Below are 57671 nucleotides of genomic sequence, written 5' to 3' on the forward strand. Positions count from 1 at the left end.
TAAATAAATATTTCATAAAAGAAATTTATCCCGTTTTAACACCATTAGCATTTGACCCGGGAAGACCATTCCCTTACATTTCAAATCTTAGCTTGAGCTTTGCTATTTTAATTAAAAATCCAAAAGGTGAAAAACATTTTGCAAGAGTTAAAGTACCTAATATATTACCCCGTCTTTTAAGAATTGATAAAATAATTAAAACAAAATCACTTAATTCTAACGGTGTTATCAAATTTGTATGGATTGGAGATTTAATCAAATCTAATCTTAATATGCTTTTTCCTGGTCTTGAGGTTCTTGAAGCATACAGATTCAGAATTACAAGAAATACCGATCTTGAAATTCAGGAAGACGAAGCCGATGATTTACTGCAATTAATTGAAGAAAATATTCGTCAAAGAAAATTTGGTTCTGTAGTTCGACTTGAAGTTGAAAAACAAATGCCTGATTATATGATTGATACATTAATTGAAAATCTCGAAATCACACGGGAAGATTTGCATATAATTGATGGCACTTTAGGTTTAAGTGATATAATGCAGCTTTACGATTTATCTATGCCTCATTTAAAAGATAAACCTTTTTATCCTGTAACACCTTTAATTTTTGATGAAGAAGAAAATATATTCTCTCTTATAAGCAAAAAAGATATTTTAATTAATCATCCGTACGAATCGTTCACTCCAGTTGTTGATTTTATTAAAGAAGCATCTCGTGACCCTGATGTTCTTGCTATAAAACAAACTTTATATCGTGTTGGCCAGAATTCCCCAATAGTAAAATATTTAATTGAAGCTGCTGAAAGGAAAAAACAGGTTGCAGTTTTAGTTGAATTAAAAGCAAGATTTGATGAAGAGAATAACATTTACTGGGCACGTGAACTTGAAAAAGCTGGTGTTCATGTTGTGTATGGTTTGGTAGGACTAAAAACACATGCCAAAATGACACTCGTTGTTCGCAAAGAAGCAGAAGGCGTTAAAAGATATGTTCACTTATCAACGGGAAATTATAACATCGAAACAGCAAAAATCTATACAGATATTGGTCTATTCACAACAGATGAAGAAATATGTGCGGATGTTTCAGAAATTTTTAATTATCTAACCGGATATTCAGAACAAAAAGAATATAGAAAATTATCTGTTGCTCCAATTAATAAAAGACAAACATTTCTTGAATTAATTGAAAGAGAAATTAAAAATGTAAAAAATGGTGGGAAAGGATATTTAATATTCAAACTCAATTCACTTGTAGACCCACTTTTAATAGCAGCATTATATGAAGCTTCTCGTAATGGTGTTAAAATTGACTTAATAGTTAGAGGTGTATGTTGTCTAATTCCTCAGATACCTAATTTAAGTGAAAATATAAAAGTAATAAGTATTGTTGGAAGATTCTTAGAACATAGCAGAATTTACTATTTTTACAATAATGGTAATGAAGAAATATACTTAAGCAGTGCTGATTTAATGCAAAGAAACTTAGACCGAAGAGTTGAAATTACTTTTCCAGTAAAAGACCTTGAGCATAAAGAATTTCTAAAAAAACATATTTTAGATACATGTCTGAAAGATAATGTCAAAGCAAGAGTTTTGCTTCCAACAGGAAAATATGTTTTTAATCACCCTGTTTATACAGAACCAATTTTAGACCATCAAGAATACATGATGCAACTTGCAATTTCTAATTCGAAAAAAACAATTACTCCTGAAATTAATAATGTAAAAAGTATTAGAAAAAGTTTATAGATTATCAATTCTGAGTAAATGATTTTAGAAAGTAATTAGGTATCCAAACGAATCATTAAAACTTATCCAAATAAGAACCAAATTCTTGTAACAATAAAACAAACTGAGATTCCTAAAATAATTGGAAGAAAGGTAGAAATTAATGCCCACTTAATGCTATTCGTTTCTTTATAGATTGTAAATATTGTCGTTGAACAAGGATTATGAAGTAAACTAAATAGCATCAAATTAATTCCTGTTAAAGTGGTCCAGCCACCCGCTTGTAATAAAGCAGCTACATCAGAAATATTTTCCAGTTCAAACATAACACCCGCTCCTGCACCTACACCTGAAATTTTTGTTGTTAATACTGTAAGCATCAATACTGTGGGTATTACAATCTCGTTTGCAGGTATTGCAATAATATATGCAAGAATAATTACACCATTTAATCCAATCAAAACAGCTGCCGGATTAATCCAGTTAATAAAATGTTCTGCCAGACTGATATTATTTATATTAATATTTGCTACAAGCCAAATTACTGCCCCGGCAGGCAATGCAAAAACTACTGCTCTCCACAAAACAAATATAGTTCTATCAATCAATGATGTATAAAGAATTTGTAAAATTTTGGGAGGACGATATGGAGGTAATTCCAGACTGAAGGCAGATGCTTCTCCTTTTAAGATTGTTCTCGATAAAAACCATGAGACAATCAAACTAAAAACAATTCCTAATATTGCAATACCTACAACAGAAGCAGCTGAAATTAATCCTGCTAAATAAGGGGGCGCTAGACTTCCTAAAAAAATAGAAGCAATTAAAATTTGTGTTGGCCATCTCCCATTACATAGAGAAAAATTATTTGTAATTATTGCTATTAATCTTTCACGAGGACTATCAATTATTCTGGTTGCTATTACACCTGCAGCATTGCAGCCAAAACCCATACTCATTGTCAACGCTTGTTTTCCATGAGCTCCTACTTTTTTGTAAAGACTATCCATATTAAATGCAACTCTTGGCAAAAAACCAAAATCTTCCAAAAAAGTAAACAAAGGGAAAAATATTGCCATTGGCGGAAGCATAACACTAACTACCCAAGCCATTGCAAGATAAGCTCCATCAATTAATACCCCGCTTAGCCACCATGGAAAATGTAAATCGAACGCTATTCCTTTAAGGAAAGGATGGACTGTGTCAACGAGTAACAAAGAAATCAATTTTGATGGATAATTTGCCCCTACAACCGTAAGCCAAAATACAAATGCAAGAAGCAAAAACATTATTGGGAAACCAGTCCATTTACTTGTAACAATTTTGTCTATGAATCTATCAAAGTCAAATTTTTGCTTATCTCCTTTTTTAGATATAACTTTTTGAGCAATTTCTTCTGCATTTTTGTAAATAGATTCTATAATTAAATCATGCAATCCATCTCCAAATTGCCATCTAAGCTTATTTGCAGTTTCAATTAAATTTTCTTTATCCATAATCAATTCACTCCATGTTTATACTGAAATATTTTCTGATAGCTTTATGGTTCCTATTTCACCTGAACGAACTGCATCAATAATTCTTTGGTCTCCTTCAAGTAAACGTAATGCAATCCATCTTGTATTATTAATGTTGGGAAATAATTCTTGAAGTTTTTTATCAAGTTCCTCTACTGCATGTGTAAGTTTATGAAAATCATTTGTTACCCTGAATGGTCTGCAAACATAATTTCCTGCAGCAACTTCATAAATCATTTTTAATAATTCAGAAATGCCAATTTTTTCCCTTGCAGCTGCTGGTATTACAGGTATTCCCAATTTTTTTGATAATAATCTATCGTCAATTTGAATGCCGTGACGTTCTGCTTCATCTATTAAATTCAAACACAATACAGCTCTATCAGTAATTTCTAAAACCTGGAGAACAAGATTAAGATTTCGTTCCAATCTTGTTGCATCCACAACAATCACAGTTACATCAGGTTGACCAAACAAAATAAAATCACGAGCAATTTCTTCATCTGTACTTGTTGAAAGCAGAGAATAAGTTCCTGGCAAATCAACAATTTTAAAGCGTTTATTCGCATAAATAAAGCCACCTTCTGCTCTGCTTACAGTTTTACCAGGCCAATTTCCAGTATGCTGTTTTAATCCAGTAAGGTTATTAAATACTGTGCTTTTACCAGTATTTGGATTTCCTGCCAGAGCAACAACATAATCATAATCAGTCATATCAATTCCAAGCTTAATAAGATGATTCAAATTATGAGCGGGACAATTAGCACAATTTTTATCTAATTCTTTTTCCATTTCAATTTACCTCTTTAATAAAAATATAATCAGATTGATTTTTACGTAGTGCTATTAATGTATCTCTTACTTCATATGCAACGGGGTCTTTACCAATGCTTTCAAGCACAGCTTTGATTTTTGTGCCCGGAACAATTCCTAAATCTAATAATCTCCTTCTTTGTTGACCTCTCAATACTCCTGATAAACTCGAAATAACCGCTGTCTCTCCAACTTTTAATTCTGATAATGGCTTAATTGATTCTTTAACAAAAATTTCTTCTTCAATTTCTTTTACACTGATATTTTTTGCTTCTGTAAAGTTTAATAAAATTTTCCTGCCTTCTGTTTCTATTAAGATATCATTACCAGAATTCTTAAGTACATGCAATTGCATTCCCGGATAAATTCGATATGCAGTTAATGCAGAAAAAATTTCTTTGGGTTCATCCTCAATATGAATAATCTGAGCAAATGTGTTTTCTTTTAGTTCATTAAGTAATTTGCTTTTTTCTTTATGAATTATTCCATTTTCAGTTGGAATTGGGTCTCCGTGTGGGTCAATTAAAGGATTACCAAGTTCAACTGCAATTTTATTTACTTCTTCAATTTTTATTTCATGTTCTTTCTCTTCTGCTAATTTATGCCATTGTGTTCCATCAATACTTGTTTTTTCTGCGAAGTATCTTTCAAGCAATCTGTGAATTCGAATAACCTTAAGTGCATTATCCCTTCCAGAATCTGTTAATGAAATAATACCTTCTTTACTTTTTATTAAGTTTAGTTCTTCAAGTCGATTAATTAGTTTTTTTGCATCTTCTCTCTTTAGCGATAAAATCTTGCTTATGCTGTCAATTGTACAGAAATAAGAATTATATTCACCATCATAAAGATGTTTGAGTGTATCCTCTATTAAAATTTTTTCTTTCTGCTTTTTAATTTTTATAAATCTGTCTACTATCTTTTTTCTAAAAAGAAAAATTATTACTAAACCGATTATTAAGAAAATCATAATATTCATAAAATCTACCTCGCCTTTTTTATAAATCTTACCATAACATTCTTTGCAATCTTTTCACTAACAGTTACTGTTTTCCCGCTAAATTTAATTATCATTGATTTATCGAAAGAAACAATATCAAAAACTTCAAAAGGAGTATTAAGCACTAAACCAATTTTAGTTAAATATTTGATAAGTCTGTTGTCTGTATCATCAACTTGAGCAATTTCATAAATTTTTCCAATTTCACATGAATTCATAGGAATTAATTTAGAAATTTTAGGAAGCGTTCCATCCTTTCGAGGGATTGGATGCCCATGAGGGTCTAATTCTGGATATCCAAGAAATTCATCAATCTTATCAATCAAATAATCGGAGGTATTATGCTCAAGTTTTTCTGCTTCTTCATGAACTTCACTCCATGGAATTTTAAGAACCTCTAATAAAAACATTTCCCAGATTCTGTGCTTTCTTATAACTTTAAGTGCAGCTTTTTTCCCTTCCTTTGTAAGTCGCATACCTTTATACTTTGTATAAGAAATTAAACCTTCGTTAGCAAGCTTCTTGGCCATATCACTTATTGCAGAATTTGATATCGAAAGTCTTTCTGCAATTTTAGAAGTAGCAGCACTTTCCCCTTCAATGCTGTGAGTATAAATCAACTTTAAATAATTTTCTTTTGATATTGTTGACATAATTAAGCTTATTTTTGTAATAAAGTTAAGTAAACTTAAATATATATTCAAGTTTATTAAACTATATTTTTACATATGCTGATGATTTTGGTATTGTTAATTCCAATTAATAATTATGAACCATATTGAAATTTTTATCGTTCAATAGGTAGTGACTAAATAAATTATTATTTTTGTGTTTAAATAATGGAGCATTTATGAATTTAAGCATAGATAATATTAAAACCGCTTTAAGGAATGTAATTGACCCGGATTTGCATCGAGATATCGTAAGTCTAAATATGGTAAAAGAAATCAAAATTAATGATTCCGAGATTTACATAGACATTCAGCTTACAACACCTGCCTGCCCTTTAAAAGACAAGATTAAACAGGATTGTATTGATGAAATTAAAAAAACTTTCCCTTCAGTTGAAAAAGTAACAGTGAATATGAGTTCAAATGTTCAATCAAAAATGATAAATAAAGACTCTATTTTGCCTGGAGTAAAAAATACAATTGCAGTTGCAAGCGGAAAAGGGGGCGTCGGCAAAAGCACTGTCGCAGTTAATGTTGCTGTTGCTTTATCAAAACTTGGAGCTAAGGTTGGTTTAATTGATGCAGATATTTATGGTCCAAGTATACCTTTAATGCTGGGAATTAATAGTAAACCTCAAATTTATCAGGATACATTAACCGGGAAAATGCTTCCTCTTGAAATCTATGGTATAAAAGTAATTTCAATCGGATTTTTTATTGATGAAGATGCACCTGTAATCTGGCGAGGACCGATGGCAAGCGGTGCAATTAAACAATTCATGTCAGATGTAAACTGGGATGAGCTTGACTATTTAATTTTTGACTTACCCCCAGGAACAGGCGACATTCAACTAACACTTGTTCAAACAATCCCTTTAACTGGAGCTATTGTTGTTACTACTCCTCAAGATGTATCACTCATTGATGTAAAAAAGGCAATGCGTATGTTTCAACGTGTAAATGTTCCTATATTTGGAATAATTGAAAATATGAGTTATTTCATAGCTCCCGATTCAGGTAAAAAATATGATATTTTCGGAAATGGTGGAGGTGAAAAATTATCTAAAGAACTTTCTGTGCCTTTACTTGGACAAATACCAATCAATCCAAATATTCGTGTTAGTGGTGATTTCGGTAAACCAATAGTTTACTCCGACCCAGAATCTGAAGAAGCAAAAAAGATATTTGAAATTAGCAAGAACCTTGCAGCACAAATTAGTATAAATAATTATTCAGCAAATAATCCTAAAATCGAAATAGTTTTAGGAAATTAATTTAATTGAGGTAATTATGAGTGATACACTCAAAAACGATACTTTAAAAGAGAAGGTTGAAAAAGCACTGGAAACAATTCGGCCTTATCTTAAAGCTGATGGCGGCGATGTTGAATTAGTAAATGTTACACCAGAAGGAATTGTTGAAGTTAAATTAACTGGAGCATGTATTGATTGCCCAATGTCTCAAATGACATTAAGAGCAGGGGTCGAACGAGCATTGATTCGTGAAGTTCCTGGGATTCGCAGAGTTGAAGCTGTAAGCTGAATATTCTTATCCAATAATAAATTAGAGAGTAAAAATGCGTACAAAAGTAGTTGCTGGTAACTGGAAAATGAACAACGATATCAACTCTTCAGTTACTTTAATTAATGAAATCAAAAAAGGATTAAATCAAAAGAATCTCAATGTAGAAGTTATAATTTGTCCTCCCTTTACTTCACTTGAAACTGCAAATGTTCTTATTAAAGACACTCCTATTAAATTAGGTGCACAAAATATGTATTTTGAAACAAGTGGAGCTTTTACAGGTGAAATTTCTCCCCTGATGCTTAAAAGCGTTGGCTGCGAATATGTTATACTTGGACACTCAGAAAGAAGAACAATATTTCTCGAATCAAATCAATTAATTAATAAGAAAATTAAATCGGCAGTTGCAAGTGGCTTAAAACCAATTTTTTGTATTGGAGAAACTTTAGAGGAAAGAGAAAAAGGTGAAACTTTTAAAGTAGTTGAAACTCAAATTCGTGAAGGGCTGGCTGACTTAACAGAAGATGAACTAAAAAATTTAATTATTGCATATGAACCCGTTTGGGCTATTGGAACAGGCAGAAATGCTACTCCTGAACAAGCTGAAGAAGTGCATAAATTTATTCGTGAATTAATAACACAAATTTATTCAAAAGAATTTGCTGAAAAACTAATAATTCAGTATGGTGGAAGTGTTAAACCAGAAAATTCAAAAGATTTAATGTTGCAACCAGATATTGACGGTGCTTTGGTTGGTGGTGCCTGTCTGAAAGCAGATTCATTTATTAAAATTATTGAGTCCGCTCAATAGCGGACTTTTTTATACTTTCCTATCAAATTGATATGCCCTCTCATTTTTTATATATTTAGAGGTTTATTTTACAACATTTGTAAAAAATGAATATAAAATCAAAAATTTTATTCCTTCTTTTAACTTTAATAATAATTTATAAAAATTCCTTTTCTGAAATTAAGATTAAATCTCTTCTTTCAGAAACTGTTAAAGATTCAATTTATTATGATGTTTCCAGTACCAGAAGATTTATATTATTTAATGAAAACTGGAATGTATTTACAGAAGATAATTCAGCAAAAAAAATTACGATTTCGCTACCCTGCTCTTTTGAAGGTTCACAATCTTTAATTTTTGAAAAGAAATTTTTTATTTCTAAAGATGAATACCAAAAAAACACAATAAAAATTTGTTTTTTTGGCATATTTAATTCCATTGAGATTTCAATCAATAAATTCAACATAATAAAAAAATTTGGGGCTGAAATTCCATTCGAGATAGAACTTCCTAAAGATGTTATAAAAGCTGATGCTGAAAATTTAGTTTCGTTAAAGGTTATTTCTTACTATGATAATGAAATTACAATTCCTTTAAAATCTGGATTTTTATTCCCCAAAATTTCTGCTGGCATTTTAAGAGATGTATTTTTAGAGTTCATACCCAATACATATTTATCAGAAACCAATTATTTTTTCTCATTCCCCGAAAAACAAAATGCCGTTTATGTCAATGCCGATGTAATCATTAAAAATATCCGATTAATAAATCCATCAACAGATAAAAACGATGAGCTTCGAGTTGAAATTAATGTAAGACCAAAAAATTTTTCCGCAGTTGCCCAAAAATTCAGTTTTGTTATAAACGATAGAACTGAAATTAAAAGACAATTTCCATTCACAATTCAAAATCCTGTTTTATGGTCACCTGGGAATCCCAATTTGTATATCTTTAATATGAGTTTATATTCTGGTAATCAATTAATTGATGAGGTTAATCGAGAAATCGGAATTTTTAATTTGAAATGTAATGACAATTTATACTTGAACAATTTACCATTTTCTTTCAGAGGGACTACATACTACCTTAATGAAGCTGAATTAAATAAAATTACAGTTTATGAAAAAATTAGAAATGATTTAACGCTCATAAAAAATTCTGGATTTAATGCTGTAAGATTTGCTAAAGCTTTTCCGAATCCATATGCATTAAAATATTGTCAACGGTTAGGATTAATTGCTTTAGTAGAATTACCACTAAATTCAGTCCCTGATGAAATTTTATCAGAGAAAGAATTTCAAAACCGAGCGGAAAATACATTAAAAGAATTGGTTAATGAATACAGAAAATACTCAAATACAATAATTTTTGGTTTTGGCAGTTCATATTTGCCAAATTCATATGCCACAAAAAATTTTATTAATAATTTATCGGAAAGTATAGATAAAAAATTTTTTACTTATGCATCGTTTGTTGGAATTCCTTCAAATAATCAATTTAATATAAACTTACTTGGCATCGAACTTTATTCTTATCCACCTGAAAATATTTTACAGATTGAAGAGAAGCTGGGCAATCTTTCAAGTAAATATTTTATATGCGAAGTTAATTATCCAAACTACATTGGAAGCTCTTCAGGCTATCTTGTTAAAAACTCTTCTGAAGCACAGGGGAAATACTTTGAAAAATTTATTGAAGCCATTTCAAAAACAAATTTCAGAGGATATTTCATAAACAGTATTTTTAATTATTCCGGAAATTTTCATTCGCTCTATGGCGGCAGTAATAATTATTATAAACTTGGATTGACCGAAAACATAAGCAAAGTAAATAGTTTGCCATACAGAGTAGTTGAAGCACTGCAGAATAACAAGCAAAAAGTTACAATACCAATTGGCATCAGTAAAAGTGATAATAAATTATTTTTCATTTTTATTGCTCTTGGATTATCGTTGATTTTTGGAGTATTAATTAATTCGAGAAAAAAATTTAAAGAGGACTGCACAAGAGCATTATTCAGACCTTATAATTTCTTTGCTGATTTAAGAGACCACAGAATTTTATCAAGTGTTTTTACAATAATACTAATGTTTATTGAAATTGGTTCAATGTCTTTACTGTTTACTATTCTGCTTTATTATTTTAGAACTAATATTCTTTTAGAAAAAATCTTACTATCGTTTGGCGATAAATGGTTAATCAATTCTGTAAGTTATCTTGCTTGGAATCCGGAAGAATGTTTTCTTTATTTCTTCATTCTATTCTTTTTGAAAATTCTCGCTATAAGTTTCATAATAAAAATTGCTTCATTATTCATTAAAACAAAAGTGGACTTTTCAAGTATATATTACAGTGTTATCTGGTCATATTTCCCGTTTGTATTAATTCTTCCTGTGGAATTAATCCTTTACAAAATTTTGTTGATGAACGAATTTAATATTTATATACTTGCTTTTATTATATTTATAATGTTATGGATACTACAAAGAATTTTCAAAGGAATTAATGTATTGTTTGAAGTAAATCCTGGTAAAATATACTTCTATGGGATTTCAATTATTATAGTTACAGCAGGGATAACAATTCTTTATTTTCATCTTACAAATTCAACAATTTATTTTATTAAAAATTCTATTGAACAATATAGTTTAATATTGCAATAGCGGGGTAAAATTGTTTCTATCTAAATTAGAAATATTTGGTTTCAAGTCGTTTGCAAATAGAACTGTAATTAATTTCAATCGTGGTATTACTGGAATAGTAGGACCTAATGGATGTGGTAAAACCAATATAGTTGATGCCATTCGATGGGTTCTTGGCGAACAAAGAACTACTACACTCCGCAGCGATAAAATGGAAAATGTTATCTTCAACGGAACTCGTGAAAAAAAACCGATGGGAATGGCAGAAGTTTCTTTAACACTTGTTAATGATAAAGGAATTTTGCCTACAGAATATTCTGAAATAACAATCACCAGAAGAATATTCCGTTCTGGAGAAAGTGAGTATTTGCTTAACAAAAATATATGCCGATTAAAAGATATAACTAATTTGTTCATGGATACCGGGATTGGAACCAATGCTTATTCCGTAATAGAATTAAAGATGATTGAGACAATTTTAAGCAGCAAAGCTGATGAGAGAAGAAGATTATTTGAAGAAGCTGCGGGAGTAAATAAATATAAGCTTAGAAGGAGATTATCATTAAAAAAATTAGATGATATAAAAGCAGATCTAACCCGTGTAAATGACATTGTTTCTGAGGTTGAAAAAACAGTTCGTTCTTTAGAACGACAGGCAAAACGCGCCGACCAATACACTCAAATTCAATCAATCTTGCGCGATAAGGAACTTAATTTAGCAGAGAGAGAATTTGCTCTTTATCATGAAAAAAAACAAAATCTATCGAATGAAATCTCTTTGTTAATATCTCAAAAAGACGAAACTGATAAAGAAATTAGAAAAATAGAAAATGAATTAATTGTTTATCGCAATCAAATAAATTCAATTGAATCTGATTTAAATAAGAAAAGATTAGAAATTGCTGAATACTCAAATCAGCTTTATCAATTACAAAAATCTTTTTCTGTTTCGGAGGAAAAGTTAAATTCTCTTTCAAACAATCAAATTAGAATTGAAAAAGAAATCGAAGAGCTAAAAAGTAATATTGAAAAATATTCAGAGGCAAAAAAACAATCCGAGCAGGAGTTAGAAGAACTCAATAATGTTCTTAATGAAAAAAATATTCAGGCAAATGAATATGAAAGTATAATTTCCGAGAAAAGAGCATTACTTGAAGAAAAAAGACATGCATTAAAAAATCTAAATGAAGATAGATATTCTCTACTGAAAGAAATATCTGATAAGGAAAATATTTCTAATACTCTTAAAAAAGAAATTAAAAATCATAATGAACAAATCGAAAAACTAAATCATAAAATTTCGAACATTACAAATAGAATTGCTAAAACTGTAGGATTTATTGAAGAACTTTCTAATGAAAAAGCAGAAGCAGAAAAAAAATTAAACGATACCGGATTACAATTAGCTCTTCATCAAAAGGAAAAAGAAGAACTTGAGAAAAAATTAAATTCTCTAAAAGAAAAAGAGATTGAACAAAAAACTTTATTAGTTGGATTAAAAGAAAAAATTAATTTTTTGCAAACTCTCATTACAAATCTCGAAGGACTTTCAAGTGGTTCAAAAGTTCTCCTTGAATATAAAAGCTGGACAAACAAAGAAAAAAATATTTTTGCTGATATTGGAAATACAAAAGAACAGTATCGTTTTGCACTCGAAGCAGCATTAAAATCTGCACTCAACAATTTAATAATCGACAATATTACTGAACTTCAAACAGCAATTGAATATTTGAAAAAAAATGACCTCGGAAAAGCTTCTTTTATTTTATTGAAAAGTAACTTCAATAAAAATTTTTCTTTACTCGATAAAATCAATCAATATAGTTTTAAGAAAAAATCTAAAAAGATTGAAAAAGAAAAATCTTTTATTGGCTGGGCTAAAGATTTTGTTGAAACAACCACAGAATGGAAATCATATTTCGAACAACTGCTTTCTTCAATAGCAATAATTAATGATTTTGAAACTGCATTGATCCTATTCAAAAAATATCCTGATTTTAGTTTTGTTACACTTGAAGGCGATATTATTCAAAGCAATGGAATTATTGAAGCAGGTTCGTTACCAAAACAAGATGAAACAATTTTCGGTAGAAAACAACTTCTTGAAAATCTTAAGAATGAATATCCTTTACATGAATCACAGCTCGAAGAACTCAAATCAGATATTTCTAAGCTGGAAGAAAATATTGCATCAATAGATTTAAAAAACTTAAGTGACAAAGAAAAATTAATTGCCAATGATATTGCTAATATAGAAAAACAAATTTCGCAACTTGAATACGAAAAGAAAAAATCTGATGAAGAGATTGAAGCATCGAGAAAAGAAATTCAGGAGCTGGCAGAAAAATCAAATCTTTTAGATAATCAGCTTGAAGAAATAAATAAAAACCTCTCACTTCTCTACGAAAAACGAGAAAATCTTGATAATAGAATTAACGAATTTGAAATATCTCTTCAAACTTTTGAAGAAGAATATTCATCTTTGATTAATTCTTACAATGAACAAAAATTAGAATTGGAAAGAATTAAAGGAAGAATCAGAAATATATCTAATACAATCAATCATTATGAAAATGAAATAATAAATACACATAAAGGCATCGAAAAAAGAGAGAACGATTTATTAGCAAATAAAAAAGAAAGAGAATCACTAAAAACTTACATTGATAGTCTAAAAAATGAACTCGAAAAAATTTCTTCTCAAAAAAACATTTTGACTGAAGAAGAAAATAAAATTGAAAATGAGCTCCACAGCATTAAAGCAGAAGCTTCTAAATATGAAAATCAATTAAGAGAATTAAGAAATCAACGTCAGGAAATTTCAGATAAAATTCATTCACTTGAAATCAAAGAAAATGAAATTAATTATAGACTTGAAAGCATAGCTCAACATATAAGAGAAAATTATTCGATAGATCTTGAGTTAAAACAATTTGATGATTTACAAACATTCAACTATGAAGAAACTGCACAGGAAGTTCAAAAATTAAAAGAAAAACTTAAAAATCTTGGTCCTGTAAACCTTCTTGCTTATTCCGAATATGAAGAAGAAAAGAAAAGATTGGATTTCCTGCATCAACAGAGAGATGATTTAATTGAATCAGAAAAAGATTTAATCAAAACAATTCATGAGATTAATGAAACTGCTCAAAAACTTTTCCTTGATACATTTGAGCAGATAAGAAAAAACTTTATTAAAATTTTTCAGACACTTTTTAATCCCGAAGATGAAGCAGATTTAATACTTGAAGAAAATGTGGACCCCCTCGAAGCTAAAATTGAAATAATTGCAAAACCAAAAGGTAAACGACCAACTTCTATTGAACTACTTTCTGGTGGAGAAAAAACATTAACAGCTACTGCTTTGCTTTTTGCGATTTACCTTGTCAAACCAAGTCCATTTTGCATTCTTGATGAAGTAGATGCACCTCTTGATGATGCTAACATTGACAGGTTCACAAAGTTGTTAAAAGAATTTAGCAATGATACACAATTCATAATTGTAACTCACAACAAAAGAACTATGGAAGCTGCAGAAACTATGTATGGCGTTACAATGCAGGAAGAAGGAATTTCAAAACTTGTTGGTGTAAGATTCGAAGAAATACCTGAATATCAGGATTAAGAAAGATGAAAGAAAAAAATTTTAAAATATTTGTTGATTTTGATGGAACAATAACCAAAGAAGATATTGGCGAAGTTATGTTTTTGAAATTTGGAGATGCTCAAAAAGCTAAAGAAATTGTAAATGACTGGATTAACCAAAAAATCAATGCACGTCAATCATGGGAATTGCTTTGCAAAACAATTAATAATCTTGATATAAATAAATTTGATGACTTCTTGTTGTCTTCTGAAATTGATAACAGTTTTAAAAAATTTATTGAATACTGCGCTGAAAATAATTACGAAGTAAGAATTTTAAGTGACGGACTTGATTATTATATCAACAAAATTTTATCGAAAGAAAATCTATCACATTTAGAAGTTTATTCTAATAAGTTGAGTTTTGATAACAATGGCAATTTAATTCCAATTTTCCCTTACACTGATGAAGAATGCAAAAGATGTGCTAATTGCAAAAGAAATCATGTTCTTAATTTCAGCGGAGATGATGAATTCAGCATTTATATTGGCGATGGATATTCTGATGTGTGCCCTGCTCAATATTGTGATTATATTTTTGCAAAAAAATCATTATTGAAATACTGTGAAATTAATCGAATTACATATTTCCTTTATTCAGATTTTAATGATGTAATAAAAAAGATTGAAGAACTAAAACAGAAAAAAAGATTAAAGAAAAGATATCAAGCTGAATTAAAAAGAAAAGAAATATATATACAAGGATAAATCATCGTGAAAAATTTTGCTAAAAAAATATTTAAATACAGAAGTTACACACCAATTCCATTTTTGATTTTAATGATAATTTTTCAAGAAGCAACAATTGTCAGTATGATTACTGGCTTTATAATAGTATTGATTGGTGAATTCTTCAGGCTCTGGGGAGTATCTTATGCCGGCAGTGAAACAAGAACCACTGGAGATGTCGGTGGAACTTATCTTGTTATATCAGGTCCTTTTGCTCTTGTAAGAAATCCTCTTTATTTCGGAAATATTTTAATTTATACAGGAATTGGTGTTATGTCTATGGCACTTTATCCGTATTTATTAATCATTGCAATTCTATTTTTCCTATGGCAATATCAAACAATAATTAAAGAAGAAGAAGCTTACTTAAAAAATAAATTTGGTAAATATTACGAAGATTATTTTAATTCGGTCCCAAGATGGATTCCAACTTTTACAAAATATAAAAACCCAAATATTGAACAACCGCCTTTTAATTTAAAAGCTGGACTAAAATCAGAAAGAAGAACTTTGCAGGCAATTTCTGCTACAATTTTATTATTAATAATTCTTTATGTGGTAACAAATTGAACAAGAAATTAATGATAATAGCTGGCGAAGCATCCGGAGATTTACACGGTGCTGCTCTAATAAAAAAATTAAAAAATATTGATTCATCTTTAGAAATTCTTGGAATAGGTGGCGATAGAATGATTGACGCCGGGATGATTGCTCTATTTCATATTAAAAAAATGGCTTTCCTTGGATTGGTTGAAGTAATAAAACATATACCTTTTATTAAACAGGTTCAAAAAAAATTAATCAACACCGTAGTTGAAGAAAAAATAAAAATTATAATTTTGATTGATTATCCAGGATTCAATCTTGATATAGCAAAAAAATTCAAAAAACTTGGAAGAAAAATTATTTATTATATTTCCCCACAAATATGGGCTTGGGGAAAAAGAAGAATTAAAAAAATAAAAAAATATGTCGATAGAATGATTGTTGTTTTCCCTTTTGAAGAAAAATTATACAATGAAAATGGAATTAATGCAGTTTATGTTGGACATCCATTAATTGAGCACATTGAAAATTACAATTTTATTACTAAAAATGAGTTATACGAAAAATTTAACCTGACAAAAGGAAAAGAAATTTTATTATTGTTGCCGGGTAGCAGAAAACACGAGATAAAAAAAATTTTCCCGGAAACAATTAAAGCTGCAAGTCTTCTTGCAGATAATTTCAATCTTCAAATTGTGGTTGCGTGTGCAGATAATATCAACGAAAACATATTTTATAATTTAAGCAATAATAAAAATTACAAAATTATAAAGGGGCATACTTATGATCTTTTAAAATATTCTTATTTTGGTATAATAAAATCCGGAACTTCTACACTTGAAGCAGGTTTTTTTCAGTTGCCTTTTATTGTGGTTTATGCTACAAATTTTTTAACATACTTAATTGGTCGACTTGTTGTGCAAATTGACAGCATAGCAATGGTAAATATTTTACTTGAAGAAAAAGTCATAGAAGAATTAATTCAATCTGAAATGAATTCAGAGAATATTTACGAAAAATCTTTTGAGATTTTATCTGATAAGAAAAAATATAACGAGCTTAAAGATAAACTTATGATGCTTAAATCGAAATTAGGAAACTCAGGAGCATCAGAAAAAGCAGCTAAAATAATTTACTCTATTTTGAATGAAGCTCAATGATTTTCAAAAAAGAATTTTAAGAAAGATTGGATTTTATTTAGCCGATGTTGCAATTAATGTTCTTCTAAAAACATGTAAAATAAAAATCTATAAAAGTGATAACTCTGAAAAATTAATTTCGCATAAACAAAATTTTATAGCTGTATTCTGGCACGGATTCATGATTACAGGATGGTTTTTACATAAAAATTCAAATTGTGCTGCACTCGTCAGTAAAAGTAAAGATGGAGATTTATTAGCACATGTTCTTGAGAAGTGGGGTTATAAAGTCGTTCGTGGTTCGAGTCATATTGGCGGTAATCAAGCACTGGAAGATATGATTGAATTATTAAAGCAAAATTATTCACTTGCTATAACGCCCGATGGACCAACAGGGCCAATTTATAAAATGAAAGCTGGTGCAGTTGTAGCAGCAAAAAAAACCAGTGTCCCTTTGTTCTTAATTGGGATTGCATGTAATAAAAAAGTTAACTTAAAAAGCTGGGATAGATTTGAAATACCTTTACCTTTCAGCCGTATATGTGTTAAATATTCTGAACCGATTTATGTTGATAGTAATCTAACTTATGAAGAAACATCAAAGTTAATTTTAGATTGTGAAAATAAATTAAATAATTTGCAAAAGGATGTGTTAAAACTTTGCTTAAGCTAATAAGAATATTATTGTCACCGTTAACATTTATTTATGCATTTATTATTAAACTTAGGAATTATTTGTTCGATAAAGGCATTTTCAAAATAAAAAAGGTTAATGCAATTGTGATTTCAGTTGGAAACATTACTGTTGGAGGTTCAGGAAAAACACCAACTGTCATTTTTCTTGCTGATTTAATGAAAAAATACAAAATACAAGCTGGAATTTTAAGCAGAGGCTACAGAAGAAGTTCACATGGATATTTATTTGTTTCCGATGGAAAAAAAATCAGAACAACTGTAGATGAATGCGGTGACGAAATGTATTTAATTTCATCTGAAACTAATTTGCCAACTGCTGTTTCCGAAAGAAGAGTTGAAGGAGCCAATAGATTGATAAAAGATTCATCTATAAATGTGATAATTTTAGATGATGCATTTCAGCATAGATGGTTACACAGGGATCTTGATATATTAATTTTCGACCAGAGATTTTTATCTAAAGTTAATCAAATCGAACAAAAACTTTTACCTCTTGGAATGATGAGAGAATCTTTTGATTCTATTTCAAGAGCTGATGTTGTTATTATTAATAGAAAATTTGCAGAGAAAACAGAGATACCATCAAGACTTTTAAAATATTTCAACAATAAAAAAATCTTTTACGGATACTATGTAGTTAGTGGAATTTATGATGTAAAAACTCACAATGAATTTTCACTTGATGAATTCAAGGGACAAAAAAGCCTGGTCGTGTGTGGAATTGCAAAACCATATTCATTTTTAAGTGTACTTGAAAATAATGAAATTGATATAACGAATAAAATGATTTTTCCTGATCATAAAAATTATACACTAAAAGAAATTCAGAGCATACGAAAAAAATTTTATGAAACTAATGCGTATTCTGTTTTAACAACACAAAAAGATGCAGTTAAGCTTACAAAATTTTCTAAGGATTTGGATGACATAGATATTTATTATCTAAAGATAGAATTAAAACTTGAAAATCAGGAAGACTTTGAAGAATTAATTCTCAACACAATAAATAAAAAAGACACTATAACTACAGAATCGTTAACTTAATTAATTGGAGGTAACGCAATGGCAAAATCAAAAACGCCAAAGTATGTTTATTATTTCGGCGGCAAAAAAGCCGAAGGTAGAGCAGATATGAAAGAACTTTTAGGTGGTAAAGGTGCAAACCTTGCAGAAATGGTAAACATTGGTTTACCGGTTCCTGCTGGTTTCACAATTACAACCGAAGTTTGTACTGCTTATTACAAAAACAATAAAAAATATCCAAAAGAATTAGAAAAGCAAGTCAAAGAAGCACTCGCAAAAGTAGAAAAAGAAATGGGTGCTAAATTTGGCGACAAAAATAATCCACTGCTTGTTTCTGTTCGTTCAGGTGCAAGAGCATCAATGCCAGGAATGATGGAAACTATATTAAATGTCGGATTAAATAATGAAACTAGAGAAGGATTAATCAAGAAAACAAATAATCCTCGATTTGTTTATGATTCACACCGCCGCCTTATCCAAATGTACTCTGATGTTGTTATGGAAAAAGCAGCCGGTATTGAACCTGAAGAAGGAAAAGGTGTTCGTCAACAACTTGAAGCTGAACTTCATAAAATGAAAGAAGCTAAAGGATACAAGAATGATACTGAATTAACTGCTGATGACTTAAAAGAATTAGTAGAAATTTATAAAGCAAAAGTTCTTGAAGTTCTTGGCAAACCATTCCCCGAAGATCCAATGGAACAGTTATGGGGTGCAATTGGAGCAGTATTCCAGAGCTGGATGGGGAAAAGAGCTGTTGCATACAGAAGATTTGAAGGAATTCCAGATGACTGGGGAACCGCAGTAAATGTTCAATCAATGGTATTTGGAAATATGGGCGATACATCAGCAACAGGAGTTGCATTTACCCGTAATCCTGCAACAGGTGAAAAATATTTTTATGGCGAATGGTTACCAAATGCACAAGGCGAAGATGTTGTTGCTGGTATAAGAACCCCAAATCCAATTAATGAAGTTGGTAAATCTGAGCATAATGCACATCTACCTTCACTCGAAAAAGCAATGCCTGAAACATATAAAGAACTCAATAGAATTCAGAAAATTCTTGAAAAACATTATCGTGATATGCTTGATATTGAGTTCACAATTCAAGAAGGTAAGCTGTATATGCTTCAATGCCGTGTTGGTAAGAGAAATGGTCCTGCTGCAGTTAAAATAGCACTTGACATGTACAAAGAGAAATTAATAACTAAGGAAGAAGCTATTTTAAGGGTTAATCCATCACAATTAGATGAACTTCTTCATCCAATAATTGATCCAAAAGCAGAACTAAATGCTACTGCAATCGCTAAAGGATTGCCAGCTGGACCTGGTGGTGCAAGTGGTCAGGTTGTATTCTCTGCTACTGATGCAGTTGAATGGACTAAACAAGGTAAAAAGGTAATTCTTGTAAGAGAAGAAACAAATCCAGAAGATATTGAAGGAATGCGAGCTGCACAGGCAATTTTAACTGCCCGCGGTGGAATGACTTCACACGCTGCGCTTGTCGCACGCGGTTGGGGTAAATGTTGTATAGTTGGTGCAGGCTCAATTAAAATTAACTATCAAGAAAAATATTTTACAGTTGGAGAACATACTGTTAAAGAAGGTGATTGGCTTACTCTTAACGGTTCAAAAGGTGTTGTTTACCTCGGCGAACTTCCGATGGTAAAAGCTGCAGAAGAAAATCCAGATTTTCAAGCATTTATGAAATTATGTGACCAGATAAGAAAATTAAAAGTAAGAACAAATGCGGATACACCAGAAGATGCAGCTAAAGCAAGAGCTTTCGGTGCCGAAGGAATTGGATTGTTCAGAACCGAACATATGTTCTACGGCAAAAATTCTGAGCAACCATTATTCATTCTTCGTAAAATGATTGTATCCAAAACAGAAGAAGAAAGAAGAAAAGCACTCGACGAATTATTCCCATTTGTAAAAAGTGATATCAAAGGAACACTCGAAGCAATGGACGGATTTGGTGTTACAATAAGAACTCTCGACCCACCATTACATGAATTCGTTCCAAATCGTCAGGATGAAAGAGCTAAATTAGCTGAAAGTCTTGGAATCACACTTGACGAATTAAACGCACGCGCAGATTCATTACACGAAAATAATCCAATGATGGGACATCGTGGTGTTCGTCTTGGAATTACATATCCTGAAATTACAGAAATGCAGGTTAGAGCAATCTTTGAAGCAGCTGCTGAATTAATTAAAGAAGGTAAGAAGCCTTTCCCAGAAATTATGATTCCAGTTGTTTGTGATGTTAAAGAACTTAAACATCAATATGATATTATTAACAAAGTTCATACTGAAGTATCTGAAAAATTTGGATTAAAGAAAATTCCACATTTAACTGGAACAATGATTGAAATTCCGAGAGCAGCTTTAACTGCAAATAAAATTGCTGAATATGCTCAATTCTTCTCTTTTGGAACTAACGATTTAACACAAATGGGATTTGGATTTTCCCGAGATGATATTGGTGGGTTCTTACCAGATTATCTTGAAAAGAAAATTCTTCCTGAAGATCCATTCCAATCAATTGATCAGGAAGGAATTGGTACATTAATGAAAATTGCAGTTGAAGGTGGAAGAGCAACACGCCCTGATTTGAAAATTGGTATTTGCGGTGAACACGGTGGCGAAGCAAAATCTGTTGAGTTCTGTCATAGAATTGGCCTGGATTATGTAAGTTGCTCGCCATTTAGAGTACCAATTGCTCGTTTAGCAGCAGCTCAAGCAGTTGCAAAAGAAATGATTGCTGCAAAGTCTTCTAAAAAGGCTGTTAAGAAATCAACAAAATCAAAAAAGAAATAATTAATTACAGTGCGCGCAGAATTAAATTCTGCGCCGCATATATTTAATAAACAAAATGACTAAGGAGTAAAGAGGAGAGTAAATGAAGCTATCGGATTTTAAATACAACTTGCCCAAAACTGCAATAGCTAAGTTTCCTGTTTCTCCGCGCGATAAAGCTAAATTAATGGTATTAAACAGAGCTACAGGAGAGATAGAGAATAAGATATTCTCTGACATAATCGACTACATGGAAAAAGGAGATGTGGTTGTTGTCAACAAAACAAAAGTAATGCAAGCAAGATTAATTGGTAAAAAAGAAAGAACTAATGCTAAAATTGAAGTGTTTGTTCTCAGAGAATTAAATAAAGAAGAAAATATATGGGATGTAATTGTAGACCCAGCAAGAAAAGTAAGAATTGGGAATCGAATCTATTTTAATGATAATCTCTGGTGTGAAGTAATAGATAATACAACATCGCGCGGTAGAACAGTTCGTTTTAATGAAGATGCAGGTGATATTTACAAAGCAATTGAAAAAATTGGAACCACTCCCCTTCCTCCATACATTAAACGTGAGCCTACTGAAGAAGACAGGGAAAATTATCAAACAATTTTTGCTGAGGTTGATGGCTCTGTTGCTGCACCAACTGCTGGGTTACATTTTACTCCTCAACTCGTTAAAAAAATTGAAAAGAAAGGAATTAAATTTGTCCCTGTAATTCTTCATATTGGTCTTGGTACATTCAGACCAGTTGAAGTAGAAGATTTAACCAAACATCGAATGGATTCTGAATACTACGAAATACCAGAAGAAACCGCTAATGTAATTAACACAGCATTACGGGAAAAGAAAAATGTTTTTGTGGTTGGAACAAGCACATGTCGTGCATTAGAAAGCAGCGTAACAGCAGATGGATTCTCAAAACCCAATGCTGGTTGGACAGACAAATTTATCTTTCCACCTTATGATTTTAAGATAACAAAAAAACTTATTACAAATTTTCATGCACCAGAATCAACTTTACTAATGCTTGTTGCAGCATTTGCTGGTTACGATTTTGTTATGAAAGCATATAAAAAAGCTATTAAAGAAGGATATCGATTCTTAAGCTACGGAGATGCTATGTTAATTCTTTAATTTTTCTTAACCCCAAATTTTAAACATAGTAGTTTAGAATTTGGGGTTTTTTCTTTTAAAGTAAACAAAAAAATAACATGAAAACTTTCGCAATTATACCTGCTGGTGGAAAAGGATTAAGAATTAATTCTGAAATTCCAAAACAATTTTTATCTATTAATGATAAAGAAATAATCGCTTATACTATTGATGTATTTCAAAAATGTAATCTGGTAGATGAAATAATTATAGCTTCACAGAAAGATTACTTTGAACTATTAAATCATATTAAATTAAGATATTCTTTTACAAAAATTACTAAAATAGTTGAAGGAGGAAGGGAAAGACAATTTTCTGTATTTAATGCTGTAAAATCTATAATTGCAAATGATGATGATTTAATTATAGTTCATGATGCAGTAAGACCATTACTGCCACTTTCTGTTTTAGAAAATGCAATTAAAACAGCAACCCAATATGGGAGTTCAATTGTAGCTATCAAAGCAAAAGATACACTGGTTAAAGGTAATGAATTCGTAGAAGATTACATCGATAGAAAAGAAATTTATTATGTTCAAACTCCACAAGTTTTCCAGTATAAAATTTTTTATGAATCTATGAAAAAAGCAGAAAAAGATAAATTCATTGGAACAGATGAATCTATGATACTAAAAAATGCAGGTTACAAAGTTAAAATTGTTGAAGGTTCTGCATTTAATTTTAAAATTACAACAAAAGATGACTTAAAACTTTTTTCTTTAATATCACAAAGCAATGAACGTTATTAACATTTGAATTGTTTATCAATTAGTTTTTATCTAATTTTTCAACACAAAATTTTTTGGTGATATGTTAAACTTAGTATTTGTTATAATTCTTTCATATTTAGTTGGTTCTATTCCAACAAGCATAATTATAAGCAGACTTGTAAAAGGAATTGATATAAGAAATTACGGCAGCAAAAATGCCGGTGGTACAAATGTATTTAGGGTGCTTGGATGGAAATGGGGTCTACTTACAATCATTCTTGATGCATTCAAAGGTGCTGTTGCAGTTATAATTATTGCAAGGATGTATCTTGATAACATCCCATTTAACAATGTTACCCCATTTGATGATTTTACACTCATTCAGATATTTTGTGGTGTAGCCGCTGTAATTGGTCACATATGGACAGTATTTGCTGGCTTCAAAGGTGGAAAAGGAATTGCAACTGCTCTCGGATTTCTAATTACAATAATTACAGTTGATATGCTTTTAGCATTGGGAATCTTTTTAGTTGTAGTTTACTTATCTCGTTATGTTTCGCTTGGTTCTCTTACTGCCGCTGTATCAGTACCAATTATATTAATTGTCAGAGAAAATATATTTGGTGTCCATATACCAGGCTACAATACAATTTTACCATTCATAATTGCATTATCATTATTGGTAATTTACACACATCGAAAAAATATTGACCGCCTGCTTAAAGGAAGCGAGCACCAAATTTCATTTTCAAAATCGGACAAATCAAAAACTAATAATTAAGTAATGAGAATTTCGGTTTTAGGTGCAGGTGGCTGGGGTACAACCCTGGCAATATTGCTATTTTACAATGGCCACGATGTTACCTTATGGGAATATAAACGCCATTATGCAAAAGTGCTCGACAAAACAAGAGAAAATAAAATTTATTTGCCGGGGATAAAAATTCCAGAAGATATTAAAATTACACATTCACTCGAAGAAAGCTGCGACAATAAGCATTTTATTGTTCTTGCTATTCCAACTCAATTTATCCGTAGCGTTTTAGCTCAAATGAAGGATTTTAATTTTAGAAATACAACATTTGTTAATGTTGCAAAAGGAATTGAAAAAGATTCACTTAAAACTGTATCTCAAATTATACTTGATGAATTAAAAAAAATATCACCATCACAAATTGGTGTTCTTTCGGGTCCAAGTCACGCTGAAGAAGTTAGCAGAAAAATTCCTACAGCAGTTGTAGCAGCATCTTCAAATGGAGACACAGCAAAACAAATTCAATCTACTTTTATAACTTCATACTTCAGAGTTTATTCATCTATAGATATTCTTGGAGTTGAATATGGTGGTGCATTAAAAAATGTAATTGCTATCGGGGCAGGAATAGTTGATGGAGCAAAATTTGGAGATAACACAAAAGCTGCAATAATGACTCGAGGAATAGCTGAAATTTCCAGACTTGGAATTGCTCTGGGTGCACGTCCAGAAACATTTTCAGGTCTTTCAGGAATGGGAGACCTGATTGTAACATGTATGAGTAAACACAGCAGAAACAGATATGTTGGCGAACAAATTGGAATGGGAAAAAAATTAAAAGATGTTTTAAAATCAATGCAGATGGTAGCAGAGGGAGTTGAAACAAGCCGTTCTGTTTATCAACTGTCAATAAAACATAATATTGAAACACCTATATGCACTGCTGTCTACAAAATCCTTTTTGAAGATCTTGACCCTATTAAAGCAACTTACGAATTAATGACACGTGATATGAAAGCAGAAGACGAGTAATTAATTCCTATTTTACTTACTCCCCCATTATTATATAATTCTATTTTAATTTATTATATTTTCTTAAAAAATTTCATCACATGTCAGAAAATCTTTCAATATCTGTTCAGTATTTAAAATCTGTTGGCCCGAAAAGAGCTGAAGCATTTTCTAAAATTGGAATTAATACTATCCGCGATTTATTATTTTACTTTCCTTCAAAGTATCTTGACCGTTCAACAATTTTAAATTCCATAAAAGTAATTCAATATATCCGAGATGGTTATCAAGGTGAAGTAACAATTTTAGGTGAGGTAATTGACAAAGAAACAATTCATTACGGGAAAAAAAGTATTTTCAAAGTAAGAATGAAAGATTCTACAGGAATATTTGAATGTGTATGGTTTCAAGGGATAAAATATTTTATTGATGTTTTTAACGAAGGTGATTTTTTTGCTATTTCAGCAAAACCAGTTCTTACTAAGTATGGTCATCTTCAATTCGTTCACCCTGATTTCGATAGAATATCAAAAAATGAATCAACTGATTTTTTACATACTGGAAAAATTATTCCATTTTATAGAGTACCAAAAGAATTACGAGATAGCAACCTTGGCGATTTTAGTTTAAGAAAGATTATTCATCAAGCAGTAGAAAAATATTCTGACTATATTGAAGAAACTCTCCCACAATATTTACTTGATGAGAAAAATATCCTTCCTATCAACAAAGCTGTAAAAAACATGCACTTCCCGATTGACAACAAATCACTCATAGAAGCTAAAAAGCGTTTAAAATTTGAGGAACTTTTTTATTTCGAATGTCTTGTTGCACTAAGAAAAAAATTAATTGGCAGTAAAAGAAAAAATTTTTTTATCAAAGTTAAACCCGAACCAATAAAAAAATTTTTAGATTCTCTTCCTTTCCAGTTAACAAAAGCTCAACTAAAAGTTTTACATGAAATAAGAAAAGACCTTGAAAGTGATAAACCTATGAACCGATTACTTCAGGGAGATGTAGGTAGCGGAAAAACAATTGTGGCTCTAATTGCAATGTTAATAGTTATAACTAATGGTTGTCAAGCTATCCTCATGGCGCCAACAGAAATATTAGCCGACCAGCATTATAAAAATATTTCAAAATTATTAGAATGTATGAATATCAAAGTAAACTTATTGATTGGTGGTCAGAAAAAATCAGAACGGGAAAAAATTCTTGATGAAATTAAAAATGGAACAGCACAAATAATAATTGGCACTCACGCTCTAATTGAAGAGAATGTTGATTTCCATAAAGTCGGTCTTATTGTTATTGATGAACAGCATCGATTCGGTGTTATGCAAAGGTCAGAATTAATTAAAAAAGGGTTCAATCCCGATGTATTAATTATGACTGCAACTCCAATACCACGCACATTATCATTAACATTATATGGAGACCTTGATATTTCAATAATTGATGAAATGCCTGCCAACAGAAAACCTATTAAAACTGTGCTTCGTGGTGAAAGTAAATTACCAGATGTTTATAAATTTATTAGAGATAAAGTCAAGGAAGGATATCAAACTTATCTTGTTTATCCGCTAATTGAAGAATCTGAAAAATCTGAGCTTAAAGCTGCTGAATCATATTACAACAGTTTGAAAGAAAATTATTTGAAAGATTTAAAAATTGGACTTATTCATGGCAGAATGAAATGGCAGGAAAAAGAAAAAGTGATGCTTGATTTTGCTGCTAAAAAATATGATGTGTTAGTATCAACAACAGTCATAGAAGTTGGAATTGATATACCTGATGCCAATATAATTGTAATTAATGATGCTTTTCGATTTGGATTATCACAGTTACATCAACTTCGTGGAAGAGTTGGAAGAAGTGATAAACAAGCTTATTGCATTTTAATTACAAAAGATGAATTTGCCGTTCACACAAATCAATTAGAATTTAACTTCGATTATTTATCACCTGCTCAAATAGAAAAGAATAAAACTATTATAAGATTAAATTCAATGGTGAAATTAAATAATGGATTTGAGTTATCGGAAATTGATTTAAAGCTTAGAGGGCCTGGAGATATTTTCGGGACAAAACAAAGTGGATTACCAGAATTAAAATATTCTGATATCATTGAAGATTCAGAAATACTTTATGATGCAAAAGAAACAGCATTCACTATAATTAATAACGACCCACATTTATCTACCGAAAAAAATTTTATAATCAAAAAAGTTTTAAAAGAAAATTATCAACACAATCTTTTTCTTTCTCAAATTGCATAACACTTCGTAAAAAATTTTTTATCACAAAAAAATTTTTTTGTAACAAACTTCTTGAAAAAAAATTTTAAATGAGTATATTGGTAACAAACAATTAGAAGGATTTTGTATTAGTTCTTTTTTACTAAATAGGAAACTCAGAGTAGCACTTACATACAATTTAAAACCGGAAGAAGAAAATTCTTTCGAAGGCAAATTTCTCTCTCTTCAAAAGAATACAAACGAAATTTTATTTGATAAATATGCTGAGTGGGATACACTTGAAACAATTAATGCAGTTAAAGATGCGCTTGAATTGTTTAATGATGTTATTATGATAGAAGCAAATGAAGATGCTTATGAAAAATTTAGGAAACATAAACCTGATATAGTTTTTAATATTGCTGAAGGTGCTAATGGAATAAGCAGAGAAGCACAAATACCAGCAATGTTAGATATGCTTCAAATCCCTTATACAGGTTCAGATCCATTAACACTTGCAACTTGTTTAGATAAAGCACGAACGAAAGAAATTCTTTCATATCATAAAATTCCTACAGCAAAATTTCTATATGTAGAAACATTAAGTGATTTAAGAAACTTTAACCTCAATTTCCCTGTTATTGTAAAACCAGTTGGAGAAGGTTCGAGCAAAGGCATATTCAATTCTTCTTTTGTTAATAGCATTCAAGAATTAAAAGAAAGATTGGAATATAATTTGGAAATTTATAAACAACCATTTTTAATTGAAGAATATTTGCCGGGAAGAGAATTTACAGTTGCTATAATTGGAAATAATTCGGACATAGAAGTTCTTCCAATTGTTGAAATTAATTTTGATGAATTACCTGAAGGTTTGATGCCAATTTATTCATACGAAGCAAAATGGATTGTAGATACTCGTGATAATCCTCTGAGAATTTTTTCTTGTCCTGCTGAAATCGATAAAAATCTTGAAAAGAAAATAAAAGATGTTGCACTAAAATCTTATAAAATATTAAGATGCAGGGACTGGAGCAGAATTGATATCAGACTTGACAGAGATGGAGTACCAAGCATACTTGAAATTAATCCGTTGCCGGGTATACTTCCAGACCCGGATGATAATTCATGTTTTCCAAAAGCTGCACGTGCAGCTGGACTTTCTTATGAAGAAATGATTAACAAAGTTTTATTCACAGCAGTTAAAAGATACAATTTAGTATGAACTTTGAAAGGAAAATATTGATTTGTTATAATGAACCAGTTCGTTACTATAAAAATTATTTAGGCAAAAAAACAAACAGCAAAGATGACAGTATTGATTTATCTGAAAGAGATTTCCTAAATCAGATTTCTGACATTAAGAAAATACTCAGCAAAAAATTTCTGGAAGTTAATACTCTTGCAGTAAACAGTGATATTAAGTCGTTCATCAAAAAAATTTTATACTACTCCCCTGATGTGATTATTAATTTTGTAGAATCCGTTGAGGGCAACTCGAATCTCGAAAGTTATGTTGCAGGTTTATATGATTTGCTTGGTATTCCATTTACAGGAAACAACTCGATAACTCTTGGAAATTGTTTGAATAAAGTTCGAACAAAACAAATACTAAAATCACATGGAATTAAAACACCTCGATATTTTATTGCTGAAGTTAATCAGTTCCCAAAATCATCAGAATTAAAATTAAGATTTCCAGTTATAACAAAACTTGTCCGTGAAGATGCAAGTATCGGAATATCTGAGTACTCAGTTATAAATAATTCCAAAGAACTAAAAGGTCAACTTGAATATCTTTTTGAAAATTATAATCAGGAAGTATTAATAGAAGAATACATCGAGGGTAGAGAATTAAATGTAGCAATACTTGGGAATCAAGTTCTCCCGATTTCAGAAATTTGTTTTGATGGACTTCCAGAAAATTTACCAAAGATAATTACATATGAAGCTAAATGGTCGCCTGAAAGCACTTATTATAAAAATACAGTTCCTAAATGCCCTGCAGAACTAGAGGAAAAATTAAAATTAAGAATCGAGAAAATTGCATTGAAGGCATTTGATGCTTTAGAATGCAGAGATTATGCCAGAGTCGATATCAGATTAAGCAAAGAAAATATTCCTTATGTAATTGAAGTCAATCCAAATCCTGATATTTCGCCTGATGCTGGATTTATTAGGTCGGCCGCTGCAGCTAAAATTAGTTATGAAGAAGTTTTATATAAAATTACAGAGTTAGCACTACAAAGACAAAATTATGATACGCAAGCTGCAATATAATGATCGAGATAAATTGATTGAAATAATTAATTGCACAGAAAATTTTAACGAAGAAGAAAAAAAAGTTGCAGTGGAATTAATTGATGAAGCTCTTTCAAAACCTGAACACGAATACTATAATATCTATGTATACGTAAATGAAAATGAAGTTGATGGATATTATTGTATTGGCAAAAGAACTCTTACAGACGGGGTATATGATTTATATTGGATTGTTGTAGATCCTAAAAAGCAAAATAAAGGAATAGGGAAACAATTATTGATTCATGCAGAAGAATTTGTAAAAGAAAGAAAAGGAAGATGGATTTTAGCAGAGACTTCATCAAAAGAGAGTTATAACGCAACAAGAAATTTTTATTTAAGAAATAATTATTCAGTACTGGCAGAAATAAAAGATTTTTATACAATAAATGATAACCTCATAATATTTGGAAAATACTTAAAATAAATTAAAGGGCAATTATTATGGAACTCTGGCAGCAAATGATAAGGGACAGCATTCACTCGGTCGACCAGCTTGTTAAAAAGTTCAACTTAGACAGAAAAGTAGCCGAAGAACTTGATGGATTCTTCCAGGCAAGGATTAATCCATATTATCTAAGCTTAATAAGATATCCAGGAGATCCAATCTGGCTGCAATGCGTTCCAGATGTAAAAGAACTGGAAGATATCTCCGGTTATGAAGACCCGCTGCAAGAAGATGCAATGAGCCCTGTACCTAATATTACTCATCGTTATCCTGATAGAGCATTATTTTTAACAACAAGTCAATGCGGAATGTATTGCCGATTCTGCACTAGGAAAAGAAAAGTAGGCAACTCTGAAAAAATATCCATGAAACAACTTGAATCAGCATTTAAGTACCTTGAAGAACATACAGAGATAAGAGATGTTATTATGTCCGGTGGTGACCCATTGATGCTCACAGATACAATGCTCGAAAAAATCTTAAAACGACTGAGACAAATCCCTCATATAGAAATTATTAGAATTGGGACACGCATGCCATGTGTTTTACCTCATAGAATAACTTCAAAACTTGTAGAAATGCTAAAAAAATATCATCCAATTTATGTTAACACACACTTTAATCATCCATGGGAAATCACACCAGAAAGCACAAAAGCATGTGAAATGCTTGTAGATGCAGGAATTCCAGTAAATAACCAGGCAGTATTAATGAAAGGTGTAAATGATGATGCTGAAGTTCTAAAAGAATTATTTTTAAAACTTCTAAAGATACGAGTCAGGCCATATTATTTATTTATGGCAGATGAAACAAGAGGAGCTAATCATTTTCGTACAACACTTGATAAAGGATTAGAAATAATGTACAAACTTCGTGGAAATATAAGTGGATTAGCAATTCCACACTTTGTGATTGATGCCCCTGGTGGTGGCGGAAAGATTCCTGTATTACCTCAGTATATTTTACATAGAGATGAAGATAAAATTGTGATGAGAAATTATAAAAATGAAATTTTCATTTACCGTGAAGCCAAGCACGAAAAAACAGAATTAAAAGAGGAATCACAAATCCCTATTGAAATTTCTAATAAGAAAAATGGCAACACAAAGAAACCTAAAAACTATAAAAACATAACTACTGTTGAAATTCCACAATTAGAGACAAGTGAGAATTAAAAGGCTGCTTATTAATACTTTAAGAGGAATATAGAAATATTCAAAAGTTACTTTAGAGACTTTTACTGTTGCTTCAATTTTGAGTTAAAATATTTAATAGATCTTTTTCAAGAGAAACAACAGGTGTTTCTACTATTCTTCCTATTTCTTTTCCTTTCTTTTTTATTATAATTGTAGGAATAAGTTTAATATTATAATTCGCTATGTCAATCTCACCCGCGCTTTTATTCCTGTCTACACAAATTAATCTTAAATTTTTTTCAGTAAATTTTAATAAGTCCAGTATTTTCATTAGTCTCGGTATCTCTCTTCTGCTATCGCTGCACCATGTCCCCATAATAACATCTATTGTAATATCTTGAACACTTATATTTCTTAATGAATCAACAATTATACTATCAATTTTATAATCATCATATTCATTATTAAACCATTTTGAAAATGGTTTATATTCAATTGTATCTGTAAATATTTTCTTATCAACCAGACCAATCAACATTGGATTACCGGTTTTTTCATCAATTAATAAATTACATTTTTCTTGAGCATAAATTATCTCTAAACTAAAAAGTAATATCATTATGACTAATCTGAAATAACTATTTATTATTGAATTTGCGAACATCTAACCCCCAGAATAATTTATTTCTTAATATTTCAAAATAATTTTTCCTTTTTGAATGAATAAGCTGAATGTTGGTTTTACTCTTTTCTATTATAACTTCAGCTGGAGATTCATAAATATCTGAACGCTGCCCATCACAGCTTATGTGAACTTTTCCATATAATGACTGTGCTCTAATAGTAATTTTTTGTTCACTTGAAATTACAAGAGGTCTCATTGTTAAAGTATGAGGTGCAATTGGACTTAATGTTATCACATTAGAACCTGGAGTTATTATAGGTCCTCCTGTAGAAAGAGAATATCCGGTAGAACCTGTTGGTGTTGCAATTATTATTCCATCTGCAGAAAAAGTGGATACATATTCGTCATCAATATCAATTGATAATTCAATCATTTTGGGCCACGACCCTTTATCAATAACAATATCATTTACTGCAAAAAGTTCTTCTTTTTTATCGATAGTACCTTTTAATGCTATTCTTTCTTCAACAGTGTAATTATTTGATATTAAATCTGGAATAAATTCTTTAAAACTATTTACATCAAATTCTGCAAGAAAACCCAGCTTACCGAGATTAACACCAATAATTGGTTTACCTGAATTTCTAATTTCATAAGCTGAATTTAACATTGTTCCATCGCCGCCAATTGAAATAACCATATCAGATACATTTATTAATTCATTTAGCGAAACATATTTACATTCTTTCAATCTCTGGGTGAATTCATTTTTCTTTTTTAATAATGAATCACATATTAAAAAATTTAGATTGTTTTCTTGAAGTTCCTCAACTATTGTATCTACAACCTTCAATATTTCTGATTTTGTAACATTCGGAATTATTCCCAGTATCATTTCTTTACCATTTGTTTATTTTTTAATTTCCCATGCTTTACAATATTTTGTAAACACATAAAAAGAAGAGAAAATTGATAATATCAAACCATGTAATCCATCTAAAAAACCAAGTTTTAAAATATACATTTTGAAAAAAAGAAAAACAGGTCTTATCAAGATATCAATTAATGTTACTTTCTTATTGTTCGAAATAATTTCTTCTGCTGCCAGCGATGTGTAGATATTCAATTTTTTCAAATAATGTTCAATTGAAGGGTCTGTGTAATGATTCAATGGATATTTGAAATAACCTGATTTACCTTTAACAATTAAATTTTCATGTACAGCTTTATTATTAAAATGTGCAAAATTTTTGTTGAATAATCTTAAAACATAATCAGGATACCAGCCGCAATGTTTAATCCATTTTCCTAAAAAGTAAGCACGCCGTGGAACAAAATATGAATTATATGCAGGATTGGAATTCTTAAATGCGATTAATTCATGAGCAAGTTCTTTTGTTAGCTCTTCATCAGCGTCAATCCACAAAACCCAGTCGTTTTTTGTTTTTGTAAGAGCATAATTTTTTGTTTGTCCGAATCCTTTCCATTCAACAATTTCACATTTTACAGATGGATATGATGATGCAATTTGTAATGTTTGATCTTTAGTGCGAGAATCAATTAAAATGATAATTTCATCAATAACATCTTGTTGACTTTCAATACATCTTTTAATGTTTTTTTCTTCGTCTCTTGCAATAATTATTGATGATAATTTCACTGTTAAATTCTGTATTATTTATAAAATTAATTAATATCTCTAAATTGAAGTTCGTATAATTTCTTATAAATACCATCCTCTTCATAAATTAAATCTTGATGTTTTCCATCCTGAACAATTTTCCCTCTTTCAATTACCAGAATTCTATCTGCATTTCTGATAGTACTCAGTCTATGAGCAATAACAAAAACAGTTCTATCCTGCATAAGCCTTTCAATTGCTTCCTGAACGAGAACTTCTGATTCGTTATCAAGAGCAGAAGTTGCTTCATCAAGAATCATTATTGGAGGATTTTTAAGTATAGCACGCGCAATTGCAATTCTTTGACGTTGACCACCAGAAAGTTTTGTTCCTTTTTCTCCAATTATTGTATCATATTTTTGTGGGAGCTCCATGATAAAACTATGAGCATTTGCTGCTTTTGCAGCTTCAATTATTTTTTCTTCTGAACAATCTGTTAATCCATAAGCTATATTATTTCTAACTGATTCATTAAACAAAACTGTTTCTTGAGTTACAATTCCCATTAATTTTCTTAAATCTTCTATTCGAATATTTTTGATATCAATTCCATCAAGTAAAATTTTTCCTTTTGTTGGGTCATAGAATCTGGGAATTAAATCTACAAGAGTAGTTTTACCTGAACCACTGCTTCCAACAAGTGCAATTACTTTTCCCTTTTCAGCTTTAAATGTTATATCCTCTAAAACATAATCTTCTGAATCATCATATTTGAAATAAACATTCTCAAACTCGATTGAGTTATTAAAATCATTAATTGATATTGGATTTGTCACATTTTTTATATTTGGTTCTGTATCAAGTATCTCAAAAATTCTATCTGCAGCAGCACTTGATTCCTGAATGCGATTATTCACACTGCTGAGTTCTTTTATTGGCGGCATTAATTGAAATATTGCGAATAAAAATCCAATGAATTGACTTGCTGTAATTGACTTTTCAACTAACACAAGCTGTGCCCCAAAGTAAATAATTACAACACCCACAATTACGCTTAAAAATTCTGTAGTTGGACTTGCAATATTTCTTATACGGGTAATTTTAAGAGAAAGCTTAAAGAAGTTTTGTGTTTCGTTAAAAAATTTTTTGTTTTCATATTCTTCCATTCCAAATGCTTTCACAATTTTTACACCAGTAATAGTTTCATGAAGTCGATTGGTTAAATCTGCCATCTTTGCCTGCAGTAAACCACTTTGCTTTCTCAAAATTAATCCAATATAACTAATAATTATTAGAGAAAATGGAAGAACAACAAGAGAAAACAAAGTCAATTTCCAGCTAATAGCTATAGCAATACCAAGAAACACTATTATTTTAAGTGGTTCCCTGATTAAATTCAGAAAGACTGCTGATACGCTCGAATTAACAGCATTTACATCGTTCATTATTCTTGAAATTAAATTTCCAGTTCTTTCGTTTTTAAAAAAACTCATTGGGAGTTTATGCAGATGTTGATATGCTTCATTTCTTAAATTGCGAATCATTCCCTGTTCAACATGTGCAAGAAAATATGCCTGTAGATATCCAAAAAGATTTTTGCCTAAAAATGCAATTACAATTAAAAGACAAATTTTGAATAATATTTCAGAAGTAGAGCCGCTGAAAATAAATGCTTTGAAACCTGATGTTATTTCATTAATAAATTGAGAGACCCAGTTGCTCGCTTTATCTTGAATTACATTAATATTCTGCACAGAATTACCAGAACTAACACCTTTTTGTTGAAACAAAGTATCAAGCAATGGTATTGATAAATAAATTGATGCACCATCGAGCAAAGCTGATAAGATTGTAAATACAATTGAAGCTATTAAATACTTCCAGAATGGTTTGATATAACTTATAATTCTTAAATATGTTTTCATAAATTCATCACAAGTTATTTATTCCGCATCCATCATAAAATTGGATTCGATGATAAACAGAATCCTTATTTAAATTATATACAGCTATTTGTCTTATTCCATAATTTTGTTCATCAAAAAATAGGAAGTTTCCATGAACTAATAAATTCATATTCTCAGGGCCATAATAATTTTTTCTAATGCGCATCTCATTTGCATCAATAATTAGTAATTCACTTCTATTTACTTCATTTAACTTTATAATTAAGAAACAAAATCGTTCATCATTAGTCCAGATTATATTTTTCAAAATTCCTTCGTACTCATAAATAAGGATTTCAGAATTTTTAGTTACATCTCGAAGATAAATATAACTTTTCCCATTTTCTTTAATATTTCTAATTTGAAATCTTCCTCTTGGAGAAATTACAGCGGGTTTTAATACTGGAGGTTTAGGAAAACCATCTTTTAATATTTGAAAATCTCTTTTCTGTATTTGGGTAAGTTGTCCATGGGCATCAAATGAAAAAATATTTTGAATAATAATTTCTGATTTTATAGAATCTGAAAATGTTAAATTAACTTTGAAAGTATCTTCAGTTTCCCAGTATGTATATAATTGAATGCAATCACCAAAAGAATAAATCTCATCAATTTTATTTTCTTGAGCATCATACAAATACAATCGTACATCTTTAATAACAGGAAAAACTCCTTCCTTTTTGTAGCTTAAGGCAGTTGTAATAAAAACTTTACTTCTATCTTGAGAATGATTTAAGGCAAGAACTTTTCGTCCCCATCGACTCCATACAGGTTTTGTTTGTTTAGTAATTAAATTAAAATTATAGAGTGATGGCCTTCCGGAATAATTTGCAACAAATAAAAAATTAGCGAATAAGTCGTTAACAAAATTATCTTTATAAAATATTTTATAATCTTTTATAGAATAATTATTAAAAAGTTCATATGCTTTTATGCCAGCATTATATGAATTATTATAATTACCATAAAGTATCAGATACTTCTTTGAAGATAAACTTTTTATTGTGATACTATCCAATAAATTTTTATTCAGTCTATCTTTATAATTATATGCTTCGCTTAAGGATGAAAATTCCGCCAGACATATAGAATAAGAAAAATTTTGTTCATCATTTATTTTTGTTTCGTTACAGCTTAATAAAATCAATAATGGGGAAAAAATCAGAATATCTCTAATGTGTATTTTCAATTTATTAACCACGCGGATGATGATCACGGTGAACCTGTTTAATATATTCCCTGTCAATGTGAGTATAAATTTGAGTAGTTGAAATATCTGCATGGCCAAGCATTTCCTGAACAGCTCTTAAATCTGCTCCTCTTTCAATTAAATGAGTTGCAAATGAATGACGAAATGTATGAGGATGAATTTCTTTTTTAATGCCAGCTTGATTTGCATAAAAGTTAAAAATTTTCCAAATCCACATTCGCGAAAGTTTTGTTCCTCTCTTATTCAAAAAAACATAATTTTGACTTTTCATTTTCTTCTCAAGCAGAGGTCTTGATGATTTTAAATATTCATTTATCCAATAAATTGCACTTTGTCCAATAGGAATAATTCTTTCTTTTGAACCCTTACCAAATACACGAATTACTTCATCTTCAAAAAATAAATCAGAAATTTTTAGATTAATTAATTCTGTTACTCTTAATCCAGATGAATAAAAGAGTTCCAATATTGCTCTGTCTCTAATTCCAAGATAAGTATCAGTATTTACAGATTGAAGAATTTTTTCTATTTCTTCAAATGATAATACTGCTGGCAGTTTCCTTGATTTTTTTACAGAATATAACTTTTCTGTAGGATTTTTCTCTATATAATTTGAATCATCAAGATATTTCCAGAATCCTTTTATGGATGACATGTATCTTGCTACTGTTGCAGTATCAATTCCCAATTTACGCTGTTCATCAAAATAACTGGAAATAATTTCTGATGTAACATCATTAAGGTCGTTTACATTATTACTTTCGAGAAAAGTAAAAAACTTTTTCAAATCTATTTCATAAGAATGAATTGTATTTTCAGAAAGATTTTTTGCAAAGCGAAGAATTGTAAGATATTCCTTCAGAAATTTTTCCATCATTTAATTTTCATCTTCTTTTTTCTCTTCAAGTTCGTCTTGATTGGGGTATCTGATTCTTTTATGTCTTTGACCAATCAAAATATTCTGGAAAGCTTCTTTAACTTTTGTAATATCTTTGAAAGTAATAGGTGCATCATCAAGCTGCCCATCATCAATCCTTGCATTAATTAAGTTATTAATCACATTTTCGATCTTTTGTGGTTCTGCATTTGTAAGCGAACGAACAGTAGATTCACAAGCATCAGCAAGCATAACAAGGGCAGTTTCCTTTGTATTTGGTTTTGGACCTGGATAGCGATATTCATCAATATCTACATTTTCTTCACCATACATTTCTTTTGCTTTCTCATAAAAAAATGTAATTACCATTGTTCCATGATGCATTGGTATAAAATCAATAACTTCTTTCGGAAGATTATATTGTTTTGCAATTTCAATTCCTTTTTCAACATGATTACGAATAAGCTCAACACTTTCTTCGGGTTTAATTATTTCGTGTATATTTTCTTCGCTAATCTGATTCTCAATAAAACTACTTGGATTTAATGTCTTTCCAATATCGTGATAATAAGCTCCAACACGAGCAAGAATAGGATTAGCACCAATAGCTTCTGCTGCAGATTCAACCATTGTCCCCATTAACATTGAATGATTAAAAGTTCCGGGTGCAGTTCTTGCAAGTTCTTTTAATAAAGGATGATTAAAATCAGTAAGCTCAAGTAGAGTTAAATCTGTAGTGATTTTAAAAATTCTTTCAATAAAAATTATTAATCCATAAGTAAAAACGGGACTGATTAGTGCATTTGAAGCTGCAAATGCGAATGTAAAAATCATTTTGTTGAAAGAATCAAATCTTTCCAGACCAAAGGCTATAATGCTAACAATATAACCAATAAGAATAAAAAAGAATGAACGGAAAATTTGTGTTCTGTTTTTTATATCACGAACTGTGTAAGCAGCAAGAGCACCTGCCACGATATTCATCACTGCAAAAACATAATCGTTGCCTCTTAATCCTGCAACTATTAATGAAGCTGTTACTGTACCATAAAATCCAACTCTTGAATCAAATATAATTGTCAACAACATAGATACTACAGGAACCAGAACAAGCAGCTCTAATTGAATTGAAGCATTAATCTGATATATAAGAAATGTAATAAAACTAATAAATAAAAATATAATTGCTATAAGCAAAACTTTTACATTATCCTGATAAATTTTTTTTCTAAAAAGATATATATAAAGTATAAATGGAAGAGTCACAATAAGAATATGAACAAACTTGCCTAAATCTTGAGCAATTTTACCAATCAAGCTTATTTCTTCACCCTTTGCTATTCTATATGAATCAATTTTGAGTTTAATTTCGGGAGTTATTCTATCATGTTTTGCGACAATTCTTTCATTTTCGTTTACAATTCCAATGTTGCGTGGGATTTTTTCTTTAGCATTTTCAATCGCTGCCTGTGTTAAATCATAGCTGTAAATAATATTGGGTTTTAAAAAATAAGATACATATTCAAAAATGGCTTCATTGACTTCTTTATTAAGTCCAATATTTGTTTCCAGAAAAGTATTAATAAAATCGTTAACTGAGTTTCTATCGAAATAATAAGTTTTGGGAATATTTCGTTCGTATCGTCCTTCTCGAACTGTAATGCTGTCTCTGCTGATTTCTTTATAATTATAATTAAGCAATCCTCTCTGGTAAATTCTATCAAGTAAAATTACTGTATTTTGTAAAATTTGATTCAGCGATTTTAATTTTAATCCGCTAAAACTTAAGGGTGATTTCCTGAGCTTTTGAAATGTACCCCAAGAGTTATCACTTAAAAATATTTCCTCTTTAGATTTATCTTCCTTAATTACTGCATGTTTTGTTAAATCTAAAATCAATTTATTAAATTTTTTAATCGAATCAATAGAACTTACAGATACACTATTATCCCTCAAAAAGATAGGAAGAATTTTTGCTACGGCTTCCTGTTTTTCCTTTTCGTATACTTTGGGATCTTTCAATACTTCAAAAGTGGTAGATGCAATTAAATCATCTTTTATCCAGATAGAACCAACATTAACTTCTGATTCAATTGATTCTCCCTGTGGAAACATCAATACTATTAAAATTATAGTAACAATAACAATCAGAACTTTTATTTGTGGACTTTCTTTAATGTTATGTTTAATATTTTTTTTCATTTATGATTTGGTTTCCAGCAATAAGTATAAAAACTCATTTATTCCTTCTTCGTTATTATCCTTGCTTGTAATTAAATTAGCAATTTTTTTTATTTCTGGAACAGCATTTGCCATCGCCACTTTATAGGCTTTTGAGTGGAACAGAGGGACATCATTATACCAATCACCAATAACGGCTGTCTCTTTTAAATTAATTTGCAAATAGTTGCAAAGCTTTTTAAGACCTTTCCCTTTATTCGAACCCATTTTTCGTAGTTCTAAATAATAAATGCCACCATGATTATTCGATTTATAATATGATGTTTGAACACCAAAAGTATAAGGGAAAATCATTTTAGAATGTACTTTTCTAATTTTATTTGAGAACTCGCTAACCATTATAATTTCAAGAACTTTATCTACACAATCATGATAAGATTTTATTAATCTAAAATCTGCACCATACTTATCAACAAACGATTTTATAATAGAATTATTTTCAGTATAATGAATTGCATCATGACAGCATAACGCAACATTTAAAGTATATTTTTCCGATAAATTTAATGCACGTTTAACATGATTTTCCTTCATTAAAGATTCGAACAAAATTTGATTTGTAATTGGGTTTGCAACATATGCTCCATCCAGCGATATAATTGGAATGTCAATATCAAGTAGTTTAATATGTTCTACAAAGGAGGAAAGTAATCTTCCGGAGGCAATAGAAAACTTTACCCCTTTTTCTTTTAATTTTTTTACAAGTTCTATTGTTGTTGCACTAATTTTATTTTTATCATTTAATAAAGTACCATCAAGGTCAAATACAACAAGTTTTATTTCTTTAAGAAACTTCTTTGTATCTTTCATAATAATATTAATAAAAAATTACTTTTTCATATTAAAAACCACATTGTAAAAATTAGAAAAAAGAATTGTTCAAATTAATTTGATACTTCTTCTAAATCTTTCAAAGCTTCGTCAACTGAATTACAGATTTTCAGAACTCTATCGAGCTGAGAAATTTCTATTAGAGTTCTGACATTTTTTGAAGGATTAGCCAAACGAATCATACCTTCGTTTGTTTGGAGAATTCGATATGCAAGTAAAATTGCGCTCAATCCGGAACTATCGCAGTATTCTACTTCTGATAAGTCAATAATTAATTTATTAATATCTCCAGTATGTAATAAGATTGTAAATTCACCTTTAACAAATCCTGCGATTGAGGCATCAAACCTCTTTTCATTTAACTTGAATATTGCTGTATTCCCAATTTTCTTCAATTCATAATTAATATTATCACTCATAATATTTGCCACCATTAAATTTTACAATTGCAATCTACAAATTCATTTGATTATTAAAAAGAATATTTACTTAAAACATTCTTATGAAATTGAGAAAGTTTCTAAATGCAAGTTCTGATTCATTATTATAATCTCGATACAATAAATTGTAATAAGCTTCAGAGTTATCTTTTTTGAAACCAATCCTGACTTTTGAATCAACTACATTTGCAACAGCACTAAAAAATGTATTTTCTTTTCTATTCAAATCAATGACTACATCAAATGTTTTTTCTCTTAATTTATTGCATAAACTTTTTGATGGTAGATTTAACTTTGATATATCTTCTAATTTATAAGTTGTGAAAGTAACCTTATCCTTCGCAGGGAAAAAATTAAACTTATGTTCCTGCAAAAAAATATTAACATTTTTTTTATGAATTATTAAATATTTTATCAAATCAAGTGAATTATTTAAGTCAACTTCGTCCTGTGGCAAAATCACAAAGAAATTATTAGAGTTAGTAACAATTTTATTAAAAACTATCTGCTGATTTCCATTTCTTAAATATTTTTTTGACAATAAATAATGAGCCAATTTTTGCTTAAGTTTTTCAAACATATATTACTCAATCATTTTTAAGAACTCTTCTTCCGAAAGTATTGGAATTCCAAGTTTTTGTGCATTATCAAACTTTGAACCCGGATTTTCACCAACAACAACGAAATCTGTATTTTTACTTACAGCAGAAAGAACATGACCACCAAGTAATATAATTTTTTCTTTTGCTTCTTCGCGCGACATTGAAGAAAGTGTTCCGGTTAATACAAATGATTTCCCTTTTAGTTTATCTGAAGCAATTTTTACTTCTTCGCTCTTAAATTTAAGTCCAGCCTTCTTTAGTCTTTCTATTAATTTAATATTATTGTTATCGCTAAAAAATCTTCGGATGCTTTTGCTTATACTAGGACCAATTTCATGAATAGATTCAATCTCTTCTTCTGATGCATTCATTAATGCATCAATTGACCTAAAATGGTCTGCAATTTTTTTTGCAACCCCAGCACCTACATATCTAATTCCAAGTGCAAATAGAACTTTATCAAAAGGTTTTTCTTTACTTTTTTCTATTGATGTTAGAAGATTATCAACACTTTTTTCTCCAAGTCTTTCAATCTGAATTAATTCTTCTTTATGTTCTTTTAGATGATAAATATCCGAATAATCTTTAAGATAACCCAAATCAACAAACAAATTAATCAAAGCTTCACCTAATCCAGTAATATCCATTGCACCACGAGATGCAAAGTGTTCTATCCTTCCTTTAATTTGTGCCGGACATAAATTATTCTCACAGTAAATAGCAACTTCATTTTCTGGACGGAATAAATTTGAATTACATACAGGACACTTCGATGGAAGTTTGACTTCTTGAGAATTTCTTGGTCTTTGAGATAAATCTACTGCAACAACTTTTGGAATAACATCACCGCCTTTTTCAATAATTACTACATCTCCTTCTCTTATATCTTTTCTTTTAATTTCATCTATGTTATGAAGAGTGGCACGACTTATTGTAGAACCAGCAAGAAAAACTGGTTCAAGTTCTGCAACTGGAGTTAATGTTCCTGTTCTTCCAACCTGCCATACAATTTTATTTAATCTTGTTTTTGCTTGTTTTGCTTTGAATTTATAAGCAACTGCCCATCGTGGTGATTTAGCAATATTTCCTAATATTTTCTGCTGTTTTAATGAATTAACTTTTACTACAACACCATCAATTTCATAAGGAAGTGTATCTCTTTTATCCTCCCAATCATTACAAAACTTCATTACTTCCTCAATATCTTTACAGAGTTTATAATTTTGATTAACAGGAAATCCCATTTCTCTCAGCAATTTTAAATTTTCATAGTGAGTTGTTAATTCATCAGTTTCAGAATATAAATAATAAACAAAAATTTTCAGAGGTCTCTTTGCTACAAGCTGTGGGTCTAAAAGTTTAATAGTTCCTGCAGTTAAATTGCGAGGATTTGCAAAAGTTTTTTCTCCATTTAATTCTCGTTCTTCATTTATTTTTTTAAAAGCTTCAATCTCCATATAAATTTCGCCTCGCACTTCTATATCATCAAGATTCAATTTTTTTGATTCAGGTTTTCTTATTGAAAGCGGAACCGACCGAATTGTTTTGATATTGTTCGTTATTTCTTCGCCGGTTGTGCCATCACCTCTTGTAGCAGCTGTAACGAGCAGTCCATTTTTGTATCTTAAGCTTACTGATACTCCATCAATTTTAAGTTCACACACATACTCAACTTTTTCATTTTTTGGAAGCCCGTCTTTTACTCTTCTGTCGAAGTCATACATTTCTTCTTCACTATAAGTATTTGAAAGACTGAGCATCGGGACACGATGAGTAACAGGATTAAAAACATTTGTCAAATCTGAACCGACACGCTGAGTAGGTGAATCAGGTGTAATGAGATGCGGATTTTCCTTTTCGAGCTTTATTAATTCATTTACGAGCTGGTCATACTCGTAGTCACTGATTGTGGGTTGAGCAAGAATATAGTAATTATAATCGTGCTCTTTAATTAATTTTCTTAATTCTTCAATTCTTTGTTGTGGATTCTTTTTCATCTTTTTTGGGAACTGGAATTAAATATGACCTTATTGTATCAACAGAAATGTAATAATTCCTTATCTCACCTAAATTACCAATTTGTGCTATTGGTTTGTTATTCAAACTCATTTTAACATGACCAGCATTTCCAACAACTACATAAAATTCTTTTTGTGCTTTAAAATTAAGAACCTTTTCAGCCGGTGCCATTTGTCTATAAACTTCTTTATTATCGCATAATACCTTTAACCAAACAAGTTTTACTGGAGTTATAGATAAATTAAGACTATCAGACCTTTGCAGTGATTTTTGTTCTGTAATTGATGAATCAATTTCATATCTGTCTGTCAATACATCTTCGTATGGCTTTTCTTCAATTATATTAGAGTCTCCTTTAATAAAAAGAATATAAACAGCAATTAAAAATATTACTGCAATTCCTGCATATAAAAAATATTTTCTTTTTGAATTTGATTCCTGATTATTTTCTAAGTATTCAAGTTCTGGCGAAAAATATTCTTCTGCATCAAATTCTTTTTTATATTTTTTTTCAATTGATTCGGGTTCAAGAGTTTTTTCTCCTGTTCTTTTTGCTGCTATAGTTTTTGATTCTTCCTGTTGTATTACGCGTGAATCTGCAATTTTATTTTTTGCTTCAACAAATTTTTTTATAACATCATACGGGTCAAGTTCTAATGTTTGTGCATATTCTTTAATGAATGCCTTTACATAAATTTCCGGTAAAAAATTAAAATCACCCTCTTCAATTTTTTGAAGGAATTTAATATCAATTTTTGTGTGATTTGAAATTTGTTGTAGCGAAATTCCCTTTTCTACACGAATAAATTTAAGTTCTTCTGCAAATTTAATTAAGGCTTCGGAAGCCATAATATTTCTCTATTAAATTAATCGAATTAATTTCGCTGCAAACGAACCATCTACACCATGAATATGGGGATAAGTTTGTATGCATCCATTTTCATCAACAAGTTCTTTCGAGAACATTTCAGATGCATCAATGAGTTTGAAATTCGTATTCTCAGAGATAAATCTTTTTATTACTTCAAAGTTTTCTTCAGGTTCTGTTGTGCATGTACTATAGACCAAAGCTCCGCCTACTTTCAACATTGAAGCACCTTTTTTCAACAAATCGTATTGAATATTAACAATTTTTCTGATATCTCCCAAGTCTTTTTTCCACTTTAAGTCTGGCTTTTTAGTTAAAGTACCCAATCCAGAACATGGAGCATCAATTAAAACTCGGTCAAAACCAATTTCATCATTGTATGCCATTGCATCAATAGGAATAGTTTTAACATTAGTTACTTTGAGACGAGATAAATTCTTTTCAAGAATTCTTAATCGGCTGTCAAATCTATCCAGTGCAATAATTTCTCCCTGATTGTTCATCAAATCTGCAATAAATGCTGTTTTACCACCCGGAGCAGAACATAAATCAAGTACTCTCATTTCTGGTTTTACATCAAGTAATTTAACAGGTAAACCTGTGCTTTCATCCTGAATTGAAAAATATCCCTTTTGAAAATATTCCCAATCAGTAATATTTGTTAAATTATTAAGGCGAATAAATTCCGGAAGAATTTTGCTTTCAGTGTATTTTAATTCTACAGAATCGAGCAGAGATTTTAATTCCTCCTTGTTAGTTACAAGATTATTTACTCTAAGTGTCATCACTGGTTTACTATTGTTAGCTATCAAGAGCTTTTCAGTTGCTTCTCTTCCAAAACGTTTTAACCAGCGTTTAACCATCCATGTTGGATGAGAATAATATGCACTTAAATAAGCAACCAAATCTTCATCAGGATTTGGATAACGAATTGATTCTTTATTTCGAATTATATTTCTTAACACTGCATTAGCAAGGTCTGCATATTTTTGTCCTTGAAGTTTTTTAACAAATTCTACTGCTTCGTTAACAGCAGCATAATCTGGAACTTTATCCAAAAATAATATTTGATAAAGAGCAACTCTTAGTGCATTTTTAACATTTGGGACACATTTAGAAAATTGTCCTTTATAAAAACCATTAAGAATCCAGTCAAGTCTTCCCATCCATCTCATAACGCCATGAACTATTTCAAATAATAATGCTTTGTCAATTCCACTCAGATTAGAATTTTTCAACTCAATTTCGAGTAATTTATCAAGGTAAGCATCGGTTCTATCAACACGATTTAAGATTTTAACAGCATAACCTCTTACTCCTTGATACAAGTTCATTCCTGATAATTCTGTTGAAATTAATTGGCTCATAACTGAATGTTAATAAGTTATTAAAAATAGGCAGGTTTAAAATAATAAAGGGGCTGTCAATTTACAGCCCCCAAAATTTTCATTAAATAAATAATTAAGCTTCTTTCAAGCCATATTTTTTCTTAAACTTTTCTACTCTTCCAGTTGAATCAACAATTTTTTGTTTACCAGTAAAAAATGGATGACATTGAGAGCAGATTTCAAGTTTAATACTGCTTACAGTTGAACGTGTAACAAAAGAATTGCCACACACACATGTTACTTCGCATCTTCTATAAGTTGGATGAATACCTTTTTTCATTTCGCAAGTTTTCCTTAAAATTTACGGTTACAAAATTAAGCACGAACGCTCAAAAAAACAAATAAATGAAATTTTAATTTGATATTAAATTAAACTTATCTAATTCTTCTTAATGAATCTTTTTTAGCTTCTGCTTTTTTTATAGAATCAATCATTTTACGATACTTTTCAAGTGATTTTTTATCCAGTGGTTGAGGCAGTAAAAACCCATCAAAATCAAATTCTTCATCGCCACTTCTAACAATATTTCCTCTCTGTAAATTATTTTCACTGGGATTTTGACCAGACAAATATTCATCCAAAGCAACAGACCTGTTCCTGTTTATAGGATATTTAAACTTTGGATTTACCGAGGGATTTGCTTCTGAAAGTGGATTTTCTGCTAAAGCATTTTCTTTATTTATTTTTTTCTTAGGTTTAATAATAGTTTCTGCATTTGAAGAAAAAACTTGAGAACTATTTATTGTGTCGTTCTCAGAAATTTTGGGAGGGTCAACCATTAAAGGATTATCAATTTTTTGTTCTGTTGCAGGCAAGAACAATACAAACAGAATAATAATTGAAACAATTGCAGACGGGATAACAAATTTAATAATGCCAAATTGTGGTTTCTCTTCCGTCAAATTACCGAAGTTTTGATTTTGAATACGTATCATCAAATTGTATTCAAAATTTTCTTCGGTTTTAATTTTCGGGAGTTCTTTTAAATCACTTATTAATTTTGAAAATTTGATTTCATCATCATTGTAGCTGTTAATTCCCATAGGCTTACTCGTCATAAATATTTTTTAATAACTTTTGTAGTTGAGTTCTTCCACGATTAATTCTTGATTTTACAGTACCCAGAGAAACTTTTGTAATATCTGCAATTTCCTCATAAGAAAGACCTTGAATGTCTCTAAGAATTACCATTTCTCTATAAACTGGTTTAATCTTCATTAGTGCACGCTGTATAATGTCGTGCTTAATATTGCTGTCAGTAGCTCTGTCAGGAGCAACAAACGACTTATCTTCGACCTGTATTTGTTTTTCATCTTCAGTTGGACTTAGGGACAATATACTTCTTCTTCGCCGTCTTTTTAATTCATTTTTAGCAAGATTGCCAGCAATTGTATAAATCCAGGTTGAAAACTTGGCAAACTCGCGATATGAATCTTTATTGAGATAAAACTTAATCATTGTATCCTGAACAATGTCTGAAGAAACATCTCTATCTCCGACGAATCGATATACGAAATTCATCAGAGGGTCTTTATAACGGCGAACTAATATTTCATAAGCTTCAAGTTCATTTGTTTCTTGAAACTTTTTAATTAGTTCTTCATCCGTTAATTCAGTTAAATTTTGATTGTGCGGCAATTATACCTATCCAATATTAAGATTGTTTCAAAATTAGGTGTTTAATTTTAGTTATTAAAGAAAAATTTTTCAACTCCATAATTTTTATTGCATCATTTTCGAAATTAGAGTTATCAATACTGTTTTGGGGTCAATAGCAGTAGTTTTTACAGATAAATCAGCTTCAAATAATGCACGAGAAGCATTTAATAATCGTGAATCAGAAAATAGAAAATTTGCTTTTTTACAATTTATATAATAATACCAGCTCAACTGAAGTTTTCGTGCTGCTTCATTATCGTTAACATTTGTTTTTATCATTTCAAGAATTTGAGAAACAGTTAAAACAAATTTTGCAAGCATATTGATAATAACAATAATTTCCTGTCCACTATCTAATAAATTATAAGCGACTTCAATTGCTTTAACTTTATCACCTCTGCCGATAGCTTCCTGCAAATCAAAAATAGAATATTGTTTTGTTGATGAAATTAATTTTTTAATCTCTTCGAAGGTAACTTTTTCTTTATCTAATAAATAAATTGAAATTTTTTGAAGCTGACTCTCAAGTAAACTTTTATCTTCTCCAACTATTTCCAGAATATTATAAATGTTTTCACGAGTAAGTTTTATTTTATATTCTTCTGCTTTTCTTTCAAGCCAATCAACAAGTTCGTCACCTGATTCAGTTTTTATTTCAAACAAAAATCCTTTTTCAATTAGGGATGCAAAAGGTTCTTTTGATAAATCTGATACTTTCGAATTTTGTACTAAAATTAGAATTGTAAATTCTGCGGGAGATACTAAATAATCGCTCAATAATTTTTTGTCATTTAGTTTATCAAAATTTTTTACCACAATTATTTTTTTACCACCGCCAAAAGGAAAAGCAAGCGCCATGTCAATTATTTGAGAAAAATTTTGTCCACGCTCTGCATCGATTATTTCAATATCAAAATCAGATTTTACAAATTGTTTTGCTGAGTTAATAATTAATTCCACTGAATAATTAATATTGTAATTATCTTCACCACAAATAAAATAAACTGGCAAAAGATTCTTTTTCTTTAATTCTTTTATTAATTCATTAATTGATGGTAATATTTTTTTTGCCATAATTATCTGACTTTTTCTTTTCTAACTTAATTGCTTTTATTATGAAATATATAAACCCACCCCAAATAAATCCTGTTATAAAAATTCCGAAAATAATTTCATTCATATTTTTACTGAAATTTTATTTGCAATCTTTTTATTAACTACTAAAAATATAATAATCACCATTAACCATTGAAATAAACTTGTTCCCAAATTTTCACGATGAAATGGGTTCCACCATTCTTTATCCCATGAAGTTGATGATATCAACCACCAGGACAGCAATAAAATTGCTAAAATCGGAACAATATATTTCATAATCCAAAAATACCATCTGCCAACATTTATGTCATTCCCAGTTGCATTTATAATTTCTTTTCTGAACTTATCAGTTCCATATTTATTAACTGCAAAAGATATGAAAGCACCACTCAAAATTAATCCTACACCCCAAACCCAATCTTGATTTATCAAAAAATTAATATTGAGTGCAGAAGGTATGCCCAGAATAAAGCCAAAAAAGCAAATAATAATAGTGGCGGTTTTTCGTTGAAAACCAAAATCGATTAATGTCTTAACTGCTAATTCTATCATAGATATTAAAGATGTTAGTGCTGCAAATGATAATGCTAGAAAAAACAATGATGAAAAAGCAATATTAACAGTAAATGAATTTGACATTTTCATAAACAATTGGGGCAAAACTATAAAAGTTAAACCTGTATTTGCCGGTCCGGATAATGATATTTGCTGAAGAGCATCATTTGAGCTCAAAGCGAACACTGTAGAAAAAATAATAATCCCTGCAAGCAATGAAATAGAATTATTCCCAAATCCGATTAATGAAGCATTTAATGCAATATCTTCTTTCTTTTTCATATAAGTTGCGTAAGTTAAAATCAAACCCCACCCCGCTCCTGTATCCCATGCATTTTGTGTTAATGCATTTAGCCAAACTTTGTAATTAATTAAGTATTCAAGTTTAGGAGTAAAAAAATATTTAATGCCTTCAAGAGCATTTGGTAATGTAATGGCACGCACAAAAAGAATTAAAAGAATAACAACAAGCATCGATACAAGTATTTTATTTACTTTTTCTATTCCTTTTACTACTCCTTTATATATTACTGTTGAACCAATAATCATTGCAAAGAAGTGAAAATAAATTGGCCACAATCCTGAAGAAAATTCATTCCAGTATTGCAAATGATTTGATGTAATAAACAAATTTCCAGATAGTGATGAAAATAAATATTTAATACACCAACCAGTAACTACAGAGTAATAAAACATAATTGCTGTGGAAACAAATGCAACAAAAGCTCCCATCCATGCAAATTTACTGCCCGCAGTTTTTACAAAAGCTCCAATAGGTGCTTTCCTTGTAAATTTACCTAAAGCAAATTCAGAAATTATTAAAGGAACAGACCAAATCAATAAAAATATAACCCATGGAATTAAGAAAGAGCCGCCTCCATTTTGTGCTACAATTCTTGAAAATCGCCAGATATTACCAGTGCCAACAGCAATTCCAAGTGTTGATAAAATTAAGCCCCATCGAGAAGTAAAAAATTCTGATTGCATTATTTCAGAATTTTCGTTTTTCAATTGTAATTTTCTCTATAACTACATTTTGTATTGGTCTATCTTTTTCATCTGTTGGTACTGAATTAATTTCTTTTACTACTTCCATCCCATTAATTACTTTTCCAAAAATTGTATGTTTTAAGTCAAGCCATGGAGTTGGAACTACAGTAATAAAAAATTGACTTAGATTAGTATTTGGTCCTGCATTTGCCATAGAAAGAATACCTGGGGAATTATGTTTTAATGAAGGAGAAAATTCATCTTCGAATGGACCTCCATAAATGCTCGCTCCACCTCTTCCGGTTCCAGTTGGGTCTCCTCCTTGAATCATAAAATCTTTTATCACACGATGAAAAGTTACTCCATCATAAAAACCTTTCGATGACAGGCCAACAAAATTTTTTACAGTTTTAGGTGCTTCGTAAGGGAACAGCTCAAGTTCAATAGTTCCTATGCTTGTTTTCATTATAGCAATTAATTTCTCATTATTCTTCAATGAAAGAAGTTCTTCTAAGTTAATTTTTATGTCATTTTGCTTTTTAGCTTCTTTTTGTCCATTTGATGTGCAGGACAAAATCAATATAGAAAAAATTATCATTAGTGAAATTTTATATAGATTCATAGATCACCTATGGTTTTATTAAACCTTGACTGATTAATAATAAAATTAAAATACCAATTACAATCCGATAGATAATAAAAATTAGAGTTGAATTTCTTTTTAAATATCTTAATAAAAATTCAATTGACAGATAACCAACAATTCCCGATGCAACTGTTGCAATAATCAAGTTTAATGATGAATTAAAATCAATATATTTTAATGATTCATAAAATTCCAGCATACCACTTGCAAAAATTGCAGGAATACTCATCAAAAAAGAAAAACGAGCTGCTGTCTCTCTCTTTAATCCAAGAAATAAACCTGCTGTGATTGTAGTTCCAGAACGAGAAGAGCCGGGAATTAATGCAAGAGATTGTGCCAACCCAATTACAAAAGCATCGTACCATTTAATATTACTCATATCACGTTTTAACTTGCCAGTTTTTTCTGCTATTGCAAGTATAACGGCAAGTAAAATCAAACTTGCTGATATCACATAAAGATTTTTTGTAAGTTCACCTTCAATTATATCTTTAAACAGAAGCCCAATTACAGCAACTGGTATTGTTGCAATTACAAGATACCAGCCCATCTTAGAATTTAATGATTGAGTGTTGAAATTTTTTCTTCTTATAAAATTATCCTGATAAAAATCTTTGATGATATCCATAATATCTTCACGAAAATATACTACTACAGCTATCAAAGTTCCAAGTTGAATTACAGCTATGAAAGAAGTCCATAATTGTGGCTTATCAGAAGAAATTAGGTTCATTATTTTCCCGGCAACTGTTAAATGCCCTGTGCTGCTTATTGGCAAAAATTCTGTTAGTCCTTGAATTATACCAAGTATTATTGCTTCGAAAATGTTCATAGATAATCCTTAAAAGATATATGCAATTCCAAGTTTAATTCCAGCTGAAATAGAAGTCATATTAACTGCTTGACCGTTATAAAAGTTAATTATTTTATTTTGATAAACTTTGTCTTTAAGATCACCCGAATTATCAAATCTCAAGTCAATCCCAATTACTGCGTACAGATTATCACTCAATAGTGTATTGCCTTCTGCTTTAATTAGCAATCCAAATCCATTTGTTGAGTAATCAATTTTTGTAATATTATCTTCTGTCAAAAAGATGAATCTTGGTCCAAGTCCACCGCCAAATTTAAATTTATAACCAGTTCCACTAACAACATAATAAGCAACTAAAGATGGTCTTAAAAAAGTATATGATATTTCATAGATGCCGCCTGCACCTATAGGAGCATTGTAAGAATCAATTAAATAACTAAGTTCGCCACCTAATTGAAAATTCTTAGAAATTTTGTAATTAATTTCACTACTAAAATTAATTGCACTTGAAAAGGATGAAAGTTTTTTACCGAATTGAGAAAAATTGGAATTGATATAATCGCGATAAGATGGAGTTGATTTAAAATCTAATCCCATTGCAATTTCAAAATCCCATTGTGCATATACTAAAAAAGGAATCACAAAAAAAAGAAAAAATATTTTTTTCATTTATCCCCAGATTTAGAATTAAAAACTGTAATAAAATTTTCTTTCGATTCTCCCTTCTTTTCCCTCAATCTGTTAATAATAAAAATCAGCAGCAAAGTTGATGCAACAAATACAAAATATTGAATGAAATGAGTCAATATTGCATATGCTGCACTAACTTCATAATTAAAGTTATATAATTTAGAAAGAATAAAAATTGAGATTATATGATATGAACCTGTTCCACCTGGTGTAGGAATTAAAGTGCCAAATGCACTAATAGCCATAAAAACCCAAGCCATTTTCATGTCGATTTCCTGTACCTCATGCATATGAAGCATGAAAAATCCCACATAAGTATTTAATGCATAAGTCCAGAACATCAATACTGTTAGAACAATTATCATAAAAAAATTCTTATGCCCTTTAATACTTGAGAAACCTTCGATGAGTGTAGAAATCAATTCAGTAAATTTATTTGATATCTTTGGATTAATTTTATTAAGAAAACCAAATAATGATGATGTCAAGCCATGTTCATACTTAACGATTATGACAAGAAGCAGAATTATCACAGATATTATTACAAATCCAATAATTAATGTAGGCTTTAACCAAACTATTTTTTTGAATAAGTCACCTGAGTAAAATAAAACACTAAGAAATGAAGCTAGTCCAAAAGAAATAATATCAATCACTCTTTCAACTATAATAGTTCCTATCATTGTAGACCTGGATATTTTTTCCCATTTACCAAGAAATAATCCTCTATAAATTTCCCCGAAACGCGGAATAACACAATTAACACCATACCCTATCATAACTGCACCAAATAAATTTAATGATGATGCATCAGGTTTTACAGATTGAATTATTACCTTCCACCGAATAGCACGAATGTAATGAGATATGTAAAAAATAATTATATAAATAAACAGCCATATTATAGAAGTTTCGGCGATAAGAGCAAATGATTTTTTTAAATCAATTCCTCTAAAAGCAAGAATTAGAAAAATGATAGTAAGAATAACGGGTAGTATGTACCCGCTAAATTTCTTCAGCAATTTTTTATGTTCTTTAACGGAGGTCAACAACGCGAATTCCTTTTGGAGGATTAAAGGTAAATTTATTATCTGGTAAATTTTGATTTATTGTTACATCTTCGAACTGAATGAAATAACACATATCTCCTATATCTGTTACTTCTAATTTAGAAATCATGTTATTATTATCTCTCCAGATTTTTATATCTTTCAAATCAAGCAAGCCTTCTTGCGGAATAAGCTGAATTATTTCTTCATTATCTTTTTTCATTAACTTAATTCTGCAAAGTGATGGATAATTATAAATTATTTTTTCTATCGAGTATGCTGTTGGTTCATCAGAAAAATTACTGATTATAACCTGTTTTTGTTTTTGATTATAATTCCAAATAAACTCGCCATTTGAAACAATTAATTGATTTTTTAATTCAACAACAAATTTATTTTTTTTCTTGTAATAAATTTTCCCTTTTAACGCCGCAGAGCTTTTCACAGATGATTTACAATCTGTTTGGATAAAATTAGCAGTAAAATCTGTAATAGAATTAAACTTACTCTGAATTTTTTTTAAGGACTCAATGCCACTTTGTGCATATAAGATTTGAAATGAAAACAAAAAGAGAAATATAAGTTTCATAGAGACCTTAATATTGTTTCGAGTTGTTCTTCATTTTCAACAATTACTTCGCGTGCTTTGCTGCCTTCCGCAGGACCAACGATACCAACCTGCTCAAGCTGGTCTACAATTCTAGCTGCACGCGAATAACCTAATTTTAATTTTCTTTGCAAAAGAGAAACAGAACCTTGCTGATGACGAACTACAATTCTTGCAGCTTCTTCAAACATTGGGTCTAAGTCAGATAAAAAATTACTAAGTTCAGCTTTTTTCTTTTCATAAAGTGAAGGAAGAAAATATCTTTTCGAATAACCTTTCTGCTGATAAATAAAATTTGTTACTCTTTCAATTTCTTCAGTTGTAATAAATGCATTTTGAATACGAATTGGTTTTGGCATTCCAGCAGGTAAGAAAAGCATATCCCCGCTTCCAAGCAATTGTTCCGCACCGTTCATATCAAGTATTGTTCTTGAATCAATTTTAGTAGCAACCTGATATGCAATCCTTGCACTAAAATTTGCTTTAATCACTCCAGTTATAACATTTACAGATGGTCTTTGAGTTGCAAGAATCAAATGAATTCCCACAGCACGAGCAAGCTGAGCTAAACGAGCAATTGGTTCTTCTACTTCTTTCCCGGATGTCATCATTAAATCTGCAAGTTCATCTATAATAACAATTATGTAAGGCAATTTATGATGTTTGATTTCATCAGTATCATGAGGACGAGTTCTTGGGTTCATTACTTTTTTGTTGTAATCAACAATGTTACGCACGCCAGCTTTTGCAAGTTTGTCATAACGTTTTTCCATTTCATATTCAACTGCTTTTAGAGCAAGTAATGCATTTGATGGAGTAGTTATTATTTCTTCTTCTAAATCTGGAGATACAGCAAGGAAATGTCTGCTCAATTTTTTATAGAAAGAAAGCTCAATTTTTTTAGGGTCGAATATAACAAATTTAACATCAGAAGGATGTTTGGAATAAATTAAACTATGAATTATCATATTAATACCAACACTTTTACCAGAACCAGTAGAACCAGCAATCAACAGATGAGGCATTTTAGCTAAGTCTGTAATGTATACTTCGCCTGAAATTGTTTTACCAAGAGCAAGAGGAAGTTCTGCTTTTGAATCTTTTAATTTACTTATGACAGATTTTGCACGAACAAGTGATGATTCAGCATTTGGTATTTCTACACCAATTGCACTTTTGCCCGGAATTGGTGCAATAATTCTTATTCCTCGAGCTGCAAGAGCCAATGCAATATCATGCTCGAGACTAACAATTCTGCTAATCTTAACACCCGGAGCAGGAACAATTTCATAAAGTGTAACAACAGGACCTGGAGTTACAGTTATATCTTCAATTTCTATATCAAAAAGTGCAAGCTTTTCTTTTAACAGTTCGGCATTTCTTTTTAATTCATTTTCATGAATTTTAACTTCTTCGTCATCAGGTGTTATTAATAAATCTAAACTTGGTGGAGTATAATCAATTTCTTCGTTCCATTGGTCAGGAAGTTCAGCTTCTTTTTCTTTATCAACAACAGGAAACTCTTCTTCTGTATCTATCTTTTCTGTTTTTCTTATATCTTGTTTTTTTATTTTTAATGGTTTTTCTTCTTCGGGAATTTTTTCTAATTCATCTTTTTTGATGATTCTAATTTTTGTTTCTGTCTTCTTTGGCTTTTTATCCTCTTCATCTTCATCAGATTCTTCTAATCTATCTGTTTGCTGATTTTTTATTTTAATAATATTATCAATAGAAAGTTCTTCCTCAGATTCAGTTTCTTCTTTTGTAATTTCTTCTTTATAAAATTTCTTCATAAAATTCAGTATTGAACCGAATTGAACATCAAATGCAATTATTAATGTAATTATCATTCCAGCAGATAACAAAATTAAGCTGCCCAATCCACCCATTAAATTGCTTAAGGCTGCACCAAAATAATCACCAACATTACCAGATAGTTCATAATAATCTTTTAATAACCCAAATTCTTTTGCATTTCGTAAAACACCAAAAAATGTTGATAGCAGAATTCCAATTACAAGAAAGAAATTAGTGAAGTAAACAGCTAATTTCGAATCACCACCTTTTAAAATTGTATAACCCCAAACAAAAAGAATTACAGGAAAGATTAAAGAAAAATATCCAAGCGTTGAATGAATAAAAAAGTTGGAAACATAAGCACCAAAAATACCAAGCCAGTTGTGAGTGTGAGCTGCTTTTTCTTTTAATTTTGGATTAGCAAAAAAGATATTGAATAAGTCGGTAAAGCGGTAAGAAAAAAAAGCATCATCATAACGTGAATAAGAAAGTATACTCAAAAAAATAAAAAGAGATAGAACTATTAAAAGTATGCCTGAAATTTTTTTCTTCTTTTTAGGAGATATTACAAAAAATTCTTTCTCATTATTGTCATATGTATTTCTTTTTTTAGACATACTTTGAAAATCGACTTTTATTTCAGAGTCTTTTAATAGAACCTGATACAAAATAAGGAATCACATCGGTTATTCCATATTTTGAACATTCTATAATGTCATCAAGAAAACCATTTTCTATTAACAGTTTGCCGTGTTCTGTACTACTCAAAAATTCATATAAATTTTTTCCCATTTGCTTGTTCAAAGTTAAACTTGCTACGGCTGAATCAGAAAGTTGAATGTCCTTATTTTGTGAATAAATTTCATTAATAAGCATACCGGCACATACAGCATCTTCAAGATTAAATAATCCATTAGTTCCTGCACAAATAATTTCAAAATCAAGATTGAGATTTATCAGGTGTTTTGCAAGTGCAGGTAAGTTTAAGAAACAACCAATAAATAAATTTTCACAGAATTTTGCTTTTACTATGCTTTTACTTCCATTTGTTGTATATAAAATTATTGATTTACCGGCAACTATTTCCGGTTTATATTCCAAAGGAGAATTTCCAAGATTAAATCCTTCAACCATTTTAGTATTTCTTTCACCGCATAGTAAAGTCTGGCTTTTAAATGCATCACTTGAAATTTTCATTGCAAAATCAAGTGTGCTTACAGGAATAACTTCTCTAGCACCATTTGATAGAGCAGTTGTTATCACAGAGGAGGCTCTGAGAACATCAATCATTACAGCAGTTTTACCTGTAAAGTAGAGTTCATCAAGAAAAATATTAGAGAATAATACATTAATTTTCATATCAGTTCTTCACAAATGGTAATTTAGTGACAATTGCAGGAATTTCTTTTTCCCTTATTAAAAAATTAACTTGAGTACCTTCCTTAGCATAGTCAATTGAAACATAGCCAAGAGCAATTGCTTTTTCAAGTATCGGGCTTACAGTTCCACTTGTAACTTTTCCAATTATTTTGCCATCTGCTTTTAAGTCATATCCATGACGAGGAAAAACCTTTTCTTCAGATATCAATGGAACCAATTTTCTTTTCAAACCTTCTTCTTTAATTTTTAGCAATGCTTCTTTGCCAATGAATGAATTTTTTTTCAACTTGGTAATCCAACTGAGATTAGCTTCAAGTGGATTGGTAGTCTGGTCAATATCATTGCCATAAAGGCAATATCCCATTTCGAGTCTTAATGAATCCCTTGCTCCAAGCCCAGCAGGCTGAATATTAAATTCTTTACCTGCATCAAATAAATCATTCCATACTTTTTCTGCTACTTGTTCATTTCCCTTGAAATATAATTCATAGCCTAATTCTCCAGTGTATCCAGTTCTAGATACAATCATATCAACATTTGCAATCCTAGCAAAAAAGAAATGATAATATTCCAAATCAAGAGGACGGTCGCACAATTTTTCAATTACAAATTTTGAATTTGGTCCTTGAACAGCAAGCAGAGAATAATCATCGCTTTCATCTGATATATCAACATCAAAAAGATTATTCTTTTT

At 30.1% G+C, this 57671-nt stretch carries 49 protein-coding genes and 1 pseudogene (2 of these 50 cut by a window edge); 21 read left to right on the top strand and 29 right to left on the bottom strand.

Annotation, left to right across the window (positions count from 1 at the left end):
- Nucleotides 1-1748 carry the 3' portion of a polyphosphate kinase 1 gene (gene ppk1, locus VJY32_RS11350; RefSeq protein ID WP_353678033.1) on the top strand. Its footprint begins 406 nt before the window's first position, so only the last 1748 of its 2154 coding nucleotides appear in the window; its start codon lies beyond the left edge, outside the window; it ends in the stop codon at nt 1746-1748.
- Between the two features lie 62 nt (nt 1749-1810).
- On the opposite strand, the pseudogene feoB reads toward ppk1, so the two are convergent.
- The 3 genes and pseudogenes from feoB to VJY32_RS11365 form a co-directional block, all read right to left on the bottom strand.
- Nucleotides 1811-4036 (bottom strand): annotated as a pseudogene (gene feoB, locus VJY32_RS11355) (ferrous iron transport protein B).
- Between the two features lies 1 nt (nt 4037).
- A complete protein-coding gene (locus tag VJY32_RS11360) occupies nt 4038-5036 on the bottom strand; it encodes a metal-dependent transcriptional regulator (RefSeq protein WP_353678034.1) in 999 nt (332 codons plus the stop codon).
- Nucleotides 5037-5041: 5 nt separating this feature from the next.
- A complete protein-coding gene (locus VJY32_RS11365) occupies nt 5042-5710 on the bottom strand; it encodes a metal-dependent transcriptional regulator (RefSeq protein ID WP_353678035.1) in 669 nt (222 codons plus the stop codon).
- A 197-nt stretch (nt 5711-5907) separates the two neighbouring features.
- Here VJY32_RS11365 and apbC point away from each other — a divergent pair, with 197 nt between their 5' ends.
- From apbC to VJY32_RS11465, 20 genes are all read left to right on the top strand, one after another.
- Nucleotides 5908-7002 (top strand): iron-sulfur cluster carrier protein ApbC, encoded by a 1095-nt coding sequence (gene apbC / locus VJY32_RS11370; protein ID WP_353678036.1) that lies wholly within the window; start codon nt 5908-5910, stop codon nt 7000-7002.
- Between the two features lie 16 nt (nt 7003-7018).
- Nucleotides 7019-7270, top strand: coding sequence for a NifU family protein (locus tag VJY32_RS11375; protein ID WP_353678037.1), 252 nt, complete (start codon nt 7019-7021; stop codon nt 7268-7270).
- Nucleotides 7271-7304: 34 nt separating this feature from the next.
- Nucleotides 7305-8063: a triose-phosphate isomerase gene (tpiA, locus tag VJY32_RS11380; protein WP_353678038.1), complete on the top strand. Its 759-nt coding sequence runs from the start codon at nt 7305-7307 to the stop codon at nt 8061-8063.
- Between the two features lie 86 nt (nt 8064-8149).
- Nucleotides 8150-10705 (top strand): glycoside hydrolase family 2 TIM barrel-domain containing protein, encoded by a 2556-nt coding sequence (locus VJY32_RS11385; RefSeq protein WP_353678039.1) that lies wholly within the window; start codon nt 8150-8152, stop codon nt 10703-10705.
- A gap of 10 nt (nt 10706-10715) precedes the next feature.
- Nucleotides 10716-14309, top strand: coding sequence for a chromosome segregation protein SMC (gene smc, locus VJY32_RS11390; RefSeq protein WP_353678040.1), 3594 nt, complete (start codon nt 10716-10718; stop codon nt 14307-14309).
- 5 nt (nt 14310-14314) lie between these two features.
- Complete coding sequence (locus VJY32_RS11395) at nt 14315-15037, top strand: MtnX-like HAD-IB family phosphatase (protein ID WP_353678041.1); 723 nt, start codon at nt 14315-14317, stop codon at nt 15035-15037.
- 6 nt (nt 15038-15043) lie between these two features.
- Nucleotides 15044-15628, top strand: coding sequence for a methyltransferase family protein (locus VJY32_RS11400; RefSeq protein WP_353678042.1), 585 nt, complete (start codon nt 15044-15046; stop codon nt 15626-15628).
- Entirely contained in the window at nt 15625-16764 is a 1140-nt protein-coding gene (lpxB, locus tag VJY32_RS11405) for a lipid-A-disaccharide synthase (protein WP_353678043.1), read from the top strand. The genes VJY32_RS11400 and lpxB overlap by 4 nt, the downstream gene beginning before the upstream one ends.
- Complete coding sequence (locus VJY32_RS11410) at nt 16751-17416, top strand: lysophospholipid acyltransferase family protein (RefSeq protein WP_353678044.1); 666 nt, start codon at nt 16751-16753, stop codon at nt 17414-17416. The genes lpxB and VJY32_RS11410 overlap by 14 nt, the downstream gene beginning before the upstream one ends.
- Complete coding sequence (lpxK, locus tag VJY32_RS11415; protein WP_353678045.1) at nt 17404-18483, top strand: tetraacyldisaccharide 4'-kinase; 1080 nt, start codon at nt 17404-17406, stop codon at nt 18481-18483. Before VJY32_RS11410 ends, lpxK begins: the two co-directional genes overlap by 13 nt.
- Before the next feature lie 18 nt (nt 18484-18501).
- Nucleotides 18502-21288: a pyruvate, phosphate dikinase gene (ppdK, locus tag VJY32_RS11420; protein ID WP_353678046.1), complete on the top strand. Its 2787-nt coding sequence runs from the start codon at nt 18502-18504 to the stop codon at nt 21286-21288.
- An 82-nt stretch (nt 21289-21370) separates the two neighbouring features.
- Nucleotides 21371-22408, top strand: a complete 1038-nt coding sequence (gene queA / locus VJY32_RS11425; RefSeq protein ID WP_353678047.1) for a tRNA preQ1(34) S-adenosylmethionine ribosyltransferase-isomerase QueA — start codon at nt 21371-21373, stop codon at nt 22406-22408.
- A gap of 77 nt (nt 22409-22485) precedes the next feature.
- Nucleotides 22486-23175 (top strand): 2-C-methyl-D-erythritol 4-phosphate cytidylyltransferase, encoded by a 690-nt coding sequence (ispD, locus tag VJY32_RS11430; protein ID WP_353678048.1) that lies wholly within the window; start codon nt 22486-22488, stop codon nt 23173-23175.
- A gap of 61 nt (nt 23176-23236) precedes the next feature.
- Complete coding sequence (gene plsY, locus VJY32_RS11435; RefSeq protein WP_353678049.1) at nt 23237-23917, top strand: glycerol-3-phosphate 1-O-acyltransferase PlsY; 681 nt, start codon at nt 23237-23239, stop codon at nt 23915-23917.
- A gap of 3 nt (nt 23918-23920) precedes the next feature.
- Nucleotides 23921-24922, top strand: coding sequence for an NAD(P)H-dependent glycerol-3-phosphate dehydrogenase (locus VJY32_RS11440; RefSeq protein WP_353678050.1), 1002 nt, complete (start codon nt 23921-23923; stop codon nt 24920-24922).
- Nucleotides 24923-25002: 80 nt separating this feature from the next.
- Entirely contained in the window at nt 25003-27180 is a 2178-nt protein-coding gene (gene recG / locus VJY32_RS11445; RefSeq protein WP_353678051.1) for an ATP-dependent DNA helicase RecG, read from the top strand.
- 310 nt (nt 27181-27490) lie between these two features.
- On the top strand, nt 27491-28363 hold the full coding sequence (locus tag VJY32_RS11450; protein WP_353678052.1) for a D-alanine--D-alanine ligase family protein: 873 nt from the start codon (nt 27491-27493) through the stop codon (nt 28361-28363).
- Nucleotides 28360-29418, top strand: coding sequence for a D-alanine--D-alanine ligase family protein (locus VJY32_RS11455; protein WP_353678053.1), 1059 nt, complete (start codon nt 28360-28362; stop codon nt 29416-29418). Before VJY32_RS11450 ends, VJY32_RS11455 begins: the two co-directional genes overlap by 4 nt.
- A 13-nt stretch (nt 29419-29431) precedes the next feature.
- On the top strand, nt 29432-29866 hold the full coding sequence (locus tag VJY32_RS11460; RefSeq protein ID WP_353678054.1) for a GNAT family N-acetyltransferase: 435 nt from the start codon (nt 29432-29434) through the stop codon (nt 29864-29866).
- A 17-nt stretch (nt 29867-29883) separates the two neighbouring features.
- Nucleotides 29884-31062, top strand: a complete 1179-nt coding sequence (locus VJY32_RS11465; RefSeq protein ID WP_353678055.1) for a KamA family radical SAM protein — start codon at nt 29884-29886, stop codon at nt 31060-31062.
- 73 nt (nt 31063-31135) lie between these two features.
- On the opposite strand, the gene VJY32_RS11470 is transcribed toward VJY32_RS11465, so the two are convergent.
- The 26 genes from VJY32_RS11470 to gcvT form a co-directional block, all read right to left on the bottom strand.
- Nucleotides 31136-31687: a thiol reductase thioredoxin gene (locus VJY32_RS11470; RefSeq protein ID WP_353678056.1), complete on the bottom strand. Its 552-nt coding sequence runs from the start codon at nt 31685-31687 to the stop codon at nt 31136-31138.
- Nucleotides 31662-32543 (bottom strand): NAD(+)/NADH kinase, encoded by an 882-nt coding sequence (locus VJY32_RS11475; RefSeq protein WP_353678057.1) that lies wholly within the window; start codon nt 32541-32543, stop codon nt 31662-31664. Before VJY32_RS11475 ends, VJY32_RS11470 begins: the two co-directional genes overlap by 26 nt.
- 15 nt (nt 32544-32558) lie before the next feature.
- A complete protein-coding gene (locus VJY32_RS11480; protein WP_353678058.1) occupies nt 32559-33308 on the bottom strand; it encodes a glycosyltransferase family 2 protein in 750 nt (249 codons plus the stop codon).
- A gap of 26 nt (nt 33309-33334) precedes the next feature.
- Nucleotides 33335-35194, bottom strand: coding sequence for an ABC transporter ATP-binding protein (locus VJY32_RS11485; protein ID WP_353678059.1), 1860 nt, complete (start codon nt 35192-35194; stop codon nt 33335-33337).
- A 7-nt stretch (nt 35195-35201) separates the two neighbouring features.
- Complete coding sequence (locus tag VJY32_RS11490) at nt 35202-36404, bottom strand: hypothetical protein (RefSeq protein WP_353678060.1); 1203 nt, start codon at nt 36402-36404, stop codon at nt 35202-35204.
- A gap of 4 nt (nt 36405-36408) precedes the next feature.
- Nucleotides 36409-37302: a site-specific tyrosine recombinase XerD gene (gene xerD, locus VJY32_RS11495; RefSeq protein ID WP_353678061.1), complete on the bottom strand. Its 894-nt coding sequence runs from the start codon at nt 37300-37302 to the stop codon at nt 36409-36411.
- A complete protein-coding gene (locus VJY32_RS11500; protein ID WP_353678062.1) occupies nt 37303-39504 on the bottom strand; it encodes an HD family phosphohydrolase in 2202 nt (733 codons plus the stop codon).
- On the bottom strand, nt 39505-40353 hold the full coding sequence (locus VJY32_RS11505) for a Cof-type HAD-IIB family hydrolase (RefSeq protein WP_353678063.1): 849 nt from the start codon (nt 40351-40353) through the stop codon (nt 39505-39507).
- Nucleotides 40354-40427: 74 nt separating this feature from the next.
- Nucleotides 40428-40793 carry an STAS domain-containing protein gene (locus VJY32_RS11510; protein WP_353678064.1) on the bottom strand — a complete coding sequence of 122 codons (366 nt, stop codon included), beginning with the start codon at nt 40791-40793 and terminating at the stop codon, nt 40428-40430.
- 70 nt (nt 40794-40863) lie between these two features.
- Nucleotides 40864-41394, bottom strand: coding sequence for a DUF6913 domain-containing protein (locus VJY32_RS11515; RefSeq protein ID WP_353678065.1), 531 nt, complete (start codon nt 41392-41394; stop codon nt 40864-40866).
- A 3-nt stretch (nt 41395-41397) separates the two neighbouring features.
- Nucleotides 41398-43413 carry an NAD-dependent DNA ligase LigA gene (ligA, locus tag VJY32_RS11520; protein ID WP_353678066.1) on the bottom strand — a complete coding sequence of 672 codons (2016 nt, stop codon included), beginning with the start codon at nt 43411-43413 and terminating at the stop codon, nt 41398-41400.
- Nucleotides 43385-44284, bottom strand: a complete 900-nt coding sequence (locus tag VJY32_RS11525; RefSeq protein ID WP_353678067.1) for a helix-turn-helix domain-containing protein — start codon at nt 44282-44284, stop codon at nt 43385-43387. The genes ligA and VJY32_RS11525 overlap by 29 nt, the downstream gene beginning before the upstream one ends.
- Before the next feature lie 12 nt (nt 44285-44296).
- Entirely contained in the window at nt 44297-45670 is a 1374-nt protein-coding gene (gene rsmB / locus VJY32_RS11530; RefSeq protein ID WP_353678068.1) for a 16S rRNA (cytosine(967)-C(5))-methyltransferase RsmB, read from the bottom strand.
- A 94-nt stretch (nt 45671-45764) separates the two neighbouring features.
- The gene (gene rpmE / locus VJY32_RS11535) at nt 45765-45971 is read right to left on the bottom strand and encodes a 50S ribosomal protein L31 (protein WP_353678069.1); all 207 of its coding nucleotides are present in this window, start codon (nt 45969-45971) and stop codon (nt 45765-45767) included.
- 95 nt (nt 45972-46066) lie between these two features.
- Nucleotides 46067-46735, bottom strand: a complete 669-nt coding sequence (locus tag VJY32_RS11540) for a hypothetical protein (RefSeq protein ID WP_353678070.1) — start codon at nt 46733-46735, stop codon at nt 46067-46069.
- A 4-nt stretch (nt 46736-46739) separates the two neighbouring features.
- A complete protein-coding gene (locus tag VJY32_RS11545; RefSeq protein ID WP_353678071.1) occupies nt 46740-47330 on the bottom strand; it encodes an RNA polymerase sigma factor in 591 nt (196 codons plus the stop codon).
- A gap of 84 nt (nt 47331-47414) precedes the next feature.
- Nucleotides 47415-48425, bottom strand: a complete 1011-nt coding sequence (gene holA / locus VJY32_RS11550) for a DNA polymerase III subunit delta (RefSeq protein WP_353678072.1) — start codon at nt 48423-48425, stop codon at nt 47415-47417.
- 102 nt (nt 48426-48527) lie between these two features.
- Complete coding sequence (locus VJY32_RS11555) at nt 48528-50015, bottom strand: sodium-dependent transporter (protein ID WP_353678073.1); 1488 nt, start codon at nt 50013-50015, stop codon at nt 48528-48530.
- Nucleotides 49996-50616, bottom strand: a complete 621-nt coding sequence (locus tag VJY32_RS11560) for a peptidylprolyl isomerase (RefSeq protein ID WP_353678074.1) — start codon at nt 50614-50616, stop codon at nt 49996-49998. The genes VJY32_RS11555 and VJY32_RS11560 overlap by 20 nt, the downstream gene beginning before the upstream one ends.
- 7 nt (nt 50617-50623) lie before the next feature.
- On the bottom strand, nt 50624-51472 hold the full coding sequence (uppP, locus tag VJY32_RS11565; protein ID WP_353678075.1) for an undecaprenyl-diphosphatase UppP: 849 nt from the start codon (nt 51470-51472) through the stop codon (nt 50624-50626).
- A gap of 9 nt (nt 51473-51481) precedes the next feature.
- Nucleotides 51482-52123: a hypothetical protein gene (locus tag VJY32_RS11570; RefSeq protein WP_353678076.1), complete on the bottom strand. Its 642-nt coding sequence runs from the start codon at nt 52121-52123 to the stop codon at nt 51482-51484.
- Nucleotides 52120-53166 (bottom strand): lysylphosphatidylglycerol synthase transmembrane domain-containing protein, encoded by a 1047-nt coding sequence (locus VJY32_RS11575; RefSeq protein WP_353678077.1) that lies wholly within the window; start codon nt 53164-53166, stop codon nt 52120-52122. Before VJY32_RS11575 ends, VJY32_RS11570 begins: the two co-directional genes overlap by 4 nt.
- A gap of 13 nt (nt 53167-53179) precedes the next feature.
- Nucleotides 53180-53782 carry a LolA family protein gene (locus tag VJY32_RS11580; RefSeq protein WP_353678078.1) on the bottom strand — a complete coding sequence of 201 codons (603 nt, stop codon included), beginning with the start codon at nt 53780-53782 and terminating at the stop codon, nt 53180-53182.
- The gene (locus VJY32_RS11585; protein ID WP_353678079.1) at nt 53779-56214 is read right to left on the bottom strand and encodes a DNA translocase FtsK; all 2436 of its coding nucleotides are present in this window, start codon (nt 56212-56214) and stop codon (nt 53779-53781) included. The genes VJY32_RS11580 and VJY32_RS11585 overlap by 4 nt, the downstream gene beginning before the upstream one ends.
- A gap of 22 nt (nt 56215-56236) precedes the next feature.
- Entirely contained in the window at nt 56237-56956 is a 720-nt protein-coding gene (locus tag VJY32_RS11590) for a 2-phosphosulfolactate phosphatase (RefSeq protein WP_353678080.1), read from the bottom strand.
- A 1-nt stretch (nt 56957) separates the two neighbouring features.
- A protein-coding gene (gcvT, locus tag VJY32_RS11595; RefSeq protein WP_353678081.1) for a glycine cleavage system aminomethyltransferase GcvT crosses the window boundary here: on the bottom strand, nt 56958-57671 show its 3' portion. 369 nt of this gene lie beyond the right edge of the window; the window shows 714 of its 1083 coding nt (coding positions 370-1083); the start codon falls outside the window, past its right edge — the gene reads right to left on this strand; its stop codon occupies nt 56958-56960.

Source organism: Rosettibacter primus, from assembly GCF_036860675.1.
GTDB classification, from domain to species: domain Bacteria; phylum Bacteroidota; class Ignavibacteria; order Ignavibacteriales; family Melioribacteraceae; genus Rosettibacter; species Rosettibacter primus.

What these genes read in the sequence shown, in the direction of transcription:
- VJY32_RS11360 (WP_353678034.1), bottom strand. Translation starts at nt 5,036, where the DNA reads ATGAATATTATGATTTTCTTAATAATCGGTTTAGTAATAATTTTTCTT.
- VJY32_RS11365 (WP_353678035.1), bottom strand. Translation starts at nt 5,710, where the DNA reads ATGTCAACAATATCAAAAGAAAATTATTTAAAGTTGATTTATACTCAC.
- apbC (WP_353678036.1), top strand. Translation starts at nt 5,908, where the DNA reads ATGAATTTAAGCATAGATAATATTAAAACCGCTTTAAGGAATGTAATT.
- VJY32_RS11375 (WP_353678037.1), top strand. Translation starts at nt 7,019, where the DNA reads ATGAGTGATACACTCAAAAACGATACTTTAAAAGAGAAGGTTGAAAAA.
- tpiA (WP_353678038.1), top strand. Translation starts at nt 7,305, where the DNA reads ATGCGTACAAAAGTAGTTGCTGGTAACTGGAAAATGAACAACGATATC.
- VJY32_RS11385 (WP_353678039.1), top strand. Translation starts at nt 8,150, where the DNA reads ATGAATATAAAATCAAAAATTTTATTCCTTCTTTTAACTTTAATAATA.
- VJY32_RS11395 (WP_353678041.1), top strand. Translation starts at nt 14,315, where the DNA reads ATGAAAGAAAAAAATTTTAAAATATTTGTTGATTTTGATGGAACAATA.
- VJY32_RS11410 (WP_353678044.1), top strand. Translation starts at nt 16,751, where the DNA reads ATGAAGCTCAATGATTTTCAAAAAAGAATTTTAAGAAAGATTGGATTT.
- ppdK (WP_353678046.1), top strand. Translation starts at nt 18,502, where the DNA reads ATGGCAAAATCAAAAACGCCAAAGTATGTTTATTATTTCGGCGGCAAA.
- queA (WP_353678047.1), top strand. Translation starts at nt 21,371, where the DNA reads ATGAAGCTATCGGATTTTAAATACAACTTGCCCAAAACTGCAATAGCT.
- ispD (WP_353678048.1), top strand. Translation starts at nt 22,486, where the DNA reads ATGAAAACTTTCGCAATTATACCTGCTGGTGGAAAAGGATTAAGAATT.
- plsY (WP_353678049.1), top strand. Translation starts at nt 23,237, where the DNA reads ATGTTAAACTTAGTATTTGTTATAATTCTTTCATATTTAGTTGGTTCT.
- VJY32_RS11440 (WP_353678050.1), top strand. Translation starts at nt 23,921, where the DNA reads ATGAGAATTTCGGTTTTAGGTGCAGGTGGCTGGGGTACAACCCTGGCA.
- recG (WP_353678051.1), top strand. Translation starts at nt 25,003, where the DNA reads ATGTCAGAAAATCTTTCAATATCTGTTCAGTATTTAAAATCTGTTGGC.
- VJY32_RS11450 (WP_353678052.1), top strand. Translation starts at nt 27,491, where the DNA reads ATGATAGAAGCAAATGAAGATGCTTATGAAAAATTTAGGAAACATAAA.
- VJY32_RS11455 (WP_353678053.1), top strand. Translation starts at nt 28,360, where the DNA reads ATGAACTTTGAAAGGAAAATATTGATTTGTTATAATGAACCAGTTCGT.
- VJY32_RS11465 (WP_353678055.1), top strand. Translation starts at nt 29,884, where the DNA reads ATGGAACTCTGGCAGCAAATGATAAGGGACAGCATTCACTCGGTCGAC.
- VJY32_RS11470 (WP_353678056.1), bottom strand. Translation starts at nt 31,687, where the DNA reads ATGTTCGCAAATTCAATAATAAATAGTTATTTCAGATTAGTCATAATG.
- VJY32_RS11475 (WP_353678057.1), bottom strand. Translation starts at nt 32,543, where the DNA reads ATGATACTGGGAATAATTCCGAATGTTACAAAATCAGAAATATTGAAG.
- VJY32_RS11485 (WP_353678059.1), bottom strand. Translation starts at nt 35,194, where the DNA reads ATGAAAACATATTTAAGAATTATAAGTTATATCAAACCATTCTGGAAG.
- xerD (WP_353678061.1), bottom strand. Translation starts at nt 37,302, where the DNA reads ATGATGGAAAAATTTCTGAAGGAATATCTTACAATTCTTCGCTTTGCA.
- VJY32_RS11500 (WP_353678062.1), bottom strand. Translation starts at nt 39,504, where the DNA reads ATGAAAAAAAATATTAAACATAACATTAAAGAAAGTCCACAAATAAAA.
- VJY32_RS11505 (WP_353678063.1), bottom strand. Translation starts at nt 40,353, where the DNA reads ATGAAAGATACAAAGAAGTTTCTTAAAGAAATAAAACTTGTTGTATTT.
- VJY32_RS11510 (WP_353678064.1), bottom strand. Translation starts at nt 40,793, where the DNA reads ATGAGTGATAATATTAATTATGAATTGAAGAAAATTGGGAATACAGCA.
- VJY32_RS11515 (WP_353678065.1), bottom strand. Translation starts at nt 41,394, where the DNA reads ATGTTTGAAAAACTTAAGCAAAAATTGGCTCATTATTTATTGTCAAAA.
- ligA (WP_353678066.1), bottom strand. Translation starts at nt 43,413, where the DNA reads ATGAAAAAGAATCCACAACAAAGAATTGAAGAATTAAGAAAATTAATT.
- VJY32_RS11525 (WP_353678067.1), bottom strand. Translation starts at nt 44,284, where the DNA reads ATGGCTTCCGAAGCCTTAATTAAATTTGCAGAAGAACTTAAATTTATT.
- rsmB (WP_353678068.1), bottom strand. Translation starts at nt 45,670, where the DNA reads ATGAGCCAATTAATTTCAACAGAATTATCAGGAATGAACTTGTATCAA.
- rpmE (WP_353678069.1), bottom strand. Translation starts at nt 45,971, where the DNA reads ATGAAAAAAGGTATTCATCCAACTTATAGAAGATGCGAAGTAACATGT.
- VJY32_RS11540 (WP_353678070.1), bottom strand. Translation starts at nt 46,735, where the DNA reads ATGGGAATTAACAGCTACAATGATGATGAAATCAAATTTTCAAAATTA.
- holA (WP_353678072.1), bottom strand. Translation starts at nt 48,425, where the DNA reads ATGGCAAAAAAAATATTACCATCAATTAATGAATTAATAAAAGAATTA.
- VJY32_RS11560 (WP_353678074.1), bottom strand. Translation starts at nt 50,616, where the DNA reads ATGAATCTATATAAAATTTCACTAATGATAATTTTTTCTATATTGATT.
- uppP (WP_353678075.1), bottom strand. Translation starts at nt 51,472, where the DNA reads ATGAACATTTTCGAAGCAATAATACTTGGTATAATTCAAGGACTAACA.
- VJY32_RS11570 (WP_353678076.1), bottom strand. Translation starts at nt 52,123, where the DNA reads ATGAAAAAAATATTTTTTCTTTTTTTTGTGATTCCTTTTTTAGTATAT.
- VJY32_RS11580 (WP_353678078.1), bottom strand. Translation starts at nt 53,782, where the DNA reads ATGAAACTTATATTTCTCTTTTTGTTTTCATTTCAAATCTTATATGCA.
- VJY32_RS11585 (WP_353678079.1), bottom strand. Translation starts at nt 56,214, where the DNA reads ATGTCTAAAAAAAGAAATACATATGACAATAATGAGAAAGAATTTTTT.
- VJY32_RS11590 (WP_353678080.1), bottom strand. Translation starts at nt 56,956, where the DNA reads ATGAAAATTAATGTATTATTCTCTAATATTTTTCTTGATGAACTCTAC.